Consider the following 57,409-nt stretch of genomic DNA (forward strand, 5'->3'; position numbering starts at 1 on the left):
GAACCCTAGATACGCTATTAACGTATGCCGGTTTTCAAGACCGGTGCTTTCAACCACTCAGCCATCTCTCCGTAAGTGCGGTGAATCATACCAGCTCAATTCACACTGTAAAGTACCAAGACATTCAAATGTCTATTTTTTGAGCCATAAACCGTGTTTTTTATGTATCTGGACTATTTTTAATCACCAAAACGGTTATTTTTGTAGTCTCTTCGCCTTAAAAGGGCGGAAACCAAGGTAATATGGCCGCTGTTCACCGGTCAGATTGTGGCAAATTGTCGTTTCGGCTGGTAAATGCGAAACTAGGCACTAGCCTAAATACAGACCGTGCTGATAAAATCAGCCCCTACATATCGAAAGTATCAATTACAGAGAGTGATTCCCCATGGGACGCAGTTTCGAAGTTCGTAAAGCCTCAATGGCTAAAACACAAGGCGCTAAAATCAAGGTCTATTCCAAGTACGGTAAAGAGATCTACATGAGCGCCAAAAACGGCGGTACAGATCCGGACAGCAACCTGTCTCTGCGCCGTCTGATGGAAAAAGCAAAAAAAGATCAGGTGCCTAGTCACGTGATCGAAAAAGCTATTGATAAAGCAAGCGGTGGCGGCGGTGAAGATTTTTCAACGGCACGCTACGAAGGTTTCGGACCTGGCGGCTGCTCTGTAATCGTTGACTGTCTGACCGACAACAACAACCGTACCTACATGGATGTTCGCCAGTGTTTTGTGAAGAACAACGCAAAAATCGGTGCACCAGGTGCTGTTGCTCACATGTTCGATCATCAGGCGGTGTTCCAGTTCAAAGGCGATGACGAAGAAGCCGTCATGGAAGCCCTGATCATGGGTGATGCGGATGTGACGGACATCGAAGCGGAAGACGGCATGATCACTGTTTTCGCGCCGCACACTGAATTCTTCAAAGTGAAAAGTGCCCTGTCTGACGCCATGCCTGACGTGGTGATGGAAGTGGAAGAAATCACCTTTGTGCCTCAGGCAATGCATCCTGTCACCGGCGACGATGTGGCCACGTTTGACAAGTTTCTCGACATGCTGAACGACTGCGACGACGTGCAGAACGTTTACCACAATGCGGAAATCGAAGGTTAATCCCTTAACCTGACCACAATAAAAAGCCGGGTTGCATTGCTGCTAACCCGGCTTTTTTTATCTGCCCGTTTCGAGACGCTGTGTTGCTATCGGCTTCTGCCGCGAATCAGCAGAAACAGAAAATAACTGCCGCCAATGACAGACACCAGAGTGCCGGCCGCGATTTGAGCCGGGAACAGCACAGTCTGCCCTACCCAGTCAGCAATTAACATCACAGATGCACCAACCAGTGACGCTATGATCAGTTGCTCTCTGGCCTGTTTAGCACCCAGCATCACCGCCATATGTGGCGCCAGCAAACCGACAAAAGCGACCGGACCCATAGTGGCTGTCACCAAAGCGCACAATAAAGCCACGGTCCCCAATAATAAGGCGCTGCTGACAGGGACATTCAAACCACGTGCCGCCGCAAACTGTCTGCCGGCAGAGATCAGAGTCAGCCAGCGCGAGGTGGCCAGTGTGAACGCAAACAAGGCGGCCACTCCGACGAACAGAAACAGCGCTTTGCCTTCCGTCACCCGATAGGTTGAACCTGCCAGCCAGGTCAGTATGCTGTAGCTGTCCTGCGTGCCTTTCGCCAGAGCAAATTGCACTAAGGCGTCGATCAGGGCAGTCAGAGCAATACCGATCAGAATCAGGCTGGAGGGGGCAAACTGATGACGGCGTCCCAGCACCAGCAACACGGCCAGCACTAACATACTGCCAGCAAATGCCAGCACAGAGCCAACCGCAAAAATGTTCATGCCCAGAAAAACACTGGCTCCCACCAAAGCAAAGGTTGCGCCGGCAGAGATCCCCAGAATATCCGGGCTGGCAAGCGGATTGTAGATCAACCGCTGCAGCACAGTGCCCGCAATAGCTAACCCGACTCCGGCACTGAGGGCAGTCAGCATCCTCGGCCAGCGAAGCTCCCACTGATAAGCCGTTGGCAGCGCAACATGCCAGCTGTGACCGTCAGTCACAAACACAGCGGTCAGGCACAGTATGCCAGCAACAATCAGCATCAAGGCAGGCAGAATCAAAGCAGAAAGACGATCCCGGCTCGGCGGTAATTTTATCGATACCTGATCCTGCGCTTTCATCTTACGGCGACTGAACCACAACAGAGCCGGCGCACCGATGGCCGCAGCCGTGGTACCACTCGGAATCGTATCGATTGTCAGCTGACTGAGCAGCTGGGCGGCGGCATCTGTCGCCACCAAGAGCAGCGCCCCGAGCAAAGCACTCATGGTGAGCTCAAACCTCGGGGTTCTGGCGCCTAGTGCCCGCGCAATGTTTGGCGTCAGTAATCCGATAAAGCTGATCACACCGACCGCGGTGATGGACGCAGCCACCAGCCACAAGCCGACAGCCATCAGCACGATAAAAGCAGGAACGACATTCAGACCGCGTGCTGCCGCACCCTGATGACCCAGACGCATCAGGGTCAGAATACGCGGCGCAAACACCAGCAGCAAAAGCGAAACAGACAAACGGGGCAGCAACCACTGCACAGACTCCCAGCCGTTCTGAGTCAGATCGCCGGCGCCCCAGATAAAGACGTTCTTAGCATATTCCGCGTTCAGCAAAATGATAGCGCTTGCCACTGAGCCAAGCAGAATATTCACCACCATGCCCGACAGCACCAGGGGCAACCCCGTCATGTTTTTCGGCCCGGTAATGAAGATCACCAGAAACAACGACAGCATGGCGCCTGCCATAGCGGCCAGGGCACTGTGATCACCCACCAGCTCAGGAAACCAGACGTTGACTATGATCAGCGCCAGCCAGGCGCCGGAAGAGGTGCCCAGTGTCAGCGGTGAGGTCAGTGCGTTTTGGGTCAGTTGCTGCATCAGACTGCCCACCAGTCCCAGCATAGCGCCCACCATCAGCGCCATCACCAGGCGCGGAAGCTGGGCATAGCTGAACATGATGTCGGCAAATTCTTCCGCCTGGGTGCCGGTGACTATGGCAAGCTGGCGGGAAAGAGAAAGATCAGAGCCAATCTGAAGACTGGCAACAACGGCTGACAACAAGGCCAGCAGCAGTATGGGAAAGAAGGACAAAGAGCGGGTCATGAATCAGTCCTGCCCGCCCTTCACAGCGGTCACCACATCCTGATTCGGCGCAATCTCAAACAGGCTGTCGGCCATGGCTTCGGCAATATAGCGAATCGACATCGCCCCGCCATAGTTCCAGACCGAGGCAACGCTGTTGACGTGCCTGGCGCGGACAAAAGGCATGGCATTCCAGATCACCGAGCGCTGTAACTGCTTCTCTTCATTGAAAGGCCGGAAGTAGAGCACGTAGCTGTCGCCCGCTTTTTGCAGGTCGGTCAGCCGTTTCTGCACAATGCCCCATTCGGTGGCAGGTAAAGGCATGGCCGGAGTCAGACCCAACTGCTCAAGCGCATAATTAGTGGTGGAATTCTGGCCATAGATATACACAGAGGTCTGATTGGCAAATCGCATCGCGACCACACTGGGTGACTCACCATTAAATGCCTGATTAAGCTGATTTTTCAGTTCAGTAAAACGTTCAGACATAGCGGTGAGTTTCTGCTCAGCCTGCGCTTGCTGATCAAAGACTGTGGCCAGTTGGCGGAAGTTTGCAATGGCGGCTTCTGCACTGTTGAGCGACTGGCTGTAGGTTTCGTAGTACAACACAGGGGCCAGTGCTTCCAGGCGGGGGATCAGATCCTTTTGCGGCGAAGCGGCCAGGATCAGATCCGGCTTCAGTTCCGCAATTTTCTCCAGATTCGGTTCGGTGCGGGTGCCGATATCCGCCACACCGGCGGGTACGGCAGGCTGAACAACCCATTCCTGATAGCCACTGATATTTGGCATACCAACAGGAGTGACATCCAGTTCCAGCACTTGTTCAGCCAGATCCCAGTTGAGAACAACCACACGCTGAGGCGGCTCGGCCAGAGTGTGCTCACCTCGGCTGTCGGTGACAGTTATCTCTGCAAACACCTGACCGGAGAGCAGCAAGGCTGCCACGGCAGTCCATTTGCTCATTCGTGCCACTGGGCCCATTTTTTTCAACCATTTATTCAACATAAAACGACAACTTCTCTGTTTTTCGTGCCACTGCTATTCACACACCACTGTTATTCACACACTACAGCGACTTTCTGACCCGTCAGGCGATCTGCATTGACAGGGTGGTCAATGAGTTTAATGTCCGTCTCATACAGTGCAGACAGTCTTGGTTCATCCAGTAATACGTCTTTCGGGCCGGTGAAGGCAATCCGCCCTTGCTTCAGGGCCACCACGTGCGTGGCAAACCGCAACGCCAGATTCAGATCATGCAAGATGACAATCACCCCGCAGCCTGTGTCGCGGTTCAGATCGGCCAGCAAAGACATCAGTTGATACTGATGATGAATATCCAGTGCCGAGGTCGGCTCATCGAGGATCAGGACAGGTGACTGCTGGGCCAGCAGCATAGACACCCAGGCGCGCTGACGTTCCCCGCCTGAGAGCTGGTCGGCCAGATTGTCGGCAAAGCGCAGGGTGCCGGTTTTATTCATGGCAGCTTCTATGATAGCGACATCGCCTTTTTGCCAGCGACCGAATGTCCCGCGCCAGGGAAAGCGGCCTAATTTCACCAGTTCTCTGACCGTTAACCCGGCAACGTCCGGCAGCTTTTGCGGCAGAAAAGCCACTTCCCGTGCCAGCGCTTTGGCAGACAAAGATGTCAGTGGTTGTTGATTGAGCAGTATGTCGCCTTCATCGGGCGCCATTTGTCCGGCAAGCAAGTTCACCAGTGTTGATTTACCTGAACCATTGTGGCCCAGCACCATGGTAAAGGCTCCGCTGTCGATAGTGAGCTGATCGATACGCAAAATATCGCGCCCGCCACGGTTCACACGGATGTTGTTGAGTTCAAACATAATTTTGTCTTATTACTTACACAGCTTGTTTGTGACCGGCACATAGGCGTGCGGCACAATCAGGCTTACAGTTTATTCTTCGGGCAGTTTTCACAATAGCTGCCATCATCACGCCGGTAATGCATACAGCAGCTCACCCGCAGTTGCTGCCACTGGCCGTCGGTTTCGGCGCGGTACAGTGTCTCAATATGCTTGGCGGGCAGGCCAAGACTTTCCAGCCACCAAGCGGCATGCTGGGGCACCTCGACCGCTGGCATCTTCTCAGGGGATTCATTATGGTAACGCAGCAACACCGCCAGGACGGCATCCGCCAGTAACTGGCGGGTAAAACCAGGACGAATACGGGTATGGTGTTCCATCTGCTCACGCAGATCGTCATACAAATCGACCAGTTCACGACCCGCACACTGAATCAGCTGCTGGGTATTGCCTTCGCACCATTGGCTGTTCTGGCTGAAACTGTAGCCAGCCACCCACCCTTCGTTATTGTATTGCTGAACAATACGACTCAGTGGTGGCACCGACTGCACACTGTACACACAGACAAAAGCCAGGTAGAGCGGCTGCCAGGTCAGCATCGACCAGCTGCGTGTCGTCCAGTAAGGCTGCCCCGCTTCCGGATAGTTCTGCTGCCAGTACTGATACAGGCTGGCCAGCAACTGATCGTTATTGCCATCACGGGTAATACAAAACAAGGTGTCAGGCGCGGACACGCCTTTCATTATGGGTATCAAACGCTCCGCATCATTGAACAGCCGAATCAGGTTTTCCGGCTGGACAGCACGCGCAATTTTGCCGGGGAAGCGGTTAGGTTCAGATCTCTGTTTTGTATTCAACGCTGTTGTCATCCATTCACCAAACTATCATGGACTCGCTTGCTGCACCTTGAGCAAACGCAAATTCTTACTAGGCCAATAACACTAGAATAAATAATAACTATTATCATTCAAGTTGAATTATCTTTTTGGGGCAAATTCCTTTCTGCTGTTTCGGTGTGATCACACCAGCGTTGTTGCGACACTCTGGAAAGTAATGGGAAGAATAATAACAATTATTATCAAAATGATCAGTCAAAAAATACCACAGTGACATTGCCGCGGTTTTGACGGGGATAAAGATGAAAAAAACCAGCCCTGCGGCTGGTTCCTGTCAGATTTGAGGGCGATCGCCCTGAAGGCTATAGCGCTGTTGCAGTGTGTCTATCGCTACCACTTCGCCAGCATCTGTCACCCGATCGCCTAACATCAGAGTGACAGTGGGAAGATCAGTCTCTGCATCTTGGTTTTCATCAAAGAATGCCGGGAAATCACTGATTTTTATCTCGACCGTTTTACCGTCCAGGCTGCCAAGTGCTGACACTAGCTGTGCATCCACGGTCAATACCTGTACCTGACGCAACGACTGATAACTGTGGAATGACAGCGTATCTGGCATCATGCCGTATTCTTCGAACCAGGCGGTTTTGGTCATCAGATACTCGTGATAAACCGCCCCGACCAATGGCTGCATATCACGGACAACAACACTTTCCTGAACAATCTCTTGCTGTGAGACCGGAACCGGCTTTCCTGCTTCATCTAACCCGTAGGTAGTGAGTATCCGGCCGATATCATCACGGCTGGGCAACCGGGCATAAGCGATAGCATTTCGCCGCCACAGTTGGGCTGACTGTTCAAATGCATCCGCCAGTACTGAGGCGGTGTTCCGGGATGATACCGCTTCCTGCACTGTTGCGATTCCCGGCTCGCTGCTGGCTGCTGTGATACAGGGGAAAAACAGAACCGCCAGCAAAGGCAGGCGGTTCAGCATCACAAAAGGTCTGCGTCTTGGTTTTTTCGTCATCTTCATTCTTATACTTACATCTCAAGCTGACATCAGCATACCTTAAGTCAATGATTTATGCTGCCTGATTCCCGCGCAAACGCTGCCAGGCCGAAACAACCGCCAGGACCAGCAAGCCCGCAACGATACCGATTATCAGGTTGGTCATCATAGGCACCAGCCATGACGCGCCGGGCAGAGCATGCAGCCGTTCCGTTAAAAACGTCAGCCAGTGATGCGAATCGGGAATGCTGTGAACCACGATACCGCCGCCGACCAAAAACATGGCGATGGTGCCGACAACGGCCAGTAACTTCATCAGCTTAGGCGCGGCGGCGATCAACAGCTGACCAAAACGGTGCAACAGGCTTTTCTCCTGATGCTGTTTCACCAGATAAAAACCGCCATCATCCAGTTTGACTATCCCGGCCACCAGGCCATAAACGCCCACTGTCATGGTCAGGGCAATCAGGCTGACCACCAGCAATTGCGTCATCAGTGACATGCCCTGAACGGTGCCTAATGCAATCACGATAATTTCGGCAGACAGGATAAAATCGGTTCTGATAGCGCCTTTGATCTTGTTCTGCTCGTATTCATCAAGATCCATGCCTTCAGGCAGTTGATCATGATCTTTCAGCTCTTCTTCCGCATCATCATGGGTGAGTTTGTGAATGACTTTTTCTGCCCCTTCAAAACACAAAAACAAACCGCCAATCAGCAGCAGTGGCACTATGAGCCAGGGAGCAACAGCACTGATTAACAGGGCCGCCGGTACCAGGATCAGCTTATTTTTAAACGAGCCTTTTGCCACCGCCCACACCACAGGGATTTCACGTTCCGCTCTGACCCCGGCCACCTGCTGGGCATTCAGGGCCAGATCGTCCCCCAGCACCCCGGCGGTTTTCCGGGCCGCGACCTTACTCATTACAGCAACGTCATCGAGCACGGTTGCAATATCATCCAGCAAGGTTAACAAACTTGCACCAGCCACATCCCCTCCTCATTTTTGGGAAAGCTTATCTTATTGACTATCAGGCGATTGTGCCTGAGTAACCTCTTTCATAGTAAAACATTTTTCAGTGAAACCCAGCTTTCTCATTTACGAACCGTCTGCAGAGAAAGCCCCCAGATCACTCGCACAGCATGGTGATGTCCACTAAGCTTTTAATCAATATGACTATCAAGCACAGCCACTTTGTCTTTTTCTGACCGGCAGCTGTGTATAAAGCCTTCACTGCGCGGGCAACAACACGGTTTGACTTTCAGGGTTCGGGTTACCGATTTTTGTTCCTCTCATGGATGCGACCAATTTCGGTAAAAGGTGATATATGGCAATAGCCATTGCCCTGATCATTATTGTCTTTGCATCCATTGCCTTCCATATCTACAGCCCCTGGTGGCTGACGCCGGCTGCGTCAAATTGGGGGGAGATAGATAATGCGCTGCACCTGACGCTCATCATTACCGGGGCGTTTTTTATCGTTCTGAACCTGGTGCTTGCCTGGCTGGTCATTCGCTTCAGGCATAAGCCCGGCCGCCAGTCCCAGTTTCAGCCCGACAGCAAAAAACTGGAAGCCTGGCTGATCGGCATTACCTCTGTCGGCATTATCGCTTTACTGGCCCCGGGCTTGGTGGTGTACGGGCAATTTGTCAGCGTGCCTGATGAGGCACGGATTGTCGAAGTCGTCGGTGAACAGTGGCGCTGGCGATTCCGTTTTCCCGGTGATGACGCTCAGCTGGGCAAAAGTGACACCCGGTTTGTATCCAATACCAACCCGTTAGGCATTGACCCGGATGATCCTGCCGGGGCAGATGATCGGATCATTCTGTTACCCGAGCTGCACTTGCCCCTGTACGCCCCTTATAAAGTGCTGCTGCGATCCAAAGACGTCCTCCATGATTTCAACGTGCCTCAGTTCCGGGCAAAAATGGATCTGGTTCCCGGCACTGTCACCCATTTCTGGGTCAGACCCACTGAGCGGGGACAGTTTGACATTCTTTGCGCCGAACTCTGTGGTGTCGGGCATTTCAATATGCGCGGGCGTGTTGTGGTTGAGGACGAAGCAGAGTTTGGCCGCTGGCTGGCCGCACAGCCGACGTTTGCCCAAACCCAGCGCCCCGCAGACACGACCGCGAGTGGCGAGGCACTCTCACCAGCCGATCTGATTGCGATGGGCGAGACGTTATCGCAAGTCAACGGCTGTATTGCCTGCCACAGTCACGACGGTAAGCCCGGCATCGGCCCGACCTGGCAAGGGCTGTACGGCAATACAAGAATCATGTCGGATGATACACAGCTTCAGGCCGACGAAGCTTATCTGAAACGGGCCATTTTGGATGCCAAAGCCGAACTGGTAAAAGGCTACCCTGCGGTCATGCCTGCGTATATTTTGAATGATCAGGAAATCGATGCCCTGATCGCTTATATCCAGTCTCTGGCGCAGTAGTGCTCGCGACGGGAGGAGATATGACAGCACAGACTCACCAACACAGCTCCGGGTATTCGCAATCGTTCTGGAGCAAGTATATCTGGAGCCAGGATCATAAGGTCATTGCCATTCAGTATTCTCTGACCGCCATTTTTATGGGCCTGATTGCCCTGGTCATGTCCTGGATTATGCGCCTGCAGCTGGGCTTTCCCGGCACCTTCGATTTCATTGATGCCAATAGCTATTATCAGGCGCTGACCATGCACGGCATGATCATGGTAGTTTACCTGCTGACGGCGCTGTTTCTGGGCGGATTTGGTAACTACCTGATTCCGCTCATGGTGGGCGCCAGAGACATGGTGTTCCCTTTCCTGAACATGCTCAGTTTCTGGTTTTATCTGCTGGCATCACTGATATTGCTGGCCAGCTTCTTTGTCACCGGCGGCCCGACCGGCGCTGGCTGGACCCTCTATCCGCCGCAGGCCATTTTGCCCGGCACACCCGGCACCGACTGGGGCATAGTGCTGATGCTGATCTCGCTGGCGGTGTTTATCGTCGCCGCCACCATGGGCGGGCTGAATTATGTCACCACTGTGCTGCAGGCACGGACCCGGGGGATGACACTGCTGCGCATGCCTCTGACCGTCTGGGGCATTTTTACCGCCTCAGCCATGGCCTTGCTGGCCTTCCCTGCCCTGTTTGTCAGTGCGGTGATGATGCTGTTCGATAAACTGCTCGGCACCAGTTTCTTCATGCCTGCGGTGATCTCCATGGGACAGCTCACCGAGCACGGTGGCGGCAGCCCTATCCTGTTCCAGCACCTGTTCTGGTTCTTTGGTCATCCTGAAGTCTACATAGTCGCCTTGCCTGCCTTTGGCATAGTGTCGGACTTAATCAGCATTCATGCCCGCAAAAACATCTTCGGCTACAAGATGATGGTATGGGCCATTCTGGCCATAGGGATACTGAGCTTTGTCGTTTGGGCGCACCATATGTATGTCAGCGGCATGAACCCGTACTTCGGCTTTTTCTTTGCCATCACCACCCTGGTGATCGCTGTTCCGACTGCGATTAAAGTCTATAACTGGCTGTTCACGCTCTGGAAAGGCGATATTCATCTCACGCTGCCGATGCTGTTCGCTCTGGCCTTTATCAGCACCTTTGTGATCGGCGGCTTGACCGGCTTATTTCTGGGCAATGTGGTGGTCGATATTCCTTTATCGGACACCTATTTTGTGGTGGCCCATTTCCACATGGTGATGGGCGTGTCACCGATCCTGGCCATTTTCGGCGGGCTCTATCACTGGTACCCCAAAGTCACCGGCAGAATGCTGAACAACACCATGGGCCATATCCATTTCTGGTTTACGTTCCTGGGGACCTACGCCATTTATTTCCCTATGCACTATCTCGGTGTGATGGGAATGCCAAGGCGCTATTTCGCCTGGGAAGATTACAGCTTTATTCCCGAATCGGCGCAGCAGCTCAATGCCTTCATTACTATCGCGGCCCTGATTGTCGGGGCGGCGCAACTGCTGTTTATTTACAACATGTACTGGAGCTGGCGCCATGAACAGGCTGTGGGCGGCAATCCCTGGCGTGCCACCTCACTGGAGTGGCAAACCCCTGATACGCCTCCTAAACATGGTAACTGGGGCGATGAGCTCCCTGTGGTGTATCGCTGGGCCTATGATTTCAGCGTGCCCGGTGCCAAAGAAGATTACCTGCCGCAGAACCTGCCGCCCGACGATATCCCAACGGATGAGCCCGGCAGCGAGCCTGAGGAGTCCAAAACATGAGCCGTAAGCCTGCACTCTCGACACTGGCGTCGGGCAACCTGAGTCCGGCCCCGAATGCGCACTACCAGCCGGCCAGCACCTATGCGATTGCCTCGACCGGTTTGTGGGTACTCATGGGCGTTATCGGCGCCTTGTTTTTCTTGTTTACCGTGGCCTATTACATCCGCCACACGCTGAGTGACTGGCAAGCGCTCAACGAGCCGTGGCAACTGATGCTGAGTACATCACTGCTGGTACTGGGCTGTGTGGCCATGCACCTTGCCGGCCGCAAAGCCCGTTTGCTGCCGGCCCTTGCCGCCTGCCAGACAGAGCTGATCATGGCGGTCTGCTTCACGCTCGGCTTTATTCTGGCGCAGTTATGGGCCTGGCAGGCGCTGGTCCAGAACAATCAGGGCGTGCTGGCGAACCCGGCTAACAGCTTTTTTTATCTCCTGACTGGCCTGCATGCACTGCACATTATCGGCGGAGTACTGGCACTGGGTGTGGTGGTGTATCAGGTCTGGCGGGGGCAAAGAGACAATCTGCATTTATGGCTGCAGCTCTGCGCACGGTACTGGCATTTCCTGTTATTCATCTGGCTGTTTCTGCTGGGCTTACTGCGATTGACCTGATCCGCACAGCCGGCAGAACGAGAGGTCTTGATTATGAGTGAAACCCAACCATCCCGGACGCCAACCCTGGGCAGCCAAACAGGTTGGACAGGGGTCGTCAACGACTATGCCGGCGATCGTGCGGCATTTCGCGTCTCGGCCAACAAAACCATGATGTGGATTTTTCTGCTCAGCGACACCTTTGTGTTCGGCTGTTTTCTGGTGGGCTATATGTCGGTCCGTATGACCACAACGGATATCTGGCCACCGACCAGCGAGGTCTTTGCCTTAACCATTGCCGGTCACTCCATCCCGCTGATCCTGATTGCCATTATGACCTTTGTGCTGATCACCAGCAGTGGAACCATGGCGATGGCCGTCAACTGCGGCTATCAGGGAAAGCGCTGGTCCACCGCCTTGCTGATGCTGATCACCGCGTTACTGGGGCTGACCTTTGTCGGTATGCAGGCGTTCGAATGGAGCAAACTGATTGCTGAAGGGGTTCGGCCGTGGGGGAATGAAGATGGCGCGTCGCAGTTTGGCGCGGCCTTTTTCATGATCACAGGTTTTCACGGTTTGCATGTCAGTGTCGGTGTGCTGTATCTGACAATCGTCGCCATTCGGGTCGCTCTGGGGAAATATGACAAACAAGGTGTGGACCCCCATGCCGCCGGCATCCAGGGCGGACGATATGAGATTGTTGAAATCACCGGACTGTACTGGCATTTCGTTGATTTGGTGTGGGTATTTATATTCGCCTTTTTCTATCTGTGGTAGCTCAGGCCAACCGTCAAGGAGGCTATGATGGCACATTCTGAACTCACTCATGATTCAGTGAAGCAGCAGCATCCAATCAGCCTGTATCTTAAAGTATGGGGGCTGCTGTTTGTGCTCAGTACGTTTTCATACCTGGTCGACTATTTCCATTTGCAGGGCATGTTACGATGGAGCCTTATTCTGTTGTTTATGGCACTGAAGGCCGGGCTGATTGCCGCGGTGTTCATGCACATGCGCTGGGAAAGGCTCGCTTTGGTGTATACCATTTTCCTTCCGCCCTTAGTCCTGCTCGTCCTGGTAGGTCTGATGGCGAGCGAAGCAAGCTATATCTTTGCCCTCAGAGAATGGTTTTTCAGTCTGCCGGGCGGATAATGACCCGGCAGACACCTTGCCAGCGCCGGAAGAATGTCGTTAAGGCAAGGTTTTCATCATACGCTGCCATTTTTGCTGCATGGCGACCACCCAGTGCGGAGGAGATTTCCCGGTTCCGGCAGGTTTGAGTTTGTCGTGCGCCAGCGTAATACTGGCCAGCTGCAGTTCCTGCTCCGGCTCAACATCCACCATTAAGACATGCTTGCCGGATTTCAAGACATTTTTAAACCGGCGGAACTGATAATGCAGCTCCTGGAAGCCAAACAATCCCCCTTCCCAGGTAATGAATCCCAAAATTGCAATGGCCAGTAAAATGAAAGGTGCCCAGCCAACCGCATCCGTCACCCCGGAGGCATAGGCCGCAATTAAGACGCCCGCTGCGGCAATCGCCCCGATCACGGCGCCAATTTCAGTTGAGTGTACAACGTCATTGCGCATCACAGATTGCACCGGATGCAAATGCTTGTGGCTCGACACATCAGCATCTTTGTTACTGAGAACATGGATTTGCGGAGAAGTAAAACCACTCAGTTCAAGCTCATGTTCCACCAGCTCAAGCTCATCCAGGTCATCACTGATATAAAAGACCCGTTTCATGTTTGCCTCCTGACAGGTAGCCAACGAAGAAGGTCGCAATTTCAATGGTTACTATCAGTTTACAAGGCCTTTGCAGAACTTTTTACCAGAGTGAAAACTAATTTTTCGCAATATTGTCAGATTATCCTGCCAGAAGCGGATTTTGACAGGCTCAGCAATCATTGACATCAGGCTAACACAGGCCTTGCGAAAATCATTTAGAGTGCCCGCTTTTCCCCGTTTTATGGCGTAAACAATGAAATCATTCACTCTATTCGGCTTGCTGGCCATCAGCTTGTCTCTTACCGGTTGTCAACTGACTCATGTAGAGGGCGAAGTAGACGGTGTGAATATCAAAGCTAGCACTAATGGCGACTACGATGATCACCATCACGGTAGTAAAGGCAGCTTCTGCCCGCCAGGACAAGCCAAAAAAGGCCGCTGTTAATTCAGCGGTTTTTCTTCTCACCCGTATCGACAAGAGCCATCTCGCAGGCTCACATCAACAGCTTTTATTGCCACATCACCTGAGTACACTCACGCTATGTTCAGCGTTTCCCCACTGACATAATGACAACTAACTTTTGCCCGCCAGCTTAGCTTTCAGCCATCGAAAGGCATGGAGCAAAGTGTAAAAGATGTTTGTTGATGCATTGTACTCTTCCAGGTGATAGACATAGTTTGAGCGAAACTTATCGACGGCGTCTTCCGCGCTGGAGGCATAAATCACATCATCTTCTACCTCTAATCCCTGAAGCAGTAATGCCTGTTTCTCTTCAGCAAACGTAGGGGAGGACATATTCAGGTAGGTAAACGCTTTTCGAGCGGTATTCGGCACACAGAAAAATTGATATTTATTGGACATTTAACACCCATTCACAGTGACAAATTACAAGTACGATTTGTACATGTGACCAGAACAGGTTGTCTGACCCCGCCCTAAAATCATCATGCTCCTCATCATATGGTCACTTGCACATATAAAATACATTTATTATTCAACCGTTTGACTAATACTACATAATCAGATGGCTCCAATAACAAAAAGTCACTGAAAACCTCAAAACACTCACTTTTCCTGTCATCGAATCACGGCCAAACCCTGCAAGAGTTACCCTGAGAGATAATGCCCCCCTTGATTAGGAAACAAAATGTTACACTTCTGGCCGATGGATTCAGAAGCCTTTTTGTGAACCCTGCCAAACTCTGAACCATACTGGGATTGTTAACAGAAAAATGGCTGGCTGCTTTTCAAATCAATCACATGACAAAACAGGATGAAGAAATGAAAACAATAGTTAAAAAGTCACTGATGTTGAGTCTGGCAATCACTTTTTTCGGGACAACGGCCGCAGCACATGCCGCGAACAGTGTAAAAGGCGCTAATCAGGATGTCTCTGAAGGCACAGTAACGGCGGCAATGATCGAATCCGATGCGAATGGCTGGCTGGTTGTACATCGCACTAATAAAGACATGAAGCCCGGACCTGTGGTGGGTTATGCACCAGTCAAAAAAGGGATGAACCAGGATGTAGTCGCCATTCTCATGGAACCTGTCGATACCGGCGAGATGCTGATGCTGATGCTCCACGGTGAAGATGGCGGGATGAAAACCGGCGTGTTTGAATATACCCTGGGCGCGAAAGAAGACGGTCCGATCCGCGAAGACGGTAAACTGGTGATGGCTATTATTACGGCCGAGTAATACTGTACCGTGCATAAAAAAACAGCCACGCAGATGCGTGGCTGTTTCTGTTCAGGGTTAATGGCCGATGATTACTGGCGATCCTGATCAAAGTCACCGTGGAAATGACCGTGGTCCGAATGGCTCTCTGCGGCTTTCAGCTTCTCACCGATACGCAGTTTTTGCGTCGGTTTCAGGTCACTTGGCATGCGCGTCATGGTTTTCGCGGCAGGCGCTTCCACTTCAGGGAACAGTGGCTTGCTGAACGCATAGTAAGTCGTGACATAGGCCAGAGCCTGGGTATTAACGAACAAGGCTTTCTGACTGACATTGTTCAGATCATCACAGGCCTGGTGATAACATCTGTCGTAAGCCACATCAATTTCACCACCAAACTGATCCACTTCCTGCGCGGTTTTCACTTTCTCAGCGCCGGTGAACAGGCCGCCGAACGCCACACCCCAATCGGCAAAGCCGGCGTAATCTGAACGTTTAGACAGCGCCTGAGGCACAGTGAACTCAGATTTTGCCGTAAAGAACTCATTGAATGTCGCTTCAATGTCGGACGTGCCGTATGGCGGCTTGAAATCACCGGTATAGGCATTGTCCGGGCTGTCTTTGGTATCCGACAAGTCGCCGTCCATGACACCGAAGATGTAGTTTGGCGAACCGATCATGTCAAAGTTCAGGTACAGCTTCACTTTGTTCAGCTTAGTGTAGCGCGCTTCAACCAGCTCAATCTGTTCTTCTGTCAGCTGGCTGGGATCTTCCAGTCCCAGCTCTGCCAGAATCTCGTTCTGAGCCTGATCATAGATAGGGGCAAACAACTCGTTGGTGTAATACTCAGAACCGACTAAGCCTGCTTCCTCTGCCGCCCACCACGCGAAGCGGACTTTGTTTTTCACCGGTGCTCTGGTGTCAGCCAGCGTAATCGCATATTCCAGCAAACCGGCTGTGCCTGAACCGTTATCGTTGATACCAGGTCCTTCCGGCACTGAATCCAGATGCGCCCCCAGCATCACCACCTGATTCGGATTACCGCGTCTGGTTTCCGCAATCACGTTCTGGGTCACGACCATTTCGTCTTTGACATCGACAGCCAATGCCACGGGTACAGCTTGAGTCTGGCTTAAATCGAACCACTGTCTGGCGATATCATAGCGGGCGCCAAAGGCAGGTACTGTCGCCGCCGTATCGCTGCCCAGCGTACCGTTAACCACAGCCTTACGGCCTTCATCATTGCCTTGGTTGAAGACGATCACCGCTTTGGCACCTGCATTTTGCGCGTTCACCACTTTCGTCGTGAAGTCACAGCCACCGCGCTGGATCACCGCCACTTTCCCGGTGATCGCTTTACCGTCAAAATCGGTGGCGTCACAGCCATCGGTATCATCGTAATTCGGGCTGTCAAAGTTGAAATCCGGCGTGACAAATACGATGTCGCCCGCCAGCTGACCATTCGAATCACCTGAATAGGACATCACTGCGTAGTCTGCTTCAACACCTTCACCAGCCTCACGAGTGCTAATCAGATCAACGCCGTCAACATTGAGCTTGGTTCCGGCCAGCTCTTCCCAGGCGCGGAAATCAAACTCCTGAGTAGACACTTTATAGCCGTGTTCTTTCATCACTTCGATAATGTAATCAACGGAATACTGGTATCCGTCTGAGCCGGCAGCACGGGTCACAGAGCTGCCATCCGATGTCGGCGTGGCACGCGCTTCCAACGCCACCAAATGCTCTACCACATCTTGATGTTCAATTTCGCTACTGACGTAAGCCGCGGCTTCTTTCGGGTCATCCCAATAACAACCGGTCAACATGGTTGAGCTGATGAGAGTGGCGAGAAGCGTCTTTTTTGTTGTTATGCATACTTGCATGTGTGTGACTCCTTGTGTGTTGTTAGCCAACACATTGTTGACGAAACACAAGGTTACAAGAATGTTAAATTGGAGTTATTTTGTTAAACCTAGGCAGACTTCAAGTTATGCGCATACATGCTATGCAACAAAAATTAAAGTTTTAACTCAAGATCACAACGCTGACCTCAACAAGATCCTTGATCTAATGATAAAACTGTTAATTTAAACTGTGTTTCCTACAAAAATCAGACATTAAATTCATTAAAAATAAATCTAATGATAATAAACACTAAGGAAGGTTTCAGGTTATCGGGAAGGTTACATACTGCTCTCTGATACTCACAGCGCTTTGGCTACTGATTAAATATCAGTCAGGTATCTCTCGCTGAGACGATCGCACAATTCACTTTCCCCTCAGGCGATCTCATAAAAATCATAAGATAATGTCATTCCCGCAAATCGCGGGAATCCATAAAACGCATGAGGGCAAAGCAGGAAAACGGACAAAAGCAGTTAACGGCCATCCACAGAAAGCACGGCGAAAAGCCACTCAGTCACATTCAAAATAAATCAGCAATGTTTTTGATATTCTGAATCGTGTTTTCAGTGGTTGATAAAGTCTCGTAGTATTTTCGCTGATTGTTCAGACTGGCAAGACGTTGATTCAGCGCTGTCTTTTGCGTTTGAGGCAGGTTATCCGAGCTCAGCTGGCTATGTATCTGACCCATTTCTCTGTCAATCTTATGAACAGCAAGCTCATATTCAAAACGGTTAACGTCAAACTCCGCCCGTTCCATCCGCGACTTGGCCGATTTCAGCTCCGCTTTAAATGTTTTTCTGTCATCACTGGACAGCGTGTCCTCTTCCAGCCTCGCTTTATAGCTATTCACACTGCTTTCTGCCGAGCTTAGCCTGGATTGCGCTTGCGCCAGATTATGGTACGGCGTATAGCCTGACAGAAAATCCCTGGCTAAATCAGCCGGACAGACATTGTCATAGCTTGCATTGGACTGACCCACCAAAGTGCCATTTTCGTAAGTACAGTATGAGGTTAATCCTTCGCGGCGACCTTGCTGGTAAGATTTCAGATCCACAGATACACCATATTCAGCGCATTCTTCACTGTAAATGGCCGAGTAATTCTTTTTCCCTTTCTGACCATCGGCCAATCCTATCTGATGCCAATCACCCAGCCGGCATTCTTCTTCACTGATGGAAGAACAGCCCGACAAGGTCAACATCATTGCCACAGCTGGCATCACATATCGTTTATGCATTTATTCAGATATCCCTGATTCACACTAGGCCACTCTCTTCCCTGGCACGCTCTTTTCCTGACACGCTCTTTCCCAGAGATAGTGCGGCGCACTGCCTTTGTTTGTTAATTCAGATAACCAGATAACGCCAGGATACCCTGCGCCTCATGGTGATAAAGCCCGTAAAGATACAGTACAACCAATGTCATATCAAAGCTTTAGCATAGGATCAGTCCAATGACTGGGATGAATTGGCTACTGACACTGAATCACTCACGCGCCGGACAGCCAGGCGATGGAGGGGTGAACCTGTGACGGGGCCAGCATGCGAAGAGATGAAGCTTAGTGAAGAAAGGGGAAAAGGAAAGACCCCGGTCAGGCGCTGACAGCCTGACCGGGTGAAAACATTAACCTGCAGTGTGCAGATAACGGTGAATCGATAAGCCGTCTGTGTCGATATCCGTGTCATTGCCACTGACAATATCGGCCAGCAGGCGACCCGAACCACAGGCCATGGTCCAGCCCAGCGTGCCGTGCCCGGTATTGGTGTAAAGATTATCAAAAGGCGTCTTGCCTATAACCGGGGTGCCATCCGGTGTCATCGGACGCAGGCCAGTCCAATACTCGGCCTGGTTCAGATCGCCGCCTTCAGGAAACAGATCATTGACCACCATGGCGATGGTTTCTTTGCGCTGCTCGGTCAGGTGCAAATTAAAGCCCGCCAGCTCGGCCGTACCAGCCACACGGATACGGTTATCGAACCGTGTCATAGCGACTTTATAGGTTTCATCAATCACGGTCGATACAGGGGCGCCGTCACTGTCTTTCAGCGGCATGGTCAGTGAATACCCTTTGACCGGGTAAACCGGCAGTTGCATACCTAAGGTGCCCAGCATAGCTGTTGAGTAACTGCCCAGCGCCACCACATAAGCATCGGCTTTGAACTCGCCTTTATCGGTATCGACAGCCACAATGCGCCCCGCTTCATGGCGCAGTCCTTTAATTTGGGTATCAAACACAAAAGTGACACCGGCCTGCTCAGCCAGAGCGGTCAGTTGCTGGCAGAATTTATAACAGTCGCCGGTCTCATCATCCGGCAATCGCAAGCCGCCCGCGACTTTTTCACGCACTTTCGCCAGCGCGGGCTCTGCAGCAATACATCCGGCCACGTTCAGCAGTTCAAAGCGTATACCGCTTTCTTCCAATACCTGAATATCTTTACCGACCGCATCAAGCTGAGCTTGGGTACGTAACAACTGCAAGGTGCCTTGCTGACGGCCTTCATACTGCAAATCATGTTGCTGACGCAGCTCAATCAAACTTTCCCGGCTGTAATTTGCAACACGTAACATGCGGGCTTTATTGCGCTGATAGCTGACATAGTTGCAATTGGCCAGCATCTTACCCATCCAGCTGTACAAATCCGGCGATAACGACGGTTTGATTTTCAGCGGCGCATGTTTTTGTACCAGCCATTTAATGGCTTTCGCCGGAATGCCAGGCGCTGCCCACGGTGAAGAGTAGCCGTAGGAAATCTGCCCGGCATTAGCAAAACTGGTTTCTTCTGCACTGCGGGACTGGCGGTCAATAACCGTCACCTGATGCCCGTTCTGCGCCAGATACCAGGCTGACGTCAGCCCGACAACACCGCTTCCTAATACAATGACTTCCATACGTTTCTCTCTTCGCTGTGGCTGGGTGGCGGTAAGAAAACGCCAATACGCTCTCCATACCTTAATAAAAGCGCAGATTGCGCGATTTACATCGCCTTAACAATCGATAATTATTAACATCAGCGTATAGTTTTTCTATAAGCTGATAGTCAAAGCCTAGCTGACTGGCAATGTCAGCGCGACCCGAAGAGATAAAGAGAATATGTCTGTGATAAAAGGCAACCTGCTGGCGGCGCTGGCCACGTTTGATGTCGCCGCCAGAACCACCAGCTTTACCGGTGCAGCCAGTCGGTTACATATCACGACAGGTGCGGTCAGCCAGCAAATACGGCAGCTGGAGCAGCAACTTGGCTTCCCGGTGTTTCAACGTCATGCCAGAGGGATCACCCTGACCGAACAGGGCCAGCGGCTGCATCAGGTTGTCAGCCGGAGCCTGACTGATATTGCCGAGGTTATTCGAGAGCTTCAGACTGATCGCCAACCCGAGGGGGAAATTCGCCTCAGGCTTACCCCTTCCTTTGCCTTCAAATGGCTGGTGCCCAGATTGCATGATTTCTATCAGCACTACCCTGACATCAATATCCAGACATACGCCGATGGCGCTCTGGTCGACAGCCGGGACACAGATTGCGATTTAGTGATTGATTACCGCCGTGATGACGAAATTAAAGATGACGGCAAAACCAGCCTGTTGATGGCGGAATCCCTGCTGCCGGTCATGAGTCCCGACTATCAGGCAAAGTTCGACTGGTTGCATCCGCAAGCCTGGCACCAGGTGACGTTACTGCATGATGCGATGCCGTGGCGTCAGGCGGAGCGGGATACCGAGTGGCGCTACTGGTTTAACAGCATGCACATACAGGCCGACAGCCGGCGCGGCCACTTTTTTAACCGGACAGACATGGCAATGGCAGCCGCCGAAGCCGGACTGGGGGTCGCCATGGCGCGGCAGGCATTGATAGGTGATGACGTCAACAAAGGCCGGCTGGTGTCACCGTTTGCCCCCCTGCAGGCCAATGCGGGTTATTACCTGATCAGCCATCGCCACTCTGCAGCCATTGACTGTTTTGTGCAATGGCTGAGAGCACAGATTGATTCGATGATCCTAGAGCACTAACTGACCATAGCGGTTGAAGGCAAACCGGCTCATCATGCCTAAGGTGACCGCCACACTCACAGAGACGGCAACAAGAATGGCGATCATGATCGCCAGCTGATACTTCACCGCCAGCACAGGCTCTGTGCCACCGAGGATCTGACCTGTCATCATACCCGGCAAGGCCACGATTCCCAGTGTGCTCATACTGGCTAACTGCGGCATTAACGCCGCTTTGACCGCCTCTCGCTGAAACGGCTGGATCGGATGCGGCGCACCCATTGCCAGATAAAACTGGTACTCGTTATTTTTCTCTTTCAGGCTGGCATACCAGCGCTCCAGCGCCAGTACATTGGCGGTCAGAGCATTACCCAGAATCATTCCGGCGACCGGGATCAGGTATTGCGCCTGCCACCAGGGATCGGCATGAATCAAACCCAACAGCATAGGCGGCAGCACCACAAACAAACACACCAGCAAGCCAGTGATCACGGCCAGTGTGGCTTTTCCGATCGCAATCCCCGCACGGCGGCAGATACTGAAACCTGCCACTGTCACCATGATAGCCAGCCATAACAGATTCAGACCGAGATGCTGGAAATTAAACAGGGTTTGCAGATACAAACCCACCACAGCAAGCTGCAAGGTCATGCGAAGCACGGCAGTGACGGTCGACTGACTCAGTCCCAATTGCCAGCGGTAAAACAGCGCCAGCGGCACCAGCAGCAACAGATAAAAACCGGCCAGCGACAGGTTTGAAATCGCAACAGCATTATTCATCACTGACTCCCAGTTCAATCTGATACTCGGCCGATGCCAGCCAGTGAGGATCATGGGACACAGACACACACGTCAGTGGCTGTAACGCCAGCTGAGCCATCACCTTATCACGGCTGGTACTGTCCAGCGCCGAGGTTGGCTCGTCCAGCAGCCAGATGGGCCGGTCCATCAACAGTGCCCGGGCAATAGCGACCCGTTGCTTTTCGCCCCCGGACAACGCACTGACCGCTTTGTCCAGCCCATGGGCAATATCCAGTGACAACAGCAGATCCGCACAGCGTTTATCGTCGGGGATATCGCCTTTCACCGCCTTCAGTGTCCATGGCAGCCGTAAGACATCCCCCACCGTTTCGCCCCCCATCACTGGCGTTTGCGGTAAATAGCAGAATTGCTGCCGCCACCAGCGTAAATTGCCGGGGCTGATTGCCTGCCCCTGCCACAGAAAATGACCTGAACTGGCAGGCTGTAAACCAGCCAGTACTTGTAACAGACTTGATTTTCCGCTACCCGAGCGGCCGGAAAGAGCAAGGTGTTTGCCTGCTGGCAAACTTACCGTCAATGCTTGATCCTGGGATTGTTCAAATCCGGACCTCAGCATGTTTATCTTTAACTGAAGCTGACTGTCAGACATTCTGTTCGCCTATTCACGCCGGACACCTAAAATTGATGCATCATTATGGTCAGATTCTGATAAAATATTGCCGTTATTTCTGACACATTAAAGAACACTCAAAAAGTAAACAGTGTTCAGCCGTAATGCTTACGGCCATCCTTTAAGGCTATCGCCTATTGCGTCACATGCACAATTGGAATCAATAATTTATGTTTAAATTCTTTGAGAAACTGACGGCGCCTTTCCCGGACGAAACGCCTCAGCAGCCCCCGGGCAGCCTGCTGGCATTTTGCCGCTACTATACACGTGGTTTCGGTTGGCCATTATTGGCAATGTCTGTTCTCAGCGCCTGTATTGCCATTGTTGAAGTTACTTTATTAGGCTTCATGGGTCAGCTGGTTGACCTGCTGGCTCAACACTCACCTGACACTTTTCTGGCCGAAGAGAGCGGAAAACTCTGGATGATGGGTCTGCTGATTGTGGTGCTGATCCCCTTCCTTGCTTTCACTCACTCAATGATCATGCACCAGACCCTGCTGGGGAACTATCCGATGTCGATCCGCTGGCTGGCACACCGCTATCTGCTGCGCCAGAGCGTCTCGTTTTATCAGGATGATTTTGCCGGACGCCTTGCGACCAAAGTGATGCAGACGTCGCTGGCCGTCAGGGAAACCGTGATGAAAATGGTGGATGTGCTGGTTTACATCAGCGTGTATTTCACCGCCATGATTGTCATGATGGGAAATGCCGATATCATTTTGATGTTGCCTATTCTGGTATGGCTGATGGCCTATGTCGGTATTCAGTTCTACTTCGTACCGAAAATGAAAAAAATCGCCACCGAGCAGGCCGACGCCCGTTCTATGATGACCGGCCGTATTGTCGACAGCTATACCAATATCACCACGGTGAAACTGTTCTCGCACACCAACCGTGAAACCGAATATGCCGAAGAAAGCATGCAGGGTTTTCTGGATACGGTATACCGCCAGATGCGCCTGGCAACCAAATTCATTTTGAGTGTCGATGCCATTAACTACCTGCTGCTGTTCGTGATAGCTGCTGTCTCGATTGGGCTGTGGATGAACAGTGCCGTGACTGTGGGTGTTATTGCCGTGGCTATCAGTATTGCGCTGCGGGTGCAGGGCATGTCTAAATGGATCATGTGGGAAATCGGTGCGCTGTTTGAAAACATTGGTACAGTCGTCGATGGCATGAAAACCCTGTCTAAGCCGGTATCGATTGAAGACAAGGCCGATGCGCAGCCACTTGATGTGACTCAGGGCGGCATTGAATTCGATAACATCAGCTTCCACTATGGCGAGAAAGACAAAGGCGTTATCGAGCAGCTGAATCTGCATATCAAGCCCGGTGAGAAAGTGGGTGTGGTCGGCCGCTCTGGCGCCGGTAAATCAACGCTGGTCAACCTGCTGATGCGTTTTCACGACCTGGAATCCGGTGCCATCCGCATTGACGGCCAGAACATCGCCGATGTCACGCAAGATTCACTGCGCGGCAATATCGGGATGATCACCCAGGATACTTCTCTGCTGCATCGCTCTATCCGTGAAAACATTCTTTACGGCAGACCCGATGCAACAGAAGAAGAGCTGCTGGCAGCTACCCGTCAGGCGCACGCCCATGAATTCGTTGAAACACTGACCGATCCGCACGGCAATGCCGGCTACGATGCACAGGTCGGTGAGCGCGGTGTGAAACTGTCCGGCGGTCAGCGCCAGCGTATAGCCATTTCTCGCGTGCTGCTGAAAGACGCACCGATTCTGGTGATGGACGAAGCGACCTCAGCGCTGGACTCAGAAGTTGAAGCGGCAATTCAGGAAAGCCTGTACCAACTGATGCAAGGCAAAACGGTTATCGCCATTGCGCACCGTTTATCAACCATTGCGGCCATGGATCGCCTGATCGTCATCGACCAGGGCCAGATTGTTGAGCAAGGCAGCCATCAGGAACTGCTGAGCAAGAACGGCATCTATGCCCATTTGTGGGCACACCAGACCGGCGGCTTTATCGCCTGTGATCTGGAAGAAAGCCAGCCCGAAGCGGAAATGGCAAAATAACCTGCTGCCAGCCTGAAACAAACAAAACCAGCCCCAGGGCTGGTTTTTTTATGCATCCTCAACCGGTACGTATCAGGGAGTTTCACTCTCTGCGCCCGTCCCTGCTTCCTCTGGCGGGAAAGGATCACTGAATATAGGATTACTCAGGAAGCTGTCATCGGTCAGGGTTTCGAGGAAAGCCACCAGCGCTTCTTTGTCCGCCTGGGTTAATCCCATTCTGACGGGCCGTCCGGCGCGGTCTCTCAAGTCGGGGCTGAGGTTAGCGTGGTTATTGATACCGCTGTTGTAGAACTCAATCACTGACATCAAATCAGGCAAGTGCCCGTCGTGGAAGTAGGGGGCGCCGACGGCAATATTGCGCAGCGATCCCGTTTTGAAGAATCCGGCCAGATTGCCGCCCACACCCTGATCCGGGTCATTATTGCTGACTGAGCCATTGTTGTGATTTCTGTCCAGCACAAAGGCGGTGGTGGTGTGGCAATCAATGCAGTTCAGAGAATCAAACAAATCCAGTCCTCTGAGTTCCTGCTCGGTTAGCACAGGTGTCGGATCATTGTTCAGTTCTGCCTGAACCGCCTGATCGAACCTGGACTCATAACTCACCATGGCCCGCATAAACTGGGACATTGCAAAGGCTATCCGCTGGCTGGTGATGGCTTCATCACCGAAAGCCTCGGTAAACAACTGGCCATAAAAACTGGTCTGCCCCAGCTTGGTTTCGAGATCGAACAGGTTCATGCCCATCTCTACCGGATCCTGGATTGGCATCAGCGCCTGAACTTCCAATGTTGCGGCCCGTTCATCCCAGAAGAAACGGCCGGGATCGTAATAGCGGGAATTGGTCAGCCCCATAGAGTGGCGGCCTGTGTGTCCTCCTTCAAACCCTGTGCTCAGTTGCGCCGGGTCGGTGAAGCCATGCTCCTGTTGATGGCAGGAGGCACAGGACACTGTGCTATTGGCCGATAAGCGGACATCATAGAACAGAATCCGGCCCAGTTTCGCTACCGGATTGCTTAACTCGTTATCATTGGGTGTATTGTCTTCCGTCGCCACGCTGGTAAAGCGAATGTTGTTAAATTCGGTGCTGGACAAACTGGTGTAGTAACCAGGTTGGCCTGCTACATAGGTTTCATAGTCCGGACTGGCTTGGGTATCCGGTAATGGCAGTCCATCGATATCCACCCTGGGTTCCGGATCAGGTTCCGGATCAGGATCACCATCGCCGGGAGGCTGGCCATCGCCTGAGCCGTCACCGCCCCCATCACCAGGATTGTTGACAGGCGAACCGTCGCCGCCTGAGTCACCGGGAACCGCAACAGGTGGCGAGTTATCCCCGACTGTCGGTTCATCGTCATCATTACATCCCGCGAGTGCTGTTAATGCCACAGCCAGCAAAAAGACATGTGAGTACTTCATGGTTACACCTCTGCCTAACCACTGCATTTGTTGTTATTCGTCGAGGGTCTGGCGGTGTAGGTCCCGCCTAATGAAAACAGTAGCAGTTGAAGGAGAGGAAGGGTTTCTGAATAGTAAGACGGAGTTCCAACAGATTTGCAGAAGCGGCCGGCCCGGATGCTGCTAACCAAACCTAACCCGGACAGCCGCAAGACATACTGAACCATTTATGTCCAAGACAGTACCAGTCGCAGTCAAAACCATCCGGATGTTAACGACTTTAAAACATGAAAATCATCGTAGTTAACGCCAAAGATTCGACAGCAAATCAAATTAACCTGAATATTTTCTTACCAACCAGAACAACCTCATTAATACCAATAAAAAACAACAAGATAAACTGAATACAACCAAAAATAATCACACAACTAAACATTACAACACTAAACATTTTTTGACTTAGATCATTCAATGTGTCATTTTATTTTTAATTAATCGTTCAATTAAAAAAATTGGTGACTGATCATGCCCAAAGTAGGAATGCCGGAAATCCGAAAACCACAGCTAGTGGAAGCCACTATGGCAGCCATAGATGAAGTGGGGCTGGCAGGGGCCAGTGTGGCGCTGATCAGCAGAAAAGCCGGGGTGTCACCGGGTATCATCAACCACTACTTTGGCGGTAAGCACGGTCTGCTGGAAGAAACTATGCGTTCGGTACTGCGCCAGCTTTCGCATACCGTGATGGAACACCTGGCGAGCGTTGACAAGAAAGATGTCCCGGGCCGGATCAAAGCCATTGTCGCCGGTAATTTCGACAGCTATCAGGTCGACAACAAAGTCGTCAAAACCTGGCTGTCCTTCTGGGCGCAGGCCATGCACGACCCGCAACTTCACCGCCTGCAGCGGGTTAACGAAAAGCGCCTGCTGTCTCACCTTCGCCATGAATTAAAGCAAGTGCTGCCTGCTGACAAAGCCTTGTTTGTCGCCCAGGGCACAGCCGCACTGATCGACGGCATCTGGTTGCGGGGGGCATTGACCCCGGGTGGTATCAGCCCGACCCAGGCGCAGTCCATCATTACCGATTACCTCGAAAAGCAACTGGCGCCTTATCTTTAATCACAGTGCGCCGACAAGCAGACATTCATCATTCTTCGGGACTGATGCTACCCCATCAGCCACGACACAGGAGCAGAGAAGCAGTATGACCATGACATCCCTGTACATTCACGGCCAAGCCATTCAAGCCACTTCCGGCGAACACTTTGCAACCCGCAATCCGGCCACCGGTGAAGTGATCGCTGAGATCGGCCAGGCTTCTGAAGCCGATATGGCCCGCGCGATTGAATCTGCCAAAGCCGGTTTTGCCAAATGGTCTGCCATGAGCGGTGCCGAACGGGGCCGTATTCTGATGAAAGCGGTCGCGCTGCTGCGCGAACGTAACGACGAACTGGCGGCACTGGAAGTGCAGGACACAGGCAAACCGCTGCAGGAAGCGCTGGAAGTTGATATTGCGACGGGTGCCGATGTGATCGAATACTACGCCGGTCTGGCAGCAAGCCTGTCCGGTCAGCAGCAGGATCTCGGTCACGGCCAGTTCTTCTATACCCGACGCGAACCACTGGGCATTTGTGCTGGTATCGGCGCCTGGAACTACCCGATCCAAATCGCGATGTGGAAATCTGCTCCCGCTCTTGCTGCCGGGAATGCCATGATTTTCAAGCCGTCTGAAGAAACACCGCTGACCGCGCTCAAGCTGGCTGAAATCTATACCCTGGCTGGTGTCCCTGACGGTGTGTTCAACGTGGTTCAGGGTGATTATCGTGTCGGCCAGATGCTGTCACGCCACCCGGAAATCGCCAAAGTGTCCTTCACTGGTGAATGCGGTACAGGCAAGAAAGTGATGGCCGATGCCGCCGGTACCCTGAAAGACGTCACTATGGAGCTGGGCGGTAAGTCACCGCTGATCGTGTTTGACGATGCCCAACTGGATAACGCTGTATCAGCCGCCATGATGGCGAACTTCTACACCCAGGGCGAAGTGTGCACGCACGGCACCCGAGTATTTGTTCACGATGCGGTTTACGACGAGTTCCTGACTCGTCTGGCAGCGCGCACCGCCAAGCTGAAAGTCGGCGACCCGAGCGATATCAATACCCAGATTGGCGCCCTGATTTCTGCTGATCATCTGGAAAAAGTGCTGGGCTTTATTGAAGCTGGCAAGCAGTCCGGCGCCCGTCTGCTGGCCGGTGGTCATCGCGTGACCGAAAACGGTCTGGACAAAGGCAACTTCGTTGCGCCAACCATCTTCGCCGACTGCACCGATGACATGCCGCAGGTCAAAGAAGAAATTTTTGGCCCTGTGATGTCTGTGCTGCGTTTCAGTGATGAAGACGAAGTGATTCGTCGTGCCAACGATACAGATTACGGCCTGGCGGCCGGTATTTTTACCCAGAACCTGTCGCGCGCTCATCGCCTGATCGCTCGCATTGAAGCCGGTATCTGCTGGATCAACACCTGGGGCGGTTCTCCGGCAGAAATGCCGGTCGGCGGCTACAAGCACTCGGGTGTCGGGCGCGAAAACGGCCCGGATACCCTGAATCATTACACTCAGACCAAGAGTGTGCTGATTGAACTGGGTGATCTTGAATGCCCTTACCAGTAACCACGTATGTGGAAAAAACACGCCAGGCCAAAGAGAACAGACGAAAAGGGGACGCCATGAAGCAAGAATTTGATTACATCATTGTCGGTGCCGGTTCAGCAGGTTGTGTGCTGGCCGACCGCCTGACCGAAAGCGGCGAGCATCAGGTGCTGCTGCTGGAAGCCGGTGGCAGCGACAAAAGTATTTTTATTCAGATGCCAACGGCGCTGTCGTACCCGATGAACAGCGATAAATACGCCTGGCAGTTCGAGACTCAGCCGGAGTTTGGCCTGGATGGCCGCCAGCTGCACTGCCCGCGCGGTAAAGTGCTGGGTGGCAGCTCATCGATCAACGGTATGGTGTATGTCCGTGGTCACGCCTGCGACTTCGACGAATGGGAAGCGCACGGCGCGACTGGCTGGAGCTACCGTGAGTGTCTGCCCTACTTCCGCCGGGCTGAAAAATGGAAAGACGGTGAAGATGCCTACCGCGGCGGAGACGGCCCGGTCGCCACCTGTAACGGTAATGATATGGCGCTCAATCCGCTGTATCAGGCCTTTATTGATGCCGGTCAGCAGGCCGGTTATCCGGCAACAGACGATTACAACGGTTATCAGCAGGAAGGTTTCGGCCCTATGCACATGACGGTGGATCAGGGGGTGCGGGCCTCTACCTCGAACGCTTACCTGCGCCGGGCAATGAAGCGCACTAACCTGACACTACTGACCGGTGTACTGAGCCGCAAAGTCCTGCTGGAAGGCAAAACAGCCACCGGTATTGAGTTTGAACGCGGCGGTAAGGTGCAAACGGCGACCGCGAGAAAAGAAGTGATTCTGTCAGCCGGTTCGGTCGGCTCACCGCAATTGCTGCAGCTGTCGGGCATTGGCCCGAAAACCGTGCTGGAAGAGGCAGGTATTGAGGTGAAACACGACCTGCCGGGCGTGGGTGAAAACCTGCAGGATCACCTGGAAGTCTATTTCCAGTACGCATGTAAAGAGCCGGTGACCCTGAACAGCAAGCTAGGCCTGATCAGCAAAGGCATGATCGGCACCCGCTGGATCCTGTTCAAAGACGGACTGGGTGCCACCAACCACTTTGAGTCCTGCGCCTTCATTCGTTCGCGTGCCGGTCTGAAATGGCCCAATGTGCAGTACCACTTCCTGCCCGCCGCGATGCGTTACGACGGTCAGGCCGCTTTCGACGGTCACGGTTTTCAGGTCCATGTCGGCCCGAACAAGCCAGAGAGCCGCGGCCGGATCTGGGTGACATCGGCTGATCCGAAAGCCAAGCCGGGTATTGAGTTCAACTACATCAGCACCGAGCAGGACAAGCAGGACTGGCGCGATACCATCCGCCTGACCCGAGAGATACTGACCCAGCCGGCAATGTCGGCGTACCGAGGACAGGAGATCCAGCCGGGCGAAAATATCCAGAGTGATGAAGCCATTGATGCCTGGGTGCGTGAAAACGTCGAGAGTGCTTATCACCCGTCCTGCACCTGCAAAATGGGCAGCGACAAGGATGCCATGGCGGTACTGAACAGTGACTGCCAGGTGCGTGGCATCGACAGTTTGCGAGTGGTCGACTCCTCTGTCTTCCCGACTATTCCCAACGGCAACCTCAACGCGCCAACCATCATGGTGGCAGAAAAAGCCGCCGATAAGATTCTGGGCAAACCTGCCCTGCCCGCGGCGCATGTGCCGGTCTGGATTGCGGACAACTGGCAGGAGCAGCAACGCAGCAAAGAACCTGAAGCTGCTGACGCGAACTAACGCTCAACAATGAACAACAGCACCTTTTAGTGGTGGTGATATTCACCACCACAGGGCCACTGCATGCCTGTTTTCAGTCAGCAGGCGGGCCTGTACTCACGCCTCAGCCGAACACGAGGCTAAATAACAGCAACGATATGGATAAAGGACACGTCATGACGACAATCAAGAAAACCATCAAGTACACTGCATTTGCGACACTTTTTGCTGCCGGCACCCAGCCTGTAATGGCTGCGCAGTGCGACACGGTTCGCTTCTCTGATGTGGGCTGGACCGACATCACTGCCACTACAGCCGTGACCAGCGAAGTGCTGAAAGGTTTGGGTTACAGCACCAAAACACAGCTGTTGTCTGTGCCTGTCACCTATTCTTCCATGGCCAATGGTGACATAGATATCTTCCTTGGCAACTGGATGCCGACCATGGAAGGCGACATTGCCAAATACCGCGACAACGGCACCGTTGAAACTGTGCGCGCCAATCTCGAAGGCGCTAAATACACCCTGGCCGTACCGAAATACGTTTACGATGCCGGCGTGCACAACTTTGCCGATCTGGCGAAGTTCGAAGACAAATTCCGCGGCCGGATCTACGGCATTGAACCGGGTAACGACGGCAACCGTCTGATTCAGGACATGATCGACCAGAACGCCTTCGGACTGGAAGACTTCCGTCTGGTGGAATCCAGCGAAGCAGGCATGGTTTCTCAGGTGAAACGGGCCGTGAACCGTGACCAGTGGGTGGTTTTCCTGGGCTGGGCGCCGCACCCGATGAACAATAATTTCGAGCTGAAATACCTGGACGGCGGTGATGACTTCTTCGGCCCTAACTACGGCGGCGCCAGCGTGTTTACCAATGTTCGCAAAGATTACCTGCAAACCTGTCCGAACGTTGGCCAGCTGCTGCAAAACCTGACATTCAGCCTGGAGATGGAAAACACCCTGATGGGTGACATTCTCAACGATCAGAAAAAACCGGCAGCAGCGGCGAAAGCCTGGCTGAAAGACAACCCGGCCGTGCTGGATAAATGGCTGAAAGACGTGACTGCTCTCGACGGCAGCAAGGGCACTGACGCCGTGAAGAATTACCTGAACATTTAATAATTTGCCGCAGGTGCTGAACCTGGCGCCTGCGGCCGCTTTTGTTGTACCCCTTTTAAGGAGTTAATGTGAATTTTATTACCGATCATAAGATCCCACTGGGCGAATGGATGGCAAACCTGGTCGACTGGCTGACTTTCAATGCGGCCGGCTTTTTCGACGCCATCTCCTACAGCCTGGAATCTCTGATCATGATGCTGGTGGATGTGTTTAAGTGGATGCCACCTGCGGTGCCGATTCTGATCACCGCGCTGCTGGCCTGGGCGCTGCACCGCAGTATTTCGCTGGTCGCTTTTGTGGTGGTCGCGCTCTTGTTGATCCTCAATCTGGGCTACTGGCAGGAAATGCTGGAAACCTTTGTACTGGTGCTGACCGCCACTTCAATTTCAGTGCTGGTTGGCGTGCCCATCGGCATTATGGCAGCGCACCGGCCGTGGCTGTATACCCTGATGCGGCCGATTCTTGATCTGATGCAGACTATCCCGACTTTTGTATATTTGATCCCAACCCTGGTGCTGTTCGGTCTGGGTGTGGTTCCGGGCTTAATTTCCACCATTATTTTTGCCATTGCTGCTCCGATTCGACTGACCTACCTGGGGATCAGCCGCGTACCGGAAGAACTGCTCGAAGCAGGTCAGGCCTTCGGTGCGACACGTTCCAAGCTGCTGTTCAAAGTAGAACTGCCGGCGGCAATGCCAAACATCATGGCGGGTATAACCCAATGTATCATGCTGTCTCTGTCTATGGTGGTGATTGCCGCGCTGGTGGGTGCCGATGGTCTGGGTAAACCCGTGATCCGCGCACTGAATACCGTGAACATTTCGCAGGGCTTTGAAGCAGGTCTGGCGATTGTACTGGTCGCTATTATTCTCGACCGCCTGTGTAAAACCCCGGCCAGCAAAAATCAGGAGGGCTGAACATGACTGCCATTCGAATTGAAAACTTAGACGTCATCTTCGGTAAAAATACCGAGCAGTCACTGGCACTGCTGGATCAGGGCAAAAGCCGCCAGGAGATCATCGATCAGACCGGCGATGTGGTCGGCGTCAATAACGTCAGCCTTAACGTGCAGCAAGGCGAGATTTGTGTCCTGATGGGCCTGTCCGGCTCGGGTAAATCCAGTTTGCTGCGGGCCATCAACGGCCTGAACCCGGTTTCGCGCGGTAAGCTGGAAGTGCAGGACGGCGATGGCATGGTCGATCTGGCCAGCTGCGATGCCACTAGCCTGCGCCACATGCGTACCGAGCGCATTTCTATGGTGTTTCAGAAATTTGCCCTGATGCCCTGGTTATCTGTGCTGGATAACGCAGCATTTGGTCTGGAAATGCAGGGCATCAGTAAATCTGAACGCCGCCGCCGGGCGATGGAAAAACTGGAAATGGTGGGGCTGGCTGAGTGGAAAGACAAGCTGCCGCACGAACTGTCTGGCGGTATGCAGCAACGTGTCGGCCTGGCCCGTGCCTTTACCATGGACAGCGATATCCTGCTGATGGATGAACCGTTTTCGGCGCTCGACCCGCTGATCCGCAGTCAGTTGCAGGACGAATTGCTCGATCTGCAACGCAAACTGAATAAGACCATAGTCTTTGTCAGCCACGATCTGGATGAAGCGCTGAAAATCGGCAATAACATCGCCATCATGGAATCCGGTGAGCTGATCCAGCACGGCAAGCCGGAAGAGATTGTTCTGAAACCTAACACTCAGTATGTGAAAGATTTCGTCGCTCACACTAATCCGCTTAACGTACTGCGAGGCCGCTCGCTGATGACACCGACCAGCGCGCTGGAAAGCCTGGAAGACATGCTGATCCTCAACCGTCACGAAGGCACCCGGCTCAATACCAATGATGATGGTGAAGTACTGGCGGCACGTCGTCAGGATCAGGATCTGGCGCTGCAAAGCTGGCATCAGGGTGACGACCTTGACAGCCTGACTCAGACGCACATAGTGACCACCAGCCCGGATATCTCAATGCGCGATGCGCTGGAAATCCGCTACCGTACCGGCCAGCCAGTGCTGCTGACCGAGCGTAAAGAAGGTGACAAGAATACATTGGTGGGTGTGCTGTCCGATCAGGACTTCTACCACGCCTTACTGGGGAAACACTTTGAGGCGAAATTGGCGTAATCCTTCGGCCTCAAGCCCTTTCTATCACCGTCAAAAGCACGCTTCCAAGCGTGCTTTTTTATGCTGCTATTATCCTCCCATCACGCGCTTCGCCTGCCGGCCATGCCTTCGCAACTTCATACATTAATACCTATCCAGCTCAGGGCTTGCCACCAGCTTATTCCAAAATGCCGACAGACCTTCACCAGAACGGATTCTCTCCGCCCATACCGCACCGACAATCAAGCCAATGGCAGTGAAACTCATCACCACTGCCCCATTGACTTCCCCCAGCACCAAACAAACCGGCCCGGCCAGTAACAAACCAAACATCGCAGGGGTGACAGCGAGCATTATCCACATCGAAAGAGCAATCAGCCCAGAGACAGCTTTCAACACAGTGACATCCTTATCCACAGGGGTAATCCGCTTACCAGATAGTAAGATCCTAATCGCTAATGCACTATGTTGCACTTATGATTACCAGGAAATGTTGAGAAGTGTGATCCTGTGCCAGAGGCAAGCGATTGCTTATAAACCAATGATTTTTAAGTAATAAATTTTCATTAATTTGACACAATTCATAAAAACGACCAGATGATAATGATTTGGCGTCCTCAGCAAACATCAAAATGTTAACAATTTGATAAAATATTCTCAGTTGCTTGCAAGGAGGCACTATGAAATCTCGTTATGATTATATTGTTGTCGGTGCCGGTTCTGCTGGCTGTGTACTGGCCAACCGCTTAACAGCCAATGGAAAGTACTCAGTGCTGGTGCTGGAAGCCGGTCCGTCGGACAAAACTCCTGTTGTCAGTACCCCTGGTGCCTTCGCGTATTTCATGTTTTCCAGGAAATATAACTGGGCCTACAACGCAACGCCCGATCCTGCACTGCGTAACGGACAACCTGTCTTCGTACCGCGAGGCAAAGTGCTGGGCGGCAGCTCTTCCGTGAACGGTATGCTCTATGTCCGTGGTCAAAAAGAGGATTACGACCATTGGGCTGCACTGGGCAATGCCGGCTGGGGCTTTAATGATCTGCTGCCTTACTTTAAAAAATCCGAATGCAACGAGCGCGGAGCCGATGCCTTTCATGGTGACAGTGGCCCGCTGCATGTCAGTGACCGTCAGGCCCAGTATCCGCTCACAGAGGCTTTTATTGAGGCCAGCCAGCAGGCCGGATTCAAATTCAATCCAGATTTCAATGGCGCAGATCAGGAAGGCGTGGGTTATTACCAATGCACGATAAAAAATGGCCAGCGCTGCGGGGCTGCCCGTGGTTATCTGCACCCGGCCATGGAGCGGAAAAACCTGACCGTACTGACGGAAGCGACAGTAAAAAAAGTCGTTATTGAAGATAAGAAGGCCATTGGGGTCAGCTTCACCTACAAAGGGCAGGATCTCACTTTCCATGCTGATCAGGAAGTCATCCTCAGTGGCGGTGCCATCAATTCACCACAGCTGCTGATGCTGTCGGGTATCGGCGACCAGGATCACCTCGCAGCGCATGGCATTGACTGCCAGCACCATTTACCGGGTGTCGGCGAAAACCTGCAAGAGCATGTCGATGCCTGCGTGCTGGTCAAAAGTAAGAAAAAAGACGGCTTCACCGCTTCACTCGGCGGCCTGTTACGTATGACTCCCGATACACTGAAATATGTGCTGAAGAAGGAAGGCAAACTGTCAAATTCCATCACTGAAGCGGGCGGATTTATCAAATCCCGGGATGATTTGGATCGCCCTGATATCCAGCTGCATATGTTGCCGTTGCTGTTTGACGACAGCGGCCGCGATTTGAAACTGATGGCTCAACATGGTTATTCCTGCCACGTCTGTGTACTGCGCCCGAAAAGCAGCGGGACAGTAAAACTCAGATCAGCAGATCCTGTCATGGCACCAGACATTGATTTTAATTTCTTCGCCCATGAGGAAGATAAAAAGGTACTGATCGACGGCATTCGCCAGTTACGTAAAATCCTGGCAGCGCCGGCTTTTGATGGCTACCGGGCTGAAGAGCTGAATCCGGGAATTGAAGCAGACACCGATGAGGCAATCTTTGACAAGATCAAACAGCACATAGGTTTGGTCTATCACCCGGTTGGCACCTGCAAAATGGGTCATGACGCGATGGCCGTAGTAGATACCGAACTCAAAGTGCATGGCGTGAAAGGCTTGCGCGTGGTGGATGCTTCTGTGATGCCAACCCTGATCAGCGGCAATACCAATGCGCCGACTATCGCGATTGCAGAAAAAGCCGCTGAGCTGATACTCAACAGACAAGCCAGCCACCAGCAGCAACATCAGACAGACAGCATCACTGCTTAATGCGCAACCCATCCGCATTTAAAAACCGGCTGCGAAATTCAGCCGGTTGTTAGCTGCAGCGAGGCGATAAATGCACTACCGGATTTGCTCAGAGAGTTGATTGCGGTAGCGGCCCGGTGTTTTCTCGGTCCAGCGCTTAAAGGCCCGATTAAAATTCCCAACACTGGAATACCCCACCAGATAACCAATCTCACCCAATGACAGATGCGGTTGCTCAATATATTCCAGCGCCAGCTTTTTGCGGGTACTTTCCAGAATATCGGTAAACGATGTCCCTTTATCCTGTAACTTTCGCTGCAGACTGCGAAGGCTGATCCCCATAGATTCAGCAATCTCGGTTTGAGTGGGAACACCCATAGGTAATAACTGGCAAAGCTTATTGCGAATAATCTGAATCAGATCATTTTTATCCATCCGCGTCAGAAACTCGTCCAGCATTTTTTCATGGGTTTGTGCCAGCAAGGAATTACCGGTAATGAGTCGCCGTGAAGCCTGCTCGCTATCAAAAACCACCGCATTCATTGCCTGGCCGTAGAGGATCTCACAGCCCATGAACTCACTCAGAAAAGTCTGCCCCTGATCGGCCGCCATCAGACACACTCTGACCGGGTGCAAATCGCCGGGTACCATATCCCTGGCAAATTGCACCATGGTTGCTAAGAAGGTTTCAGCAACAATATCCGGTATAACCGGGGTATGGCTACCTTCGTGGCAGACGATATTCATTCGGAATACGACCTGCTCTGCAGATTCAATCAACTCGATCGAACAAGTATTGGACACCACTCTTTTATAGCGGGCGATACGTTCCAGCGCGTCTTTAAGTGTACTGGATGACATCATGGCGTAGCCAAGCGCGTAGAACACACTGGGATGAAAATTGCAGGCCACCTGCACGCTGACATCCTGGCGAGGTAACCGCTGATTGCAATACTGTAATAGCTTGGTGATTTTTTCTATGCCGATGCGGCTTTCCTGGTGCAACACCTCATTGGGTGAAATTCCGCAAGCTGACAATGCCTGTTGCTCGTTTATCTGGTTCGCAGCCATCATGCGGCTAAAAGGGATCAACCAGCCACTCAAGGTTGAGTAATAAGCATTCATACGCGTATATCGCCTCACTGTTCACATCGAAAGCGTCATGTCATTTAAGCTTGCCATTTAGCCATAAAAGCCAGCCATTGTGGACTGACCACTCAGTCAGCTTTTCTGGCAGACGCACACTTTCACCGATAAACCCAGGTATTCGCAAAAGCCAGCAAAGGACAAAGCCTCATAGTGAAGCTGACATTTGACACACCACACATCAATGACACATTTTATTAACAACCAGCACCCGCGCAACATAAAATGGCGTGAACTGAGAACTCAATAAGACAGTCGTCCTATAAGCTAATTGACTGAATGAGCCTGCATGGCCTGTCAGGGTAGACACAATCGCGCCCTGAACGCCTTACCTCTACGACAAATAACAAGGACGATCTATGCGCCATAGAACTTTAGTCGCCAGTATAATTGTGGCTGTCTTTTCTCAATCCGTTTTTGCCGCCGATCTCAACACAGAAGCGAAAGATGCCAGCCCCTCTACGAAAGCTTATCAAAAGCAGCAGAGAGGCATCCTGCCCTTTTCCGATACCAAAGATTTTGAACTGGTTGAAAAAGGCCTGATAAAACGCCCGGAGGCTGTCACCATCAAAGATGAGAACGGCACCGTTGTCTGGGAATTGGGCAACTATGATTTTCTGATGGGTGATAAATCGCTAGACACGATTAACCCCAGCCTGGAACGTCAGGCCAAGCTGAACATGGCCTACGGCTTGTACAAAGTCTCGGATCGTATTTATCAGGTGCGCGGCTATGATCTGGCAAATATCACCTTCATTAAAGGGGATACCGGCTGGATAGTGTTTGACCCACTACTCACTCCACCGACCGCAAAAGCCGCCTTTGAATTAGTGACTCAGGAACTGGGTGAGTTTCCTATTCACACTGTTGTCTACAGCCATGCCCACGTAGACCATTTCGGTGGGGTAAAAGGCATTGTCTCTCAAGAGCAAGTTGACAGCGGTGAGGTTCAGGTAATTGCCCCTCGTCATTTCATGGAGCATGCGATTAAAGAAAACGTGCTGGCCGGTAATGCCATGACGCGCCGCGCAACCTATCAGTATGGCAACGCGCTGCCTATCGGCCCTAAAGGGCTCGTCGATGCCGCCATAGGCAAAGGTACATCACTGGGTATGATAGGTTTAATCACCCCAACCCGAGAGATCAGTCAGGATACCGAAACCGTCACCATAGACGGCATTGAGATGGTATTCATGAACACCCCGAACACTGAATCGCCATCGGAAATGAACACGTATTTTCCGCAGTTTAAGGCATTGTGGACAGCCGAAAACGTCATTGGCACCATGCACAATGTCTATACCCTGCGCGGCGCCGAAGTACGGGATGCCCAGGGCTGGAGTAAGTACATTAACAGCCTGATCCATGGTGTGGCCAAAGAGGCAGACGTGATGTTTGCTTCACATAGCTGGCCGCGCTGGGGCAATGACTACCTGATGCACGTACTCAAAAAGCAACGTGATATGTACGGCTACATTCATGACCATGCCCTGAACCTGGCCAACAAAGGCGTCACCATCAACGAGATCCATAATGAATTTGAAGTACCTGATTCGCTCGCCAACGAATGGTACAACCGTGGCTATCACGGCTCGTATTCACACAATGTCCGTGCCGTTATCAACAAATATCTGGGTTTCTTCGACATGAACCCGGCAAGCCTGAACCCGCTCAGTCCGGCTGACTCTGCGCCGAAATATGTCGAGGCGATGGGCGGTGCCGATGCCATCATCCAACGGGCAAAAGCCAGCTTTGACAAAGGCGAATACCGCTGGGCAGCAGAGATGCTGGACAAGGTCATTTATGCCGACCCTGACAACCAGCAGGCTCGCCTGCTTCAGGCTGATATTTTCGAGCAGATGGGTTACCAGTCTGAATCGGCTGGCTGGCGAAACACCTATCTGGTCGGTGCTTACGAATTGCGTAACGGCATGCCAACCAATGCGCGAGCCACCCGTGTTGGCCCTGACTTTGTCAGTGCAATGAGTACAGATCTGATTTTCGACTATCTGGGTGTGCGCCTGAACGCAGAAAAAGCGGAAGGGAAAAAACTCACACTTAACTTTGTGTTCCCGGATCGCGATGAACGCTATCTGCTGGAGCTGGAAAACAGCCATCTGAACAACATCCAAGGCCAGCAAAGCGCTAACGCCGATGTCACCATCACCATTAACCGCAGCGATATGGACAAAATGCTGATTAAACAGCAAAGCTTCCAGCAACTATTGCAAGACGGTAAGGTCACAACCCAAGGCAATGTTCAGGCCTTTGGTCAGCTGATGGGCATGATGGACGAATTCCCGTTCTGGTTTAAGATTGCCACGCCGTAATCGCAGGTACTCTGTGTTTCATTCTGCAAAGCCGCTGACATTCAGCGGCTTTTTTCATTTTTCGGCTCAGTCTGACTCAAGCAGGCTCAAGGCAGGTTAATCTGCCAGGACACCCCAAAGCGGTCTGTCACCCAGCCGAAACGCTGGCTGAAACCGTAATTATCCGCAGGCATCAGGGCATTACCGCCTTCGGTGAGCGAGGCATAGACCCGCTCAAATTCGGTTGCCGATTCACAGTCAACAAAGACAGACATCGCAGGCGTAAACGTAAAATGGTGTGAAATGAACGAATCGATAGCGATAAATTCCCGGCCGGCAAGCACAAAACGGGCCTGCCTGACCATGCCTTTCGACTCGCCATCCGGGTAACGCTCAATGTGACGAATTTCAGATCCGGCAAACAGGCTGATATAGAAATTCATCGCCTCTTCGGCATCCCCTTCAAACATCAGATGGGTCAGAATCGCTTGTGCCACGGCACTTCTCCCTGATTAGCCGCCGGCCATCACAGCTGAGGGCTCAGACGGTGTGATCTCTCTGACAACACGGCATGGGTTCCCCACAGCAACGCTGTTATCCGGAATATCTCTGGTGACAACACTGCCTGCGCCAATCACACAGTTATGCCCAATACGCACGCCAGGCAACACGGCTACATTGCCTCCCAACCAGACATTGTCACCTATCCACACCGGCGCACCGTCTTCCCCATGCAGCCGCTCAACGGGATCGATAGGGTGAGAGGCGGCGGAAATCATGACGTTAGGGCCAATAAACGCATTCTCACCGATTGTCACTTTGCAGACATCCAGTATGGTCAGGTTATGGTTCGAATAAAAATTAGCCCCCAGCACAATGTTATAACCATAGTCGCAGTAAAAAGACGGTTCCATATGGGCATCGCCGGAAAACTGTACCCTTTCAGCCAGAATCGCCATTCTGGCTTGCGAATCGCGCGGGTCAGCCAGATTAAAACGGTGACACATGACTTTGGCTTCTTGGCGGTCATTAACCAGCTCGGCGTCTCTGCCGCTGTATGCCAGACCCGCGAGCATTTTTTCTTTCTCAGTCATTGATTCAGACACTGTGTACTCCTTTATTTATTCACAGCTCAATGCCATACAGCACAAGCAACCCGCCGTCAGGCAAGGTTTCATGGTTCGTCTCGTAATGGAAACCCAGTCTGGTCAGCAAATCAATGCATTTGCGGTTCTCGGCATCGGTGATGGCGACCAGGCGGTTCAGTGACAGCGCTTCACGGGCAAAAGACAAGATTGCCTGAGCCGCTTCACAGGCATAACCCTGCCCCTCAAAGCCCGGCAAATAGCCGTACCCTAAATCAATGTCTTTCAGCGAATCACGCTTGATCAAGCCGCAAATGCCAATAGGTGTATCATCACTTTTCAAAGCCACACGGTGAAGTCCCAGCCCTTTAGTCTGATACATACTGATGAGCGATGCTTCGAGATAGTTCAGCGCATCCTGACGAGTATGGAGCTGTTTATCGCCGACAAAACGTTTAAAGCCCGGGGTGTTATACAGTTCAAAAATGAAATCAACATCTGCCGCCGTTAACGGCCTGATCGTCAGACGTTCCGTGGTGATTGCTACCATGCTAGTTATTCCGATATTGATGTAACCATGAAGAGCCGGCTATCTGGCAAGGGTTCCGATGTCATCAAACAGCCAGTCAGACGTACCGGGGTCTCTATTGCGTTGGCATTACCCGTCAGTGCTTTTCTTCTTCTCTCAGCGTCAGTACTTCATAACCGGTTTCTGTCACCAGTATCGTGTGTTCCCATTGCGCCGACAGTTTTTTGTCTTTGGTCACCACAGTCCAGCCGTCTTTCTTGGTTTTGGTTTTGTAGGTGCCTTCATTGATCATGGGTTCAATGGTGAATGTCATACCTGGCTGCAGTCGCAACCCGCGTCCTTTCAGCCCATGATGAAGCACCTGAGGCTCTTCATGCATTTCCCGGCCAATGCCGTGCCCGCAATATTCCCGGACCACAGAATAGCCGTGGCTTTCTGCATGTTTTTGAATCGCATAACCTATATCACCCAGTGTCGCTCCTGGCTTCACCTGTGCGATGCCCTGCCACATGGCTTCGTAGGTCGCTTTTACCAGCCGGGACGCACGTGGCTGAACCTTACCTATGCAATACATTTTGCTGGAATCGGCAATGAAGCCATTTTTCTCCAGTGTGATATCGAGATTGATAATATCGCCCTCTTTCAGCACACGGTTTTCATCCGGCATGCCATGGCAAATCACTTCATTGATCGACGCATTCAGGACATACGGGTAATCATACTGGCCTTTACTGGCTGGCCGGGCAGACAATGTATCGCTGATAAAAGCCTCGACCTTATCATTAATCGCCATGGTCGATACACCGGCAGCCACGAAGTCATCCAGCATGGAAAATACCGAGGCCAGCAACCGGCCAGATTCTCGCATCAATTCAATTTCTTGCGCGGTTTTGATATTAATTTTGTTCACTCATTAATTCCTGTACTGATCCCGCGTCACTGAGTAACAGCTTACGAATCAGTTCGTTATATGTCAGTGTCGGATTCATTTCGGCCAGCAGACCCATCTTTATCCAAAACTCGGCCTGAGCATTAATGGAACGCGACATCGTGCTGCTGGCTTTGCGGATTTCCTCATGAAGTTCATCCGATATTTTTACTATCCCCATAGGGTGCCCTGAATGATATACATTGAATAAGCGAAGTGTATACGAAACGTATATTCGCATCAATGTTATGCGATCATGATCCAAGTCGGCCTTTTCAGACACAGGGAATCTTTACTTTTTCATTCGTCCCCCCCGATAATGTCGGCCTGATTGACCATTCGAGCAGTTCTATGATTCAGGTTCCTATTACCCCCCGCCCCAACTGGAAAATGCTGGCAGATGAATTTGGATTTCGTTTCCATACCCTGGAAGGCGAACCCTATTGGGTCGAAGACCGCTACTTTCAGTTCAGTTTGCAGCAGATTGAAAATGAACTGGAAGCGCCCACCGCCGAGCTCCATCAAATGAGCCTGGAAGCCGTCGATAAAGTCATCCGCGATGAAGCCTTACTGAAAAAATTTCAGATCCCGGAAAACATGTGGGATCTGATCGCCAGCTCGTGGAAACAAAAAGCACCCAGTTTGTATGGGCGACTGGATTTTGCCTACGACGGCCGTCACCCGGCAAAACTGCTCGAATTTAACAGCGACACACCAACGTCGCTTTACGAAGCCAGCTTTTGGCAATGGTTGTGGCTTGAAGATCAGGTCAATGCAGGCAAACTGCCAAGACGCGCCGATCAGTACAATCTTATTCAGGAGCTGATGATTCAGCGCATGGCGGCATTAGGCGGCTACCAGCCGGGCCAAACACTGCATTTCGCCTGCTGCCGTGACAGCGTGGAAGACAGAGATACAGTGCAGTATCTTGAAGACTGCGCCAGAGAGGCCGGGCTGAAAATCGCCTTTGTGTACGTTGAAGATATCGGCATCAATCAGGATGGTGAGTTTACCGATCTGGACGACAACCCTATTCGCTGGATGTTCAAGCTCTATCCGTGGGAGTTCATGTTCCGGGAAGAGTATGCCGCGTATCTGCACACCGCCAATGTCAACTGGCTGGAACCTATGTGGAAAAGCATCAGTTCAAACAAGGCCATTCTGCCGCTGATGTGGGAAATGTTTCCGCATCACCCGAACCTGTTGCCGGCCTACTTTGCCGATGATCCCAAAGCCGCGAGCCTGACAGACTTTGTGAAAAAACCGATTTTCAGTCGCGAAGGGGCCAACATCAGCGTGCATCGCTCCGGTGAAATACTGCAGCATGAACCCGGCCCGTATGGCGACGAAGGCTACATAGTCCAGCAATATACCCATTTACCCCGTTTCGGTAACAACCATATGCTGATCGGCAGCTGGTTAATCAATGACGAACCCGCCGGACTGACGATCCGGGAAGATACAGGTTACATCACCAAAGATACCTCGATGTTTATTCCGCATATTATTCTGGATTAAGCCGGCAGGTACAAAAGCGGCGGATGTGTCCGCCGCTTGACCGCGCAATTCGCTATCTCTCACTCATTAAAACTGTACTGCCGCTTCACTTCCACAACCTGCACTGTGTAGGAGGCATACCATTTTTCACGGCCAAATTGCTGGGCCAGTGAATGCTGGCTATCTTTGTGCCAGTTTTGGATATCCTCTTCGGCGTTCCAGTAGGAAATCGCAATTTCCTGATCCCCTTCTGTCACCGCGATAAAATCCAGGCAGCCATATTTTTCAAAGGCCAGATCCCGCATCACTTTGACCATCTCAGCATACTGGCTGTCCTGCTCACCTGTCTTAGCCTTGAAAATCACTGCAAACATTTATCTCTCCTTGATTTTTCATCTGAACATCCATGTCCGAACATCCAAGGTACGGATACGGGCCACAGCCCGTACGTCGGTGTGGGGCATTACGACAGAAGCTGGGCATCAAACGTAGCCGGGACAATTCTGGAGCCTTGCTTTTCGACGATTTCCATAATGCCCAAATGGATTTCCTGAGCGGCCACCTGATACACCGGCAGGCTTTTGGTGCCAATGTACGCAAATACATTGATTTCTAATCCATGCGCACCAAAGCCTCGAAACGTCACCCGCAGCGGCTTTTTATCGACTTTTTCATGATTTTCCAGCAGCTGTTTGATCTCATCAATAATCTGCTTTAACTGCGTGGTCGATGTGCTGTAATCCAGGCGAATATCCGATTTAAAGCGGATCTTTTCCCGCATCGAAATATTTTCGATTTCCATTTCCGATAATTTGGCATTCGGTACATGAATCACGGTTCTGTCTATGGTTCTGATGCGGGTACAACGCAGGCCAATTTCTTCAACCGTCCCCCTAATCCCGCCGAAATTACACAGATTTCCCACTTTTACCGGTGCCGCAGAATAGAGCATCATGGTACCAATGAAGTTTTCCAGTGTTTGCTTGGAAGCCAAAGCCAGGGCAACACCGCCCACGCCCATACCGGCCAGCAAGGCTGTCGCATTGAAACCCTGGTATTCCATCCAGGACAACACAGCAAAGATCAGCAAAATGATACGGATAAAGGTCAGGAAAGGACGAACCATAGCCGCCCCTTGCTTGTTACCGTTGTTGATTAAACGCTCACGGATGATGTACTGAAAAAGCCCAATCGCAGACCAGCCAAGCCACAGGCTGGCACCAAACAAAAGATAGCCATTATTGAGCAAGGCTCTGGCATTGGCCGTCAGTGTCGCGTTCGACAGCAACAGATGATCCAAACCCAGTGCGGTAAAAAACAGCAAAGGCTTGGCGATTAAACCCGCCAAATCGTCTTTCATCTTGATGTCCGTTTTGCGGACCAGCCAAGCCGTGATCAGACAGACTGGCGTCACGATCGCAAATGAGGCTAACAGACAGGTAAAAAGAAACGTCATTTCCCAGAGGCTGAGTTTGAACAGATAACCGTCCGGCACATTCTGGATGAACCATTCAGTCAGCGGACTGTAGCCCAGTTCTTCATACAGACTCGGGACCAGGGCAACCGTGGCATTCGAAACCTTCCAGATTTTGCCCAGCTTTTTGCTTGGGACTTGCTGCAACAGGAGGGAGACTTCGGCATTTTTCACATTGATATTGCCGAACGACTCGCGATAGTCAGGCAACAGATCATCCAGATCCCCTGCCGGGGTATCATCAATATCCTGAAGATTAATCCACAGATTTCGCTCAATGATGGCATGCAGTTTTCTGGCGTATTCTTCTCCATTTCTGGCGCTCATTTCTTTTGGCATGTAACGCAAGTCCAGGTATTTCGCCGCTTTCGTATAGTCCTGTTCGTATACCGCTTCCAGAAAACCTTTCAGCGCACCTCTGGGCGTATCGCGGTCCAGGGAATCTTTGTAATCATAGGCCGCATTCACCGCTTGCCCTGCTGCTGTGGTTGCCGGGTCTGCCGGGTTGCCCAGCAGTATATTGGGGGCCGCAGTTGCAATGAGCGGCACAAAAAAACAGCAAAACAGAAAGGTTCTGAACAAGGTTTGCATCATCTGATGTCCGTCTGAATATCCAAAGCTGACGCGATTTTATAAGCGACTGCTTTCAGAGGCCAGACATTGTTATGCGCTAAATGCACTTACTCTCAAAGGCGCAGAATACAAGTGAGTACGCCACATCACCATCACGCTAAACGGCAACTATGCTGACAACGTCTGCTGAGCCTTCAGCGCCACGTCGGCCACTTTTTCGATGAGATCCGACTGGCTGCTGACAATGTCGGCCACTGACATCCAGCAACAGTCACTGGCATCATCACCCGGCTGCAGATCCCCTTCCACAAAGCGGCAGAGTACAGGCACCAGAATAAAGTGATGGTGGCAGTTACCGCCATCGAACTCGTTCACTTCAACCACTTCCAATAATTGTTCTGCTACTGCTAACACACTGGTCTCTTCTTTCAATTCGCGCACGGCCGCATCACGCAGGCTTTCGCCCGGCCAGACGGAACCGCCGGGAAAGCCCCAGCCACCTTTCTGCGGCTCGTTCTTGCGTTGAACCAGGATGAGTTGATCGTCTCTGTAGGTGACGGCGAGAACCGCCACTTTAGGTGATGAAAACGTGCTGTGTTGCTGGGGCATACCGGGCTTCCGAATACTGTTTCAGGAAGCCCATGATATCGCATGTTTTACGCAGAAAGTACCTGCCGGCCCACAGCCGTTAGCGCCGAGCAGCAGGCTAAGAGGGGCGAATCATTCAGTTCAGCGGTTTGATGGGCGCCGTTTTCAGATCTTCATCAAGCTGATCATTGATCTTGATGTAATCTTCACCTTTAACGTCATAGATAGACTGTTTCTGAGTTACCGCATTTTCGCCGGTCCAGAACTCAATGGGGTTGAGCACCATGTAATCTGCCACTGTGGTCACAGCATAAACCGGTGCCATCGCAATGGTCAGCCCGCCACGGGCGTAACGGTTATCCACCACATCCATATTGAATTTCATGGTTGCATTGGTTGCCGCCATCTGACCCGCACAACCCGTTAATAACGACACCAGAGAGACAGCAACATAAGCCATTTTTTTCATTATTCAATACCCATAAATTAAACAGGGTTTAATGGTAACAAGGTGCGTCGTGATTGAAACCAGCGGTTTGTTATATCTGATATAAGTTCAGCAGACGTTCAGTTAAAAAACATCGTTCAATTTAAGAAAGAAATAGATACAGCCATAAGCTTTGATCGACTGAATGTGTTTGCGAAAAGCGCCCGTCATTCTTTATCGAAACTGTCCACAATGATCGCCCCCATAGAAGCGGGCATGGCAATGATCAATGCCCGTTTGACGGCAACGACCCAATTATCGATGAGCGGGAACTGGTTAAGCGAAAACAGGATCAGGCAAACCACCAGATAGGTGATCAGGTAAGCCCCAAGCACCCGGACCAGAAAGACGGGTACGCGTTTGCGGATATTCTGGCCAAACATAGACTGATAGGCGTACAGACCCATAAAAGCCAGTGTGAGAACCACAAGGACAGACAAATTCAGCAGTGGAAGCGATTCACTCAGTTGCCAGGCTTCTTCAGAAAAGGAAATGGGGACGCCCAGGGCAAAAGCGCCAATAACAATCTGGCCTAAATCTTCAGCGTTGAATTTCCAGTCCATTAACCGCTCCGGTTCTGTTTATTTTGCTTTTGACTATCCCTCCCCCTTTTCAAGGGGGAAGTTAGGAGGGGGTTACAAGGCACAAACCTCAAACCCGTGCCCGATTCACGACCCCCACCCTGACCCTCCCTTGCCAAGGGGAGGGAATCTTCAGTGCTCGCAGCAAACTCGATCAGTCCCTCCCCCTTTTCAAGGGGGAGGTTAGGCGGGGGTTACAAGGCACAAACGTCAAACCCGTGCCCGCTTCACGAACCCCACCCTGACCCTCCCTTGCCAAGGGGAGGGAATATTCAGTGCTCGCAGTAAACTCGATCAGTCCCTCCCCCTTATCAAGGGGGAGGTTAGGCGGGGGTTACAAGGCACAAACGTCAAACCCGTGCCCGCTTCACGAACCCCACCCTGGCCCTCCCCTTGCCAAGGGGAGGGAATCTTCGTGGTTCAGCCCAGCAAAAACAGGCTGCCAAGACCGAGAAAGGTAAAAAAGCCCACCACATCAGTGACTGTGGTCAGTATGACTGATCCCGACAGGGCCGGATCAATCTCGTATTTATCCAGGATCACCGGAATCACGACACCGGCAATTGCCGCAACCACAATATTAATAGTGATAGCAGCGGCGATCACCCCGCCAATCGCTATACTGCTGAACCAGACAGCCGCCACAATCGCGATAACCACCGCCCAGAGCACGCCGTTCAGGCAGGCAACCAGCAACTCCTTCTTGGCCAGCGACCACACGTTACCAAAGGTGATCTGCCCCATCGCCAGACCGCGGATAATCAGGGTCAGGGTCTGGCTGCCGGCAATACCGCCCATTGACGCTACCACAGGCATCAGCACCGCCAGTGCCACCACCTGGCTGAGCGTGGCTTCAAACAATCCGATCGTCCAGGACGCCAGAAATGCGGTCAGCAGGTTAATACCCAGCCACAAGGCACGACGTTTTGCACTGAGCCAGACAGGGGCAAACAGGTCGGTGTCTTCATCCAGACCTGCCCGTGCCATCAGCCTGGCTTCATAGGTTTCCCGGGTAATTTCCATCGCCAGCCGCAGTGTAGCGCGCCCGACAAAGCGGCCGGATTCATCCACCACCGCCATCGCCGCCTGATCCGAGTGTTCAAGACGCTCAGAGGCATCATAAACATCCATTTCCGCTTTCAGGGGAGACGCAATGTCATCTTCCAGACTGTCCACTCTGGCCTGACCATCGGCCGCCAGCAGGACAGGTAATGACACCTCGCCTCTGTAGTGTCCTTTTTTATCAACAATATAGACGCGATCCAGCATAGGGTGATCGGCACGTCGTACGGCACGCAATGCTTCAAAAACACGGGTATTCGGCGTTAACATCACCAGGCTGTGATCCACATAACGGCCGATCTGTGCTTCATCATACTGCTGGCTCTGTTCATACCAGGACTTCTGATCCTGGCTCATCTTCGCCAGCGCAAAATCCACCAGCTTATCTGACAGACTCTGCGACAGTTCAATCAGATCTTCAGCGTCCAGCCCGTGCAGCATAGCCCGAAGATCCGGCATGCTGAGATTGTCGATCAGCACGCCCCGCGCGTCGGAGCGCATAGCAACCAGTACTTCTACCCGCTCTTCCGGGGCAACGGTCTGCCAGAGGGCCAGACGTTCATCAATAGGCAAAGATTCCAGCAGTAAACCCAGCTCTGACGTTTCCAGTACTTCCGAGGCTTCAGAGAATACCCTTTCCTGCTCTTCGTCATGAACCCGGTTAAGATCTTCAACCCACTGACTGAGTTCCTGTTGTGGCAGAAGATCTTTCACCGCTGCTTTGTCTTGTTCTTCATTCATAATTTTTCTTACATTGTTTACTGCTGCGTGCTTGCCTGTGGTGTATCAATCGCCTCAGGCTGCTCATTGTCCGGCTTAGGGTTCACCACAACCTGAGTCAGTTTAATCACGGGTTTTTGCAAAATGATGTTATTGGGATAGGTGACCAGGCTGCCATCGGTGCGCTCAATAATCACATGAAACATGGTGATATCGTTGATCACCCCACTGATATCATCGTCTTTATCCACCACTTTGACCCGATCGCCAATACGGTACGGAAACACAAAAAAGATCAGCACACTCGCCGTCACGTTGCTCAGCATGGACCATTGTGCGAACAAGGCAACACCCAATACCGCAAAGGCCGAAGAGAAAAACAGTGAAATATCACTGTATCCCAGCCCCAGGCTGATCACCGCCACGCTGAACAACACGAAAAACACCACAGACGATAAAACGCGAGAGATAAACCGCACTCTGGCTTCACTCACCATCTTGGTTTTACCCAGCCTGGTCAGCCACAAGTTGATGACACGTTTAGCAATCGTGTAAACAATCAGAAAAACCAGAATAATAAACAGGTTATAAGCCAACCGACTTTGTAGAACGGCTTCTATCATTAAATGAATTTCATCCTTCTGAACAAAATAATCTCAAACACGGTAACCACTAATAAAGCGATACAAAACAGCCAGAATGCAGCGGATGCATCCACGCCGGGCATGCCGCCAATATTAACGCCCAGTAAGCCGGTAAGAAAACTGATAGGCAGGAAAATAATGGAGATCATCGAGATAAGATACGTGTTGCGGTTTACCTTCTCAGACTGCATCTGGCCCAGGTGCTGATTGATGACCTGGATCTGATCGATATAAAAGTTGATTGATTCGTTAATCCGTACCACCAGATCACGGCAGTTAAGCAAGGGCATACGTAAAGAGTCCAAACCCACCATTTCCGATTGCAGCAAATCGTCCAGTGCGTAGCGCTGGGGGGTCAGAAAACGACGAATTTTCAGCAACCGTTTATTCAGGTGAGCCAGTGACTGGCTATCGGCTTCATCCTGATGTTCCGCGTAATATTCGATATCTTCTTCAATCGGGTCAAGAAAGGTTTCGATATTCCGGTTCAGCTTATCAATAATGGTCGCCAGCATGGCCAGCAAGCTCGGCGGGCTGTTGCCTTCTTCACACTGACGTCGCGCCTCAGCAATCGCTCGTGACGGGTATTTACGGGTCGAGATCAGGCAACCTTTAAAGTAAAGAAACCGGATGCTCAGCATGTCGTCCGGATTATTCCCTTCATTTAGATTGATGCCGCGCAATATCAGAAGAAACGTCTCCTCACCCAATTGCTCAAAACGCGGACGTGTATCATCCGCCAGCAAAGCTGAAGTCAGTGACGGTGGCACGCCCACTCTGGATAACCAGTGTTTCAGCCCGGTGGCATCGCGCTGACAGTGATACCAGCAGTCTTTTTCCAGCGTTTCACAATCTTCAAGCGTCAGTTGACGCGGTGTATTCCCTAATTGCCAGCCATCAATAAACCACTCAGTAGCAGGTTCCGAATTGACCATAAAGTGCGCCTCCCGTGCGCAAAAATAAGAATGGTTAGCTCAACATCCCATCAGGTGATATCAACTTCATCACTGACTTCATCAAGGAACGATTCAATTTGTTGCTCGACTTCTGAGCTTGCCCCTTTATTGAAATAGGCAAGGTGAAAAACCGCATCCCCTTCATTAACCAACGGCAGCATTTGCTGGCCGATGACAATGCCGTCTCTGGGCGCAACCATGGTAGCTTCACCGTGGCCGAGCGGTGCACTGATATAAGCCAGTACCTGCCCTTTGGTTACCCGCTCACCCAGCGCCACCACACAACGCACTATTCCGTTCTGTTCGGCCCTCACCCAACTGCTGGAGCGGGCGATAAAAGGCGATGCCTGTTCTTTTCTTCGGCTCACCCGGCGAATCATTCCCAGCATCCGCATCACACCGACGATACCTTTCACCGCCGCAGCAATCACAAGCGGTTCAAACCGCAACGCTTCCCCGCCTTCATAAGTGATAACCGGGATACCGGCGGCATCAGCGACAGCCCGTAGTGAGCCATCGCGAATAGCTGAATCCAGAATCACAGGGGTGCCGAAGGCATGCGCCATTTCAGCACTTTCCTGATCCTCCAGATTCGCCCGCACCTGAGGCAGATTCCCCCGGTGAATGGCACCTGTGTGCAAATCGATAATATGCGTGCATTTTTTAACCACATGTTCACTGAACTGATAGGCCATACGGGCTGCCGTTGAGCCACGTTCAGAGCCAGGAAAACACCGGTTAAGATCGCGTCTGTCAGGCAAATAGCGGGATTTATGAATGAATCCGAACACATTGACGACTGGCACAGCCACCAGAGTACCGTGTAATTTTGACGGATTTACTTTGTTCAGCAGTTGCCTGACGGCTTCTACACCATTTAACTCATCACCATGAATAGCAGCGCTGACCAGCAAAATCGGCCCCTGGTAGCGCCCGTTCACCACATGAACCGGAATATGCAGTGGTGAATGGGTGTATAACTGAGCGGCTTCTAAATCGATGGTGGCAGATTGTCCTGGCGGCACTTGCGTGCCAATAAATTCGATGACTCTGTTTAATCTAGCCTTTACCACTGGTGCCCGTCCTCTGCGGTTTTGCGGTTGATTCTATGTATTTGATTATCATACCCGCGATATCCTTACCAGTCGCTTGTTCAATACCTTCCAAACCTGGGGAGGAGTTCACTTCCATCACCAGCGGCCCACGCTGCGAACGCAGCAGATCCACGCCGGCCACACGCAGCCCCATCACCTTCGCGGCCTGAACCGCTGTCTTACGTTCTTCCGGGGTAATCCGAATTAATGACGCCGAACCGCCACGGTGTAAGTTAGAGCGAAATTCCCCTTCAGCACCCTGGCGTTTCATTGCTGCGATCACTTTGTCGCCGATCACGAAACAGCGGATATCCGCGCCGCCCGCTTCTTTGATGTATTCCTGCACCATGATGTTCGCTTTCAGGCCCAGAAAGGCTTCAATCACGCTTTCTGCCGCCTTGCGGGTTTCGGCCAGTACCACACCTATCCCTTGCGTTCCTTCCAGCAGTTTGATCACCACAGGTGCCCCGCCCACCATTTCAAGCAAGTCGCCAATATCATCCGGCTTACTGGCAAAGCCGGTGATCGGCATCCCCACCCCTTTGCGCGACAGCAATTGCAGAGAGCGTAATTTATCTCTGGAGCGTGTAATCGCGACAGATTCATTGACCGGAAAAACCCCCATCATTTCAAACTGACGCAATACCGCACAGCCATAGAAAGTGACCGAGGCGCCGATACGCGGAATAATTGCATCCAAACCAGATAAATCCTGACCTTTGGAATGGATGGAGGGCTGGTCGGAATTGATGTTCATGTAACAGCGCAACGCATCAATGACCTGTGCCTCGTGCCCACGCTCACGGCAGGCTTCAATCAGACGACGGGTTGAGTACAGCTTTGAATTACGGGAAAGGATACCAATTTTCATTGTCACTCCAAAAAATGCCTAAACAGGTGTTGCACGTCAGAATGGAACAACCGGGACAACGGCTTAGGGTGTCAACCGGTACGCAAGGATGCCGCTCAAAAACTCGTAAAACACTCATGACTGAGTGCCGGCTACGATAGTCTCAGTGTAGTCAATCAGATAACGTTCAGCTTTCTCCGCCTGAGGGTTGCAATTGTGAGGCAAGTTGCACACAAGACATCACTTATACTGCTCTTATCGCAAGTAAATTAATCCTGACTTTATCTGATAACTATATTTCGCTCATGACTATATTTATCTCATGACTATAGTGACAGATTGGTTATATTGCACAACAGCTTAGCGGTCTGCGATAGCAATCAATTGTGATAAAAAACGGATTATCCGACACCCAGAGAAATGAATGACATGCTTTCAGTATCCGGCAGTGACAAGCACTCTCGTCATTGGCTTGTCTGTTTGGCACCCAGCCTTCGCAGCGCCGCCAAATCCGCAGGATTTTGGCCCGCTGAAAACCTATGCTCAATCGCCGCTGCAGTCTAACAGCCTGAGCCCGCAGCTCAGAAACGGTTTTGCGTTACCCGAAGAGACACTGGAATTTTACGCCACGGCGGCCACGGCCAGTATCTGGGCGGAAACCCCTGAATATCGGGCCGATTACTATCAGTCCACGTTCAGCACCGGATTAATGTGGCAAGTCACAGCCGGCTGGCAGCTGGAGCTGGACGCCAGCTGGCGAATTGCCCTGGACAGCCATTTGGATAACCTGACGTTCGGCTTTCATAACCTGTTCGGCATAAGCCTGAACGGCCGTGAAGATGTGCCCAGGCACAGCTTTGATATTTCCATCCCTGAATACGGGGTGGAGTATACAGATTTCAAAGGCGAGACGCTGACACGGACGCTGACCCTGTACAGCGGCTGGCAGATACTGGATCGCCCAAGGGAAGCGCTGTCTATCGGTGCCTCGCTGTATTACAACTATGTAAGCTCAGGCCCGTTCCACAACCATAATCTGGAGCAGGCTTTACAGCTTAATTACAGCTATCATCGTGACCGCCATCGCTTTCACGCCATGTTCGGCGGGGTTTATCGCGATAATCCGGCGGCACTCATTCCTTATAACACGCTGACCTATGCCGCAGCTGCCGGCTGGCAGTATCAGTTCAATGGGCCCCACAGAGTCTTGCTGGAATACCATTATTATGAAGGCGCGTCGGAAGCCACCTCGGCACTGTCAAAAGCGTCCAACGAGATTCTGGCAGGATACCGCTACCATTTTCCCACCAGCGTGGTGGAGCTGATCCTGACTGAAAATGTATTCAATATGGATAACAGCCCGGACGTGGCGATTACCCTTGGCTATCGGCAACGCTGGTGATCACCTCAAAGCGCTCAAGCAAAAAATCAATGAACAGACGAAGCCGGTTCGGGATCAGTTCCCGCTGCGGGTAAACAAAGCTGATCGGCACAACTGGCGACACCCAGCCTGGCAGTATCTGTATCAGTTCACCACGCTCAATGTGCTCCCGACAGATAAATTCCGGCAACAAGGCAATGCCCAGGCCATCCAGACACGCCGACACTGCCGAGGTAATAGTGTTCACCCTGAAACGATACGGCAGTTCAATCTGAACCTGCTGTCCGTCTTTTTCCAGCGCCCAATGCGGTATTCTCACGGCGTTGTAGATTTTGATCTGATGATGCGGCGCAGCCAAATCCGCCGGCGACTCAATGTTTCCGTTCAGCGCGAGATAGTCAGGGCTGGCAACCAGGATCCGCCGTGAGGAATGAAACGGTCTTGCCACCATGCCGGAATCGTTAATGTCACCCACCTGCACGTACAGGTCGACCCCTTCAGCAATCAGATCAACTTCCCGGTTGCTTAACTCAAGGTGCAGGCTGACATGCGGGTACTGTTTCAAAAATGCGTTGATGCTCTTGCCAAACACTTTCTGGCCGACCTCGACAGGCATCACTACATTCAGCCTGCCTCTGATCAAATCCTGGTTTGCCGTCACTTCAAGCTCAGCCTGGCTCGCAATTTCGACCACCTGACGGCACGACTGATAAAACGCTTCCCCTTCATGGGTCAGCACCAGATTGCGGGTGCTGCGTGTCAGCAGGCGCACCGCCAGATCTTTCTCCAGATCCGCTATTTTCCTGCTGATTGTCGATTTCGTAATATCCATTGCCTCAGCGGCCTGCGTAAAACTTCCGCATTCGACCACCTGAGCGAACATCACCATTGCATTTAAATCCATACCACTACCCATTATTCAGAAAGCTGCCAGCAACAATGCGACTCACAACACCACCATTAGTGAAAAATCCGCAACAGTGTTTTCGCTTTTTCCTATCTAATAAACCAATTCATAATTTTTTACAATTCATGCCCCAAACATAAATCACAACAATACGAATTCTCATGACCGAGCAAGCCTCAAAGACATCTTCACGCCTTCCTCTTATTGCTACGCTGACGCTGGGTCTTATCGCCGTGTCGGTGGGAGGATACTGGTACGGCTACGGCCGCTATTTTGAAACCACAGACAATGCCTATTTACAGGGTGAGATCACCAATATCAGCCCCAAAGTGGCCGGCTATATCCAGGCAACCTATGTCAGCGATAACGACAGCGTCGAAGCAGGACAACTGCTGGCCACGATTGACGATCGCGATTATCAGGCCGCACTGGAAAAAGCCAAGGCCAATCTGGTTGTAACACAAGCTGCAGTCGCCCACCTTAATGCCCAGTTTGCGCTGCAGAAAACCGTGATTCGCCAATCCGCCAGCCAGGTCAGCTCGGCGCAGGCAGAGCTGGAACGTGCAAAGCAGCAAGACAGCCGCGCCCGTTCCCTGCTGGCAAAAAACTATTCGTCGCAAGATGAAGTCGACGATGCCAGCTCACACCTGAAAGTCACTGCCGCAGAGCTTGAAGCCGCAAAGGCCAGCCTGCAGGCGGCAAAAGATCAGCTGCTGGTCCTCAACAGCCAGAAAGGTCAGGCGGAAGCTTCGGTACAGGAAGCCAGAGTGCAGGTCAAACAGGCGGAGCTGGATCTCAGTTACACCCGTATTTATGCCCCGGTTGACGGCATTGTCGGCAAACGCAGCCTGAGGATCGGACTGTATGTCCAGCCGGGCATGCCGCTGCTCAGTCTGGTGCCTACCCGGGAAGTCTGGATTGAAGCCAATTTTAAAGAAACCCAGCTTGCCAGCATTCATCAGGGACAGCAGGTGGAATTTGAGCTGGATGCCTATCCGGGTCAGACCCTGGAAGGTGTCGTCGACAGCTTTTCTCCCGCCACCGGGGCAAAATTTGCGTTACTGCCGCCCGAGAATGCCACGGGCAACTTCACCAAAATTGTTCAGCGGGTGCCGGTCAAAATTGTGATCCCACACCCTGAGCAGCTCGCCGGTCAGCTGCTGCCGGGCCTGTCTGTGGTCGCGACCATAGATACCCGGTCACTGTCAGCGCAGGGGGAAGAAACTCTGGCAAAAGCTGAGGTCGCTCATGAGTGAACAGGCTCTGCCTCAGCCAAACCCTGCCCTTGATCAGCGTTCCGAGAGTGACGTCCCGCTCCGGCACTGGATTGCCCTGCTGGGCGGCATGCTGGGCGCTTTCATGGCGATCCTTGATATTCAGATCACCAACTCCTCCCTGAAAGATATTCAGGGCGCGCTGTCCGCTACCCTGGATGAAAGCTCGTGGATTTCCACCTCGTATCTGGTGGCGGAAATGATCGCAATTCCCCTGAGCGGATGGTTATCAACGGCACTGGGGGCTCGACGCTACCTGATTGGCACAACGGTGATTTTCACTGTGTCCTCGCTGCTGTGCTCCATCGCCTGGAGTATGAGCTCAATGATTGCCTTTCGCGCCATGCAGGGCTTCAGTGGCGGCGCGCTGATTCCGATGGCGTTTTCACTGGTGGTCCAGCTGTTACCGGTTCATAAACGGGCCATAGGTATGGCGATGTTCGGCGTCACGGCCACTTTTGCGCCGTCTATCGGCCCGACTCTGGGTGGCTGGCTGACAGAGCATCTGTCGTGGCATTACATTTTTTACATCAACCTGCCGCCGGCGTTGCTGATGCTGGCCATGCTCCGCTATGGCCTGGATGATCAGCCAATGAATATCAGCAGCCTGAAAAATGCCGACTGGACTGGCATCGCGACCATGGCAGTCGGTTTAGGCTGTCTGGAAGTCATGCTGGAAGAAGGAAACCGGGAAGAGTGGTTCAGTTCGCACTTTATCATAGGGTTAACCGTTATCGCCGTCCTGAGCTTAGTGGCGTTCGTCATCAATGAACTGCGGCATCCCAGACCTCTGGTAAACCTGAGGTTGCTCACTAATCCGCACTTTGCGATGTCAGGGCTGGCTTATCTGATCCTGGGCATGGCGTTACTGGGTTCCATTTTTGTTCTGCCCATGTATCTGACGCAAATTCATCATTACAACGCGCTGGAGATCGGGAAAGTGCTGATGTGGATGGGGTTTCCTCAATTATTGCTTTTCCCTTTGATCCCCAAACTGACGCAAGTTGTTAAGCCCAAGTTTCTGGTGGCATTTGGTTTCATCATGTTCGGTATCAGCTGTTATGTGAATACCCACATGAATCAGGATTTTGGCGGACAGCAGATGATACTATCGATGTTACTGCGGGCCATTGGCAGCCCCTTTATCATTGTGCCGCTGTCACTGGTCGCGATGCAGACCATACAAAAGCACCAGACACCGGATGCCTCGACCATCACCAATGTGTTACGTAATCTGGGCGGCGCCTTCAGCATCGCACTGATTGCCACCATGCTGGACAACAAAGCGCGGGAGCATCTGGCTCACATCAAGGCCAGCTTACCCAGCGTCAGTAACGACGCGTGGCATCAACTGGCACAGCAAGCCGGGCATTACCTGCAACAGGGTACCGATCCAACAACCGCGATGCTGAAAGCCAAAGCCAGCCTGGCACAAAGCATGCAAACCGACGCCTACATCATGGCGTATAACGATGTGTTCATGATGATGACAGGCTTCCTGGTCTTTGCCGCCATTTTGGTGCTGTCTTTACCGGATGCAGAGCCGGCTAAGGGTTGACCCATCACAGCTGAGACAACATGTTGTTATCATGTGCGCCTTGTCAATTTG

Annotated in this window: 54 protein-coding genes; 22 read left to right on the plus strand and 32 right to left on the minus strand. The window is 52.1% G+C overall.

The features are described 5' to 3' along the window. Window positions 1-385 precede the first annotated feature (385 nt). A complete protein-coding gene (locus P0Y67_RS10615; RefSeq protein WP_342391835.1) occupies window positions 386-1,108 on the plus strand; it encodes a YebC/PmpR family DNA-binding transcriptional regulator in 723 nt (240 codons plus the stop codon). 86 nt (window positions 1,109-1,194) lie between these two features. Here the strand turns inward: P0Y67_RS10615 and fhuB are convergent, their stop codons facing one another. From fhuB to P0Y67_RS10645, 6 genes are all read right to left on the minus strand, one after another. Further along, window positions 1,195-3,165 carry a Fe(3+)-hydroxamate ABC transporter permease FhuB gene (gene fhuB / locus P0Y67_RS10620; RefSeq protein WP_342391836.1) on the minus strand — a complete coding sequence of 657 codons (1,971 nt, stop codon included), beginning with the start codon at window positions 3,163-3,165 and terminating at the stop codon, window positions 1,195-1,197. 3 nt (window positions 3,166-3,168) lie between these two features. After that, the gene (locus P0Y67_RS10625; RefSeq protein WP_342391837.1) at window positions 3,169-4,107 is read right to left on the minus strand and encodes an iron-siderophore ABC transporter substrate-binding protein; all 939 of its coding nucleotides are present in this window, start codon (window positions 4,105-4,107) and stop codon (window positions 3,169-3,171) included. A gap of 92 nt (window positions 4,108-4,199) precedes the next feature. Continuing rightward, window positions 4,200-4,985, minus strand: coding sequence for an ABC transporter ATP-binding protein (locus P0Y67_RS10630; RefSeq protein ID WP_342391838.1), 786 nt, complete (start codon window positions 4,983-4,985; stop codon window positions 4,200-4,202). 65 nt (window positions 4,986-5,050) lie between these two features. Beyond that, window positions 5,051-5,833 carry a siderophore ferric iron reductase gene (locus P0Y67_RS10635; RefSeq protein WP_342391839.1) on the minus strand — a complete coding sequence of 261 codons (783 nt, stop codon included), beginning with the start codon at window positions 5,831-5,833 and terminating at the stop codon, window positions 5,051-5,053. Window positions 5,834-6,134: 301 nt separating this feature from the next. Continuing rightward, window positions 6,135-6,827, minus strand: coding sequence for a hypothetical protein (locus P0Y67_RS10640; RefSeq protein WP_342391840.1), 693 nt, complete (start codon window positions 6,825-6,827; stop codon window positions 6,135-6,137). Window positions 6,828-6,882: 55 nt separating this feature from the next. Next, on the minus strand, window positions 6,883-7,800 hold the full coding sequence (locus P0Y67_RS10645) for a DUF808 domain-containing protein (protein WP_342391841.1): 918 nt from the start codon (window positions 7,798-7,800) through the stop codon (window positions 6,883-6,885). A 337-nt stretch (window positions 7,801-8,137) separates the two neighbouring features. On the opposite strand from P0Y67_RS10645, the gene P0Y67_RS10650 reads away from it, so the two are divergent. The 5 genes from P0Y67_RS10650 to P0Y67_RS10670 are packed head-to-tail and all read left to right on the plus strand — an operon-like array spanning window position 8,138 to window position 12,776. Further along, complete coding sequence (locus tag P0Y67_RS10650; protein WP_342391842.1) at window positions 8,138-9,256, plus strand: cytochrome c oxidase subunit II; 1,119 nt, start codon at window positions 8,138-8,140, stop codon at window positions 9,254-9,256. A 20-nt stretch (window positions 9,257-9,276) separates the two neighbouring features. After that, window positions 9,277-11,037, plus strand: coding sequence for a cytochrome c oxidase subunit I (gene ctaD, locus P0Y67_RS10655; RefSeq protein WP_342391843.1), 1,761 nt, complete (start codon window positions 9,277-9,279; stop codon window positions 11,035-11,037). After that, window positions 11,034-11,648, plus strand: coding sequence for a cytochrome c oxidase subunit 3 (locus P0Y67_RS10660; RefSeq protein ID WP_342391844.1), 615 nt, complete (start codon window positions 11,034-11,036; stop codon window positions 11,646-11,648). The genes ctaD and P0Y67_RS10660 overlap by 4 nt, the downstream gene beginning before the upstream one ends. 33 nt (window positions 11,649-11,681) lie before the next feature. Then, window positions 11,682-12,404, plus strand: a complete 723-nt coding sequence (locus P0Y67_RS10665) for a heme-copper oxidase subunit III family protein (RefSeq protein WP_342391845.1) — start codon at window positions 11,682-11,684, stop codon at window positions 12,402-12,404. 27 nt (window positions 12,405-12,431) lie between these two features. Then, window positions 12,432-12,776: a cytochrome C oxidase subunit IV family protein gene (locus P0Y67_RS10670; protein ID WP_342391846.1), complete on the plus strand. Its 345-nt coding sequence runs from the start codon at window positions 12,432-12,434 to the stop codon at window positions 12,774-12,776. Window positions 12,777-12,815: 39 nt separating this feature from the next. On the opposite strand, the gene P0Y67_RS10675 is transcribed toward P0Y67_RS10670, so the two are convergent. Continuing rightward, window positions 12,816-13,373, minus strand: a complete 558-nt coding sequence (locus P0Y67_RS10675; RefSeq protein ID WP_192017188.1) for an NAD/FAD-utilizing enzyme — start codon at window positions 13,371-13,373, stop codon at window positions 12,816-12,818. Window positions 13,374-13,608: 235 nt separating this feature from the next. Between P0Y67_RS10675 and P0Y67_RS10680 the strand changes: the two genes are divergently transcribed. After that, window positions 13,609-13,800, plus strand: a complete 192-nt coding sequence (locus P0Y67_RS10680; protein ID WP_342391847.1) for a hypothetical protein — start codon at window positions 13,609-13,611, stop codon at window positions 13,798-13,800. A 129-nt stretch (window positions 13,801-13,929) separates the two neighbouring features. Here P0Y67_RS10680 and P0Y67_RS10685 read toward each other — a convergent pair whose 3' ends face one another. Further along, window positions 13,930-14,217, minus strand: a complete 288-nt coding sequence (locus tag P0Y67_RS10685; protein ID WP_342391848.1) for a hypothetical protein — start codon at window positions 14,215-14,217, stop codon at window positions 13,930-13,932. A gap of 420 nt (window positions 14,218-14,637) precedes the next feature. Between P0Y67_RS10685 and P0Y67_RS10690 the strand changes: the two genes are divergently transcribed. Further along, window positions 14,638-15,057, plus strand: coding sequence for a DUF7282 domain-containing protein (locus P0Y67_RS10690; protein ID WP_342391849.1), 420 nt, complete (start codon window positions 14,638-14,640; stop codon window positions 15,055-15,057). A 71-nt stretch (window positions 15,058-15,128) separates the two neighbouring features. On the opposite strand, the gene P0Y67_RS10695 is transcribed toward P0Y67_RS10690, so the two are convergent. From P0Y67_RS10695 to P0Y67_RS10705, 3 genes are all read right to left on the minus strand, one after another. Continuing rightward, on the minus strand, window positions 15,129-16,916 hold the full coding sequence (locus P0Y67_RS10695; protein ID WP_342391850.1) for a M28 family metallopeptidase: 1,788 nt from the start codon (window positions 16,914-16,916) through the stop codon (window positions 15,129-15,131). Window positions 16,917-17,458: 542 nt separating this feature from the next. Further along, window positions 17,459-18,175 carry a DUF2799 domain-containing protein gene (locus P0Y67_RS10700; protein WP_342391851.1) on the minus strand — a complete coding sequence of 239 codons (717 nt, stop codon included), beginning with the start codon at window positions 18,173-18,175 and terminating at the stop codon, window positions 17,459-17,461. 386 nt (window positions 18,176-18,561) lie between these two features. Continuing rightward, entirely contained in the window at window positions 18,562-19,827 is a 1,266-nt protein-coding gene (locus P0Y67_RS10705; protein WP_342391852.1) for a D-amino acid dehydrogenase, read from the minus strand. Window positions 19,828-20,035: 208 nt separating this feature from the next. On the opposite strand from P0Y67_RS10705, the gene P0Y67_RS10710 reads away from it, so the two are divergent. Then, window positions 20,036-20,944, plus strand: a complete 909-nt coding sequence (locus P0Y67_RS10710) for a LysR substrate-binding domain-containing protein (protein ID WP_342391893.1) — start codon at window positions 20,036-20,038, stop codon at window positions 20,942-20,944. On the opposite strand, the gene P0Y67_RS10715 is transcribed toward P0Y67_RS10710, so the two are convergent. Both P0Y67_RS10715 and P0Y67_RS10720 read right to left on the minus strand, forming a co-directional pair. Then, window positions 20,933-21,703 carry an ABC transporter permease gene (locus tag P0Y67_RS10715; RefSeq protein ID WP_342391853.1) on the minus strand — a complete coding sequence of 257 codons (771 nt, stop codon included), beginning with the start codon at window positions 21,701-21,703 and terminating at the stop codon, window positions 20,933-20,935. The two genes, P0Y67_RS10710 and P0Y67_RS10715, sit on opposite strands and share 12 nt — an antisense overlap. Next, the gene (locus P0Y67_RS10720) at window positions 21,696-22,262 is read right to left on the minus strand and encodes an ABC transporter ATP-binding protein (RefSeq protein WP_446728827.1); all 567 of its coding nucleotides are present in this window, start codon (window positions 22,260-22,262) and stop codon (window positions 21,696-21,698) included. Before P0Y67_RS10720 ends, P0Y67_RS10715 begins: the two co-directional genes overlap by 8 nt. A gap of 263 nt (window positions 22,263-22,525) precedes the next feature. Between P0Y67_RS10720 and P0Y67_RS10725 the strand changes: the two genes are divergently transcribed. Further along, window positions 22,526-24,394, plus strand: coding sequence for an ABC transporter ATP-binding protein (locus P0Y67_RS10725; protein ID WP_342391855.1), 1,869 nt, complete (start codon window positions 22,526-22,528; stop codon window positions 24,392-24,394). Between the two features lie 72 nt (window positions 24,395-24,466). Here the strand turns inward: P0Y67_RS10725 and P0Y67_RS10730 are convergent, their stop codons facing one another. Further along, the gene (locus P0Y67_RS10730; RefSeq protein ID WP_342391856.1) at window positions 24,467-25,810 is read right to left on the minus strand and encodes a cytochrome-c peroxidase; all 1,344 of its coding nucleotides are present in this window, start codon (window positions 25,808-25,810) and stop codon (window positions 24,467-24,469) included. A 504-nt stretch (window positions 25,811-26,314) separates the two neighbouring features. Between P0Y67_RS10730 and betI the strand changes: the two genes are divergently transcribed. The 6 genes from betI (at window position 26,315) to choV (ending at window position 33,430) form a co-directional block, all read left to right on the plus strand. Beyond that, on the plus strand, window positions 26,315-26,905 hold the full coding sequence (betI, locus tag P0Y67_RS10735) for a transcriptional regulator BetI (protein WP_192017201.1): 591 nt from the start codon (window positions 26,315-26,317) through the stop codon (window positions 26,903-26,905). Window positions 26,906-26,990: 85 nt separating this feature from the next. Next, window positions 26,991-28,451, plus strand: a complete 1,461-nt coding sequence (gene betB / locus P0Y67_RS10740; protein ID WP_342391857.1) for a betaine-aldehyde dehydrogenase — start codon at window positions 26,991-26,993, stop codon at window positions 28,449-28,451. A 56-nt stretch (window positions 28,452-28,507) separates the two neighbouring features. Continuing rightward, window positions 28,508-30,202: a choline dehydrogenase gene (gene betA, locus P0Y67_RS10745; protein ID WP_342391858.1), complete on the plus strand. Its 1,695-nt coding sequence runs from the start codon at window positions 28,508-28,510 to the stop codon at window positions 30,200-30,202. A gap of 155 nt (window positions 30,203-30,357) precedes the next feature. Then, a complete protein-coding gene (locus tag P0Y67_RS10750; RefSeq protein ID WP_342391859.1) occupies window positions 30,358-31,302 on the plus strand; it encodes a choline ABC transporter substrate-binding protein in 945 nt (314 codons plus the stop codon). 68 nt (window positions 31,303-31,370) lie between these two features. Further along, window positions 31,371-32,219, plus strand: a complete 849-nt coding sequence (gene choW / locus P0Y67_RS10755) for a choline ABC transporter permease subunit (RefSeq protein ID WP_342391860.1) — start codon at window positions 31,371-31,373, stop codon at window positions 32,217-32,219. Window positions 32,220-32,221: 2 nt separating this feature from the next. Next, entirely contained in the window at window positions 32,222-33,430 is a 1,209-nt protein-coding gene (choV, locus tag P0Y67_RS10760) for a choline ABC transporter ATP-binding protein (RefSeq protein WP_342391861.1), read from the plus strand. A gap of 123 nt (window positions 33,431-33,553) precedes the next feature. On the opposite strand, the gene P0Y67_RS10765 is transcribed toward choV, so the two are convergent. Continuing rightward, the gene (locus tag P0Y67_RS10765; protein WP_342391862.1) at window positions 33,554-33,826 is read right to left on the minus strand and encodes a hypothetical protein; all 273 of its coding nucleotides are present in this window, start codon (window positions 33,824-33,826) and stop codon (window positions 33,554-33,556) included. A 263-nt stretch (window positions 33,827-34,089) separates the two neighbouring features. On the opposite strand from P0Y67_RS10765, the gene P0Y67_RS10770 reads away from it, so the two are divergent. Next, entirely contained in the window at window positions 34,090-35,736 is a 1,647-nt protein-coding gene (locus tag P0Y67_RS10770; protein ID WP_342391863.1) for a GMC family oxidoreductase, read from the plus strand. A 75-nt stretch (window positions 35,737-35,811) separates the two neighbouring features. Here P0Y67_RS10770 and P0Y67_RS10775 read toward each other — a convergent pair whose 3' ends face one another. Then, window positions 35,812-36,840, minus strand: a complete 1,029-nt coding sequence (locus P0Y67_RS10775) for an AraC family transcriptional regulator (RefSeq protein WP_342391864.1) — start codon at window positions 36,838-36,840, stop codon at window positions 35,812-35,814. A gap of 380 nt (window positions 36,841-37,220) precedes the next feature. Here P0Y67_RS10775 and P0Y67_RS10780 point away from each other — a divergent pair, with 380 nt between their 5' ends. Continuing rightward, window positions 37,221-39,191, plus strand: coding sequence for an alkyl/aryl-sulfatase (locus tag P0Y67_RS10780; RefSeq protein ID WP_342391865.1), 1,971 nt, complete (start codon window positions 37,221-37,223; stop codon window positions 39,189-39,191). An 86-nt stretch (window positions 39,192-39,277) separates the two neighbouring features. On the opposite strand, the gene P0Y67_RS10785 is transcribed toward P0Y67_RS10780, so the two are convergent. The 5 genes from P0Y67_RS10785 to P0Y67_RS10805 all read right to left on the minus strand — a co-directional run bounded on the left by P0Y67_RS10785 (window position 39,278) and on the right by P0Y67_RS10805 (window position 41,893). Further along, window positions 39,278-39,667, minus strand: coding sequence for a VOC family protein (locus P0Y67_RS10785; protein WP_161442582.1), 390 nt, complete (start codon window positions 39,665-39,667; stop codon window positions 39,278-39,280). A gap of 15 nt (window positions 39,668-39,682) precedes the next feature. Further along, window positions 39,683-40,264, minus strand: a complete 582-nt coding sequence (locus P0Y67_RS10790; RefSeq protein WP_161442600.1) for a sugar O-acetyltransferase — start codon at window positions 40,262-40,264, stop codon at window positions 39,683-39,685. 31 nt (window positions 40,265-40,295) lie between these two features. Beyond that, window positions 40,296-40,805: a GNAT family N-acetyltransferase gene (locus tag P0Y67_RS10795; RefSeq protein WP_342391866.1), complete on the minus strand. Its 510-nt coding sequence runs from the start codon at window positions 40,803-40,805 to the stop codon at window positions 40,296-40,298. A 115-nt stretch (window positions 40,806-40,920) separates the two neighbouring features. Continuing rightward, window positions 40,921-41,652: a type I methionyl aminopeptidase gene (gene map / locus P0Y67_RS10800; protein WP_202601888.1), complete on the minus strand. Its 732-nt coding sequence runs from the start codon at window positions 41,650-41,652 to the stop codon at window positions 40,921-40,923. Between the two features lie 28 nt (window positions 41,653-41,680). Then, complete coding sequence (locus tag P0Y67_RS10805) at window positions 41,681-41,893, minus strand: ParD-like family protein (RefSeq protein ID WP_027251232.1); 213 nt, start codon at window positions 41,891-41,893, stop codon at window positions 41,681-41,683. 170 nt (window positions 41,894-42,063) lie between these two features. On the opposite strand from P0Y67_RS10805, the gene P0Y67_RS10810 reads away from it, so the two are divergent. Continuing rightward, window positions 42,064-43,230: a glutathionylspermidine synthase family protein gene (locus tag P0Y67_RS10810; protein ID WP_342391867.1), complete on the plus strand. Its 1,167-nt coding sequence runs from the start codon at window positions 42,064-42,066 to the stop codon at window positions 43,228-43,230. A gap of 59 nt (window positions 43,231-43,289) precedes the next feature. Here P0Y67_RS10810 and P0Y67_RS10815 read toward each other — a convergent pair whose 3' ends face one another. The 10 genes from P0Y67_RS10815 to rimK form a co-directional block, all read right to left on the minus strand. Continuing rightward, on the minus strand, window positions 43,290-43,583 hold the full coding sequence (locus P0Y67_RS10815) for an antibiotic biosynthesis monooxygenase family protein (RefSeq protein ID WP_342391868.1): 294 nt from the start codon (window positions 43,581-43,583) through the stop codon (window positions 43,290-43,292). Between the two features lie 89 nt (window positions 43,584-43,672). Next, a complete protein-coding gene (locus tag P0Y67_RS10820; protein WP_342391869.1) occupies window positions 43,673-45,277 on the minus strand; it encodes a mechanosensitive ion channel family protein in 1,605 nt (534 codons plus the stop codon). Between the two features lie 147 nt (window positions 45,278-45,424). Continuing rightward, window positions 45,425-45,865: an NUDIX hydrolase gene (locus P0Y67_RS10825; protein ID WP_342391870.1), complete on the minus strand. Its 441-nt coding sequence runs from the start codon at window positions 45,863-45,865 to the stop codon at window positions 45,425-45,427. Window positions 45,866-45,980: 115 nt separating this feature from the next. Next, the gene (locus P0Y67_RS10830; RefSeq protein ID WP_342391871.1) at window positions 45,981-46,313 is read right to left on the minus strand and encodes a DUF3332 family protein; all 333 of its coding nucleotides are present in this window, start codon (window positions 46,311-46,313) and stop codon (window positions 45,981-45,983) included. Window positions 46,314-46,498: 185 nt separating this feature from the next. Next, entirely contained in the window at window positions 46,499-46,894 is a 396-nt protein-coding gene (locus P0Y67_RS10835; RefSeq protein WP_161442568.1) for a DUF2391 family protein, read from the minus strand. 438 nt (window positions 46,895-47,332) lie between these two features. After that, a complete protein-coding gene (locus P0Y67_RS10840) occupies window positions 47,333-48,715 on the minus strand; it encodes a magnesium transporter (RefSeq protein ID WP_342391872.1) in 1,383 nt (460 codons plus the stop codon). Window positions 48,716-48,732: 17 nt separating this feature from the next. Continuing rightward, entirely contained in the window at window positions 48,733-49,317 is a 585-nt protein-coding gene (locus P0Y67_RS10845; RefSeq protein ID WP_342391873.1) for a mechanosensitive ion channel family protein, read from the minus strand. Next, the gene (locus P0Y67_RS10850; protein WP_342391874.1) at window positions 49,317-50,273 is read right to left on the minus strand and encodes a CorA family divalent cation transporter; all 957 of its coding nucleotides are present in this window, start codon (window positions 50,271-50,273) and stop codon (window positions 49,317-49,319) included. Before P0Y67_RS10850 ends, P0Y67_RS10845 begins: the two co-directional genes overlap by 1 nt. Before the next feature lie 50 nt (window positions 50,274-50,323). Next, window positions 50,324-51,367: a succinylglutamate desuccinylase/aspartoacylase family protein gene (locus tag P0Y67_RS10855; protein ID WP_342391875.1), complete on the minus strand. Its 1,044-nt coding sequence runs from the start codon at window positions 51,365-51,367 to the stop codon at window positions 50,324-50,326. Next, complete coding sequence (gene rimK, locus P0Y67_RS10860) at window positions 51,354-52,259, minus strand: 30S ribosomal protein S6--L-glutamate ligase (protein ID WP_342391876.1); 906 nt, start codon at window positions 52,257-52,259, stop codon at window positions 51,354-51,356. Before rimK ends, P0Y67_RS10855 begins: the two co-directional genes overlap by 14 nt. 427 nt (window positions 52,260-52,686) lie before the next feature. Here rimK and P0Y67_RS10865 point away from each other — a divergent pair, with 427 nt between their 5' ends. Beyond that, on the plus strand, window positions 52,687-53,640 hold the full coding sequence (locus tag P0Y67_RS10865; RefSeq protein WP_342391877.1) for a DUF3187 family protein: 954 nt from the start codon (window positions 52,687-52,689) through the stop codon (window positions 53,638-53,640). On the opposite strand, the gene P0Y67_RS10870 is transcribed toward P0Y67_RS10865, so the two are convergent. Beyond that, window positions 53,612-54,523: a LysR family transcriptional regulator gene (locus tag P0Y67_RS10870; RefSeq protein ID WP_342391878.1), complete on the minus strand. Its 912-nt coding sequence runs from the start codon at window positions 54,521-54,523 to the stop codon at window positions 53,612-53,614. The two genes, P0Y67_RS10865 and P0Y67_RS10870, sit on opposite strands and share 29 nt — an antisense overlap. Window positions 54,524-54,687: 164 nt before the next feature. Between P0Y67_RS10870 and P0Y67_RS10875 the strand changes: the two genes are divergently transcribed. Together P0Y67_RS10875 and P0Y67_RS10880 are read left to right on the plus strand one after the other, a co-directional pair. Beyond that, entirely contained in the window at window positions 54,688-55,782 is a 1,095-nt protein-coding gene (locus P0Y67_RS10875; protein WP_342391879.1) for an HlyD family secretion protein, read from the plus strand. Then, on the plus strand, window positions 55,775-57,358 hold the full coding sequence (locus P0Y67_RS10880; RefSeq protein ID WP_342391880.1) for a DHA2 family efflux MFS transporter permease subunit: 1,584 nt from the start codon (window positions 55,775-55,777) through the stop codon (window positions 57,356-57,358). Before P0Y67_RS10875 ends, P0Y67_RS10880 begins: the two co-directional genes overlap by 8 nt. The last annotated feature ends 51 nt before the right edge of the window (window positions 57,359-57,409 follow it).

The sequence above is a fragment of the Photobacterium sp. SP02 genome (genome assembly GCF_038519165.1).
GTDB classification, from domain to species: Bacteria; Pseudomonadota; Gammaproteobacteria; order Enterobacterales; family Vibrionaceae; genus Photobacterium; species Photobacterium halotolerans.

Excerpts from the sequence above, each read along its gene's own strand:
- P0Y67_RS10630 (WP_342391838.1), bottom strand. The coding sequence starts at position 4,985 with ATGTTTGAACTCAACAACATCCGTGTGAACCGTGGCGGGCGCGATATT.
- P0Y67_RS10650 (WP_342391842.1), top strand. The coding sequence starts at position 8,138 with ATGGCAATAGCCATTGCCCTGATCATTATTGTCTTTGCATCCATTGCC.
- P0Y67_RS10840 (WP_342391872.1), bottom strand. The coding sequence starts at position 48,715 with ATGAATGAAGAACAAGACAAAGCAGCGGTGAAAGATCTTCTGCCACAA.
- P0Y67_RS10815 (WP_342391868.1), bottom strand. The coding sequence starts at position 43,583 with ATGTTTGCAGTGATTTTCAAGGCTAAGACAGGTGAGCAGGACAGCCAG.
- betI (WP_192017201.1), top strand. The coding sequence starts at position 26,315 with ATGCCCAAAGTAGGAATGCCGGAAATCCGAAAACCACAGCTAGTGGAA.
- ctaD (WP_342391843.1), top strand. The coding sequence starts at position 9,277 with ATGACAGCACAGACTCACCAACACAGCTCCGGGTATTCGCAATCGTTC.
- P0Y67_RS10665 (WP_342391845.1), top strand. The coding sequence starts at position 11,682 with ATGAGTGAAACCCAACCATCCCGGACGCCAACCCTGGGCAGCCAAACA.
- betA (WP_342391858.1), top strand. The coding sequence starts at position 28,508 with ATGAAGCAAGAATTTGATTACATCATTGTCGGTGCCGGTTCAGCAGGT.
- P0Y67_RS10635 (WP_342391839.1), bottom strand. The coding sequence starts at position 5,833 with ATGACAACAGCGTTGAATACAAAACAGAGATCTGAACCTAACCGCTTC.
- P0Y67_RS10845 (WP_342391873.1), bottom strand. The coding sequence starts at position 49,317 with ATGATAGAAGCCGTTCTACAAAGTCGGTTGGCTTATAACCTGTTTATT.
- P0Y67_RS10640 (WP_342391840.1), bottom strand. The coding sequence starts at position 6,827 with ATGACGAAAAAACCAAGACGCAGACCTTTTGTGATGCTGAACCGCCTG.
- P0Y67_RS10830 (WP_342391871.1), bottom strand. The coding sequence starts at position 46,313 with ATGAAAAAAATGGCTTATGTTGCTGTCTCTCTGGTGTCGTTATTAACG.
- P0Y67_RS10705 (WP_342391852.1), bottom strand. The coding sequence starts at position 19,827 with ATGGAAGTCATTGTATTAGGAAGCGGTGTTGTCGGGCTGACGTCAGCC.
- P0Y67_RS10870 (WP_342391878.1), bottom strand. The coding sequence starts at position 54,523 with ATGGATTTAAATGCAATGGTGATGTTCGCTCAGGTGGTCGAATGCGGA.
- P0Y67_RS10725 (WP_342391855.1), top strand. The coding sequence starts at position 22,526 with ATGTTTAAATTCTTTGAGAAACTGACGGCGCCTTTCCCGGACGAAACG.
- P0Y67_RS10850 (WP_342391874.1), bottom strand. The coding sequence starts at position 50,273 with ATGGTCAATTCGGAACCTGCTACTGAGTGGTTTATTGATGGCTGGCAA.
- P0Y67_RS10715 (WP_342391853.1), bottom strand. The coding sequence starts at position 21,703 with ATGAATAATGCTGTTGCGATTTCAAACCTGTCGCTGGCCGGTTTTTAT.
- P0Y67_RS10775 (WP_342391864.1), bottom strand. The coding sequence starts at position 36,840 with ATGAATGCTTATTACTCAACCTTGAGTGGCTGGTTGATCCCTTTTAGC.
- P0Y67_RS10770 (WP_342391863.1), top strand. The coding sequence starts at position 34,090 with ATGAAATCTCGTTATGATTATATTGTTGTCGGTGCCGGTTCTGCTGGC.
- choV (WP_342391861.1), top strand. The coding sequence starts at position 32,222 with ATGACTGCCATTCGAATTGAAAACTTAGACGTCATCTTCGGTAAAAAT.
- P0Y67_RS10695 (WP_342391850.1), bottom strand. The coding sequence starts at position 16,916 with ATGCAAGTATGCATAACAACAAAAAAGACGCTTCTCGCCACTCTCATC.
- P0Y67_RS10810 (WP_342391867.1), top strand. The coding sequence starts at position 42,064 with ATGATTCAGGTTCCTATTACCCCCCGCCCCAACTGGAAAATGCTGGCA.
- P0Y67_RS10690 (WP_342391849.1), top strand. The coding sequence starts at position 14,638 with ATGAAAACAATAGTTAAAAAGTCACTGATGTTGAGTCTGGCAATCACT.
- P0Y67_RS10750 (WP_342391859.1), top strand. The coding sequence starts at position 30,358 with ATGACGACAATCAAGAAAACCATCAAGTACACTGCATTTGCGACACTT.
- P0Y67_RS10685 (WP_342391848.1), bottom strand. The coding sequence starts at position 14,217 with ATGTCCAATAAATATCAATTTTTCTGTGTGCCGAATACCGCTCGAAAA.
- P0Y67_RS10835 (WP_161442568.1), bottom strand. The coding sequence starts at position 46,894 with ATGGACTGGAAATTCAACGCTGAAGATTTAGGCCAGATTGTTATTGGC.
- P0Y67_RS10780 (WP_342391865.1), top strand. The coding sequence starts at position 37,221 with ATGCGCCATAGAACTTTAGTCGCCAGTATAATTGTGGCTGTCTTTTCT.
- P0Y67_RS10875 (WP_342391879.1), top strand. The coding sequence starts at position 54,688 with ATGACCGAGCAAGCCTCAAAGACATCTTCACGCCTTCCTCTTATTGCT.
- P0Y67_RS10790 (WP_161442600.1), bottom strand. The coding sequence starts at position 40,264 with ATGACTGAGAAAGAAAAAATGCTCGCGGGTCTGGCATACAGCGGCAGA.
- P0Y67_RS10820 (WP_342391869.1), bottom strand. The coding sequence starts at position 45,277 with ATGATGCAAACCTTGTTCAGAACCTTTCTGTTTTGCTGTTTTTTTGTG.
- P0Y67_RS10670 (WP_342391846.1), top strand. The coding sequence starts at position 12,432 with ATGGCACATTCTGAACTCACTCATGATTCAGTGAAGCAGCAGCATCCA.
- P0Y67_RS10675 (WP_192017188.1), bottom strand. The coding sequence starts at position 13,373 with ATGAAACGGGTCTTTTATATCAGTGATGACCTGGATGAGCTTGAGCTG.
- rimK (WP_342391876.1), bottom strand. The coding sequence starts at position 52,259 with ATGAAAATTGGTATCCTTTCCCGTAATTCAAAGCTGTACTCAACCCGT.
- P0Y67_RS10795 (WP_342391866.1), bottom strand. The coding sequence starts at position 40,805 with ATGGTAGCAATCACCACGGAACGTCTGACGATCAGGCCGTTAACGGCG.
- betB (WP_342391857.1), top strand. The coding sequence starts at position 26,991 with ATGACCATGACATCCCTGTACATTCACGGCCAAGCCATTCAAGCCACT.
- P0Y67_RS10625 (WP_342391837.1), bottom strand. The coding sequence starts at position 4,107 with ATGAGCAAATGGACTGCCGTGGCAGCCTTGCTGCTCTCCGGTCAGGTG.
- P0Y67_RS10660 (WP_342391844.1), top strand. The coding sequence starts at position 11,034 with ATGAGCCGTAAGCCTGCACTCTCGACACTGGCGTCGGGCAACCTGAGT.
- P0Y67_RS10700 (WP_342391851.1), bottom strand. The coding sequence starts at position 18,175 with ATGCATAAACGATATGTGATGCCAGCTGTGGCAATGATGTTGACCTTG.
- P0Y67_RS10825 (WP_342391870.1), bottom strand. The coding sequence starts at position 45,865 with ATGCCCCAGCAACACAGCACGTTTTCATCACCTAAAGTGGCGGTTCTC.
- fhuB (WP_342391836.1), bottom strand. The coding sequence starts at position 3,165 with ATGACCCGCTCTTTGTCCTTCTTTCCCATACTGCTGCTGGCCTTGTTG.
- P0Y67_RS10880 (WP_342391880.1), top strand. The coding sequence starts at position 55,775 with ATGAGTGAACAGGCTCTGCCTCAGCCAAACCCTGCCCTTGATCAGCGT.
- P0Y67_RS10680 (WP_342391847.1), top strand. The coding sequence starts at position 13,609 with ATGAAATCATTCACTCTATTCGGCTTGCTGGCCATCAGCTTGTCTCTT.
- P0Y67_RS10805 (WP_027251232.1), bottom strand. The coding sequence starts at position 41,893 with ATGGGGATAGTAAAAATATCGGATGAACTTCATGAGGAAATCCGCAAA.
- map (WP_202601888.1), bottom strand. The coding sequence starts at position 41,652 with ATGCGAGAATCTGGCCGGTTGCTGGCCTCGGTATTTTCCATGCTGGAT.
- P0Y67_RS10615 (WP_342391835.1), top strand. The coding sequence starts at position 386 with ATGGGACGCAGTTTCGAAGTTCGTAAAGCCTCAATGGCTAAAACACAA.
- P0Y67_RS10730 (WP_342391856.1), bottom strand. The coding sequence starts at position 25,810 with ATGAAGTACTCACATGTCTTTTTGCTGGCTGTGGCATTAACAGCACTC.